This window comes from Pseudomonas sp. TH41 (genome assembly GCF_016650695.1).
Lineage (GTDB): Bacteria > Pseudomonadota > Gammaproteobacteria > Pseudomonadales > Pseudomonadaceae > Aquipseudomonas.
Map to the genome: position 1 here is coordinate 230686 of NZ_JAEKFH010000009.1, position 51710 is coordinate 282395.

The following is a 51710-nucleotide window of genomic DNA, read 5'->3' on the forward strand; positions in this document are numbered from 1 at the left end:
CAAGCGTGGTGATCGAAACCAGAGACGCCTACTCATCCAGTGTGCCCGTGTTTATTTGATACAGCTGGAACGACAGAAAGGTGCTTTGGCGGACTGGGTCCGCCAGCTATTAGCGTCCCACCATCACTCCAATCTCGTGGTCTGTGCGTTGGCCAACAAGCTGGCAAGAATCGCCTGGGCGATTGCGGCACACCACACCGAATTCGATGCAGGGCCAAGCGTGATGAACGCCTGACCCTGCTGTCACCCAAGCACCACCCACCTTGTTTGCGATGCTGGATAACAGATGACGTGAACGGCCAACCGGCCTGACGACAACCCTGAGCTGCTACACGGCTGAAAGGCCGTCAATCTAATTAGGGTCGTTAGGCATCGATTCTCATCGAGGCGCGGGGCCACAACCCCACTCAGACGCCGGATAGATGAAAGCAAGCCAAACACGCATCAAAAACAGTATTGCAGAAAAGGGGGTAACCATAGATGTAGCAGCTGGCGAAGCCTGCGTTCGGCGGCGAAGCCGTCGTAAAACCTGTCCACGAGGTGTTTCTGATGCATCGCGTCGACTGATTTCACGACGGCTTCGCCGCCGAACGCAGGCTTCGCCAGCTGCTACAGGAAGCGTGTTTCACCTGGGATTTCTTAACTGACAGGCATTACTGGCTAGCTGGCCTTTTTTCCGACGAAGCCCATCTCAATTGGGGTCTTTATGTAAAACACGGAGATTTCCTCAGCCTCCAATCGCTTGAACAACCTTTCGGATTCGTCCTCGGTGATAGCCATGCGAATCTCCGTAGGCTGATCTGCCAATTCAAAAAAATGCGAGGAGTGCATCCGACCGGTGTGCCCAAAACCCTCGATACCGGTAGAGAGGGTCGCGCCTCTCAGCCCCATTTCTTTGGCCACATCAACGATCCAGTCACCGAGCATCTTTCCCTGATAACGACGGTTCTGTTGGGTAAAGAAAATCACCAGAAAACCATTCATTTTCATCTCCTCAACGCGTGTCCCCACAGAAACCCGTAGCCGTCTCAAGCCAGCAGTTCAGTGATCCACCGGGCCTGCCGGGCGATGTCTTGCACCTTCTCCTCGGGCACGGCTCGCCGCGCCTGGGTGAACTTCGCGAGGGTCTGCTGCTTGTGGCGCAGCATGCGCTGCCACTTGACCAGGAACGCCGGGCTGCGTGCCTGCATCTGCAGCGGGCCGAAGTACAACTCCTCGGCGGTGTACATCACCGGCCCGTCGCGCTCGGCGACGATGATTTCGTAGTCGAAGCGGTGTTCCCGCAGTACTTCCTCGCAGAGGATTCGGTAGCCATTTTCCATCAACCATTGGCGCAGTGGCTGCTCGCCGCCGTTGGGCTGCAGGATCAGGCGCTCCTGGCCGCTCAGGCGCGCCTTGCCGCTGTCGAGGATATCTCGGATCGTCTCGCCGCCCATGCCGCAGATGCTGATCGCCGTGATCCCGTCTCCCGGCTCGATCGCCGCCAGGCCATTGGCCAGGCGCACGGTGATCCACGGGTCCAAATCGTTCTCGCGCACGGTGCGTTCGGCCGAGCGGAACGGCGTCAATGCCACCTCGCCGGCCACCGCCGCCGCGATGGCGCCACGGTGCATCAACGCCACCGGCAGGTAGCCGTGATCCGAGCCGATATCGGCCAGGCGCGCACCTGCTGGCACATGCGCCGCCACGCGCTCCAGGCGCATGGACAATGTCTGTTCGTTCAACTGCAGTTCCTTTTCACCACGAATGTCCGGCACCTTTGGCATGGGTGCGATCGGCCCATAATGCTTGCTGAGAGAGACAGGATAAAGCGCCGGCGCGCGAGTTAAAAGTTCTGTCGGGCCTGCACGTTTCCTATGAACTGACCTTTTGCGCTTGCATTACAATACGACCGGTCTATATTGACCCCATGACGAGCTTACCTAAACGCCGCGGGCGTCCGCCGAAAAGCCCCCGCACCAATCCCGATACCCGCAATGCGTTGATTCGTAGCGGTACAGCCCTGCTGACCGAACAGGGTTTCATGAGTACCGGCATCGAATCGCTGCTCGCGCAGGTCGGGGTGCCTAAAGGCTCGTTCTACTACTACTTCGAAAGCAAGGAAGCCTTCGGGCATGCCGTGCTGGACAACTACGCCGACTATTTCGCACGGCGCCTGGATCGGCATTTCCTGCACGAAGACCTGACACCGCTGCAACGCATAGCTGCCTTCGTCGAAGACGCCAAACGCGGAATGACCAAGTATGAATTCAAGCGGGGTTGCCTGGTGGGTAACCTGGGCCAGGAAGTGACCATGCTGCCGGCCAGCTTTAAACAACGCCTGGACGCCGTGATCATCTCCTGGGAGAAGCGCCTGGGGGATTGTCTGCAAGCGGCCAAGGCCCACGGCGAACTGGCCCCGGCAGTGAATTGCGAGGAGCAAGCCGCATTTTTCTGGATCGGCTGGGAGGGTGCGGTACTGCGTGCCCGCCTGACTGGTAACACTCACCCGCTGGACATCTTCCTGCGTGGCTTTCTATCCGGGCTCAGCGCCTGATTTTTTGCACTGTTTATAGACGATCAGTCTAAAAGGAGAAGAGCGATGTTTGACGCAATTCTGATTGAAAAAGACGACGCCGGTTACCGCGCCAACCTGCAGAGCCTGCAAGAGACTCAACTGCCCGAGGGTGATGTCACAGTCCGAGTCCACTACAGCACACTGAACTACAAGGATGCGCTGGCCATCACCGGCAAAGGCCCGGTAGTGCGCAAGTTTCCGATGGTCCCCGGCATCGATCTGGCCGGAACCGTTGAGCACAGCGAAAACGCGGCCTATAAAATCGGCGATCAGGTCCTGCTTAATGGGTGGGGCGTGGGCGAAAACCATTGGGGCGGCCTGGCGCAGAAGGCGCGACTCAATGGCGACTGGCTGATCCCCCTGCCCTCCGGATTCACTGCGGCACAGGCCATGGCCATCGGCACCGCCGGCTACACCGCCATGCTCTGCGTCATGGCCCTCGAACGTCACGGCGTCACCCCCGGCAGCGGCGAGATCCTGGTCACCGGCGCCAATGGCGGAGTCGGCAGCTTTGCCATCGCCCTATTGAACGGCCTTGGCTATCAGGTTGTCGCGTCTACCGGTCGACTGCAGGAGTCGGAATACCTCAAGGCGCTGGGTGCCAGCGAAATCATCGACCGTGCCAGCCTGAGCGAACCGGGCAAACCCATGACCAAAGAGCGTTGGGCCGGGGTCATCGACTCCGTGGGCAGCCACACGTTGGCCAATGCCTGTGCTGCAACCCGCTACGGAGGTGTGGTGGCCGCCTGCGGTCTGGCCCAGGGAATGGATTTCCCGGCCAGCGTCGCGCCGTTCATTTTGCGCGGTATCACTTTGGCCGGCATCGACAGCGTGATGCGCCCACGGCAGGACCGGATTGACGCCTGGAACCGACTGGATCGTGATCTGGACCGTAAGCTGCTTGAGCAGATCACCCAGACTGTCGCGCTCAAAGACATTATCCCGATGGCCCAGCAACTGCTGGCTGGTCAGGTACGCGGCCGTTTGGTGGTGGCTCTGGACAGCTAAGTCGGCAATGCCAGAACGATCAACCAAAAAACAGGCTTAGAGTTAATGCCGATCAGTTAAGGAAATCTGTAGGAGCGAGCTTGCTCGCGATAAACCTGAGGGCAACGCGTTTATCCGGAAGCACGCGTTATCGTTAGCGTCCATCGCGAGCAAGCTCGCTCCTACAAAGGCGCACATTCGCTTAACTGATCGGCATTAGGCCTGGGGTGTCCTTCTTGTATTCGGTAATGCAGCGCCGGGCACCCATTACGAACCGCATGCGCGGTTACGGCCTACCCCGCCAAAGCGTCAGCCGCCGCCCAACTCATGAACGCTTGCGCGACCTGTGAAGGGCGCATGGCCGTGGATTGGGCGAGCACCACTCGCTGGGGATTGAGCACCTCAAGGATCGGGCGACAGGCTATCGCCTTGCCGTCGTAACTCTGGTCACCCGCAGGCCGGGTACAGGACAAGGCCACGCCGTAACCATGGGCCACCAGACCGCGCTGCATCTCGAAGGTCTGGGTGTATTGCTGCGCCATGGGGTGCAGGTCCTGGGACCAAAATAACGAAAGGAAATACTCCCGCGTCTGCGCGATGTCTTCCAGGATCAGGCACTCGTGCGAGAGGTCCAGCAGCGAGACTTCGGCCTGAACCGCCAAGGGGTGATCGGCCGGCAACAAGGCATAGGGCGGCAGTTGGTCGAGCACCGTGCGTTCGGCCAGCGGATCGAGCCCCAACTCATAGGTCAATGCCAGCTCTGCCTTGCCGGCGCTGAGAATCCGGTGCACACCCGCCAGGTCGGTTTCGAACAAAGTGACTGTCACTTCCGGGTGTTGCGCACGAAAGCCTGCGAGCAAGCGCGGCGCATAGTACGGCCCCAAATCCTGGAAACAGACCAGCGTCAGCTGACCGCGCAAAGCCTGTGGCCCCCCATGTACCTGGGTCATCGCCACCGCCAGGTTGAGGATATCTCGCGCCCGTCCCAATAGGCGCTGGCCCGCGGGGGTCAGTTCGAGCCCGCGGCTGACCTGACGCCGAAACAGGCGCTCGCCCAACGTGCCTTCCAGTTGCGAGATCGCCAGCGACACCGAGGGTTGCGACACGTGCCGTGCTCTGGCCGCCGCGCTGATGCTGCCGTGCTCGGCCGCCGCCACGAAATACTCCAACTGACGAAACGAAAAACCTATCATGTTTCCCTATACTCAAGAATAAGAAATATATCGTTTTCCTATTTATATCTAAAAGCAATACTCCTTGCATACCAATAACAGCAAAGGAGCAAATCCGATGATGATGTCCGATGTCGAGGTATTTCAGCGCGACGGTGCCGTTGTTTTGCGCGGCGTCTTCACCGACTGGATCGAGCGTCTGCGTGAAGGTTTCGAACAGAACCTGGCCCACCCCAGTCAGTTTGCGATCGAGAATGTGGGCAGCGGCGAAGGCGGCCGGTTTTTCGAAGACTACTGCAACTGGCAGCGCATTCCGGCCTTTAGCGACTTCGTCCTCAACTCACCGGCGGCGGGCATTGCCGGGCAGATCATGCAATCGCAGCAGGTGCAGGTGTTCCACGACCATATCCTGGTCAAGGAGCCCGGCACGTCCAAGCCAACGCCTTGGCATCAGGATCTGCCCTATTACTGCGTGAACGGTCTGCAGACTGCCAGCTACTGGATTCCCCTTGACCCGGTGACCAAGCTCAACACCCTGAGCGTGGTACTCGGCTCCCACCGATGGCCCAAACCGGTACGCCCTAAAAGCTGGGCCAACAACGCCGACTTCTATGGCGAAGCCAACTCCGTTACCGGGGAAAGTGTGTTCATGGACATGCCGGATGTTGAAAACGGCGACTTCACCATCCTCTCGCCGGAGCTGCAACCGGGCGATGCGGTGGTGTTCGATTTCCGCACCGTACACGGTGCCGCGGGCAACCAGGGCACCGGCCGCCGAAGAGCGTTCTCGACCCGCTTCATCGGTGACGACGTTCGCTACATTGCCCGCCCGGGCCGTACATCCCCGCCCTTCCCCGGGATCAACCTGGATAACGGCGATCGCATGCGCGAAGACTGGTTTCCAGTGGTCTGGCGTAAAGACGCCTGACACAACGGCGCGCGTTTACCCCTGAGTTCATTACTTATCTCTCCAGCGGCCAGGGAGAGCGAGTTGTCTGCAGCAGATACACGGTTTCGCGATTGAGCGCTTTTGCTCGAAAAAATAACAATAAAAATCCCCCAGTCGGAGACACATCTATGCAACGTTCACTCCTCAAAATCAGCGCTGTTGCGTTGCTCCTCGGTACCGCCGGCCTGGCTCAGGCCAGCAGCAGTTGCCTGGCGGACGTCAAGGCTTCTGGCGTGCTGCTCTCGGGTAATGGCCTGATGGGCACCAAACCCTTCATCTGGCAAAACGAAGACGGCAGCTACGGCGGCTTCGAAGCCGAGCTGTTCAAAGAGATCGGCAAGCGCATTGGCGTACCCAAGACCGAGTATGTGGTCACCGAGTGGTCGACGCTGATTCCAGGCATGAAATCCAAGCGCTGGGACATCATCTTGTCCGCCATGTCGGCCACCCAAGAGCGGGTACAAAACGCCGGGATCCAGTTCACCAACCCCTACTTCCTGAGCTTCAACTATGTGATCGTGAAGACCGACTCACCGATCAAGTCGATGGCCGACCTCAAAGGCAAGAAGCTCGCCACCGTGATGGGCACCGACGACTCCCTCAACGCACACCGCCTGGCCGACACCGGCGTGGTCGGTGAAGTCATGGACTTCAACGGCTTCGGTGAACCTTTCCAGGCCCTGCAGAACAATCAGGCCGATGCCGTGCTGCTCGATCAGGGCACCCTGATCGGCCAGAAGGAAACCATGCAAAACCTGCGCACCGTGGGTGAGCCGATCCTCTATCAACCGAAGCCGGAATGGGCCGCCGCCGAAGCCAAGGCGCCCTACGTCTACGGAACGCAAGCCATCGCCGTGCGGGGCGAATGTGGCGATCTGCGCGAAGCCATCAACGGTGCCCTCAGCTCAATGATCGCCGACGGCACTCACAAGGCGATCCTCGAAAAATACGGCGTATGGGATCCCGTGCAAACCAGGCTGACCAAGAACTGACCGGCGCACAAACAAAGGGATACCGCTATGTACGACTTCCTGTTTGTCCTGATCCCCAAATACTTCCCATTCCTGCTCAAGGGCGCGGTGGTGACATTGCAACTGTCCGTGCTGAGCATGGCCCTCGGCATCCTCATCGGCCTGGCCGTCGCGCTTGGCCGACTGACACGCCGGCCGTGGCTGGACTGGCCGCTGCGCTGCTATGTGGAAATCTGGCGAGGGGTACCGCTGGTGGTGCAGTTGCTGGTGATCTACTTCACCCTGCCGCAAATCGGCCTGACCCTTTCCGGCTTCTGGGCCGGGGTATTGGGCCTGAGCCTCAACCTCGGCGCTTACCTGTCCGAGGTCTTTCGGGCTGCCATCCTCTCGCTGGACAAGGGCCAGCGCGAGGCGGGTCTATCCATCGGCATGTCGCGCAACAAAATCTACCTGCGGGTGATCCTGCCCCAAGCCCTGAAAATCGCGATCCCGACGGTAGGTGGCTACTTTATCTCGTTGCTCAAGGACTCCTCGCTGGTGTCGTTCATTGCCGTGAATGAATTGCTGCGCCACGGCAGCATCGTCATCGCCAACACCTTCCTGAGCATGCAGGTTTACCTGATGGTCGCCATCATCTACTTCGTCCTGAGCTTCATTGCTGCACGGGGCGTGCACTGGATCGAACAACGCCTCACACCCGCTCACCTGCGTACCGGTACCCGTGTCACCCGAAGCCCGATATCCACCAAGCTGACCGAGGCCAAATCATGAATGCCGAACCTATCCTGCAGATCAAAGGCCTGCACAAGGCCTACGGGAGCAGCAAGATCCTGCGCGGCGTTGACCTGACGGTAAAACGTGGTGAAGTGGTCTTCCTCATCGGCCCCAGCGGGGGCGGCAAGTCGACCTTGCTACGCTGTATCAACTTCCTGGAAACGCCCTGTGCCGGCGAGATTACCTTTACCGGCGAGCGCTTGTGCCATTCGGACAATCAGTCCTACCAGCAGGTGGGCGAATCCAGGCTGCGCATGGCTCGCAGCAAAATGCCGATGGTGTTCCAGCAGTTCAACCTGTTCAATAACCGCACCGTACTGGAGAACGTCATCGAGGGGCCGTTACACGTGCTGCATCGCCCCAGGCAGGAAGCGATCGCCGAGGCCCAGAGCATCCTCGACAAGGTCGGCCTCTCCGCGCGCCTGGACTACTACCCCGACCAGCTGTCCGGCGGCCAGCGCCAGCGGGTCGCGATTGCCCGGGCCTTGGCGATGAAGCCGGAATTGATCCTGTTCGATGAACCGACCTCGGCGCTAGACCCGGAGCTGGTCTCGGGGGTGCTCGACACCATTCGTGCACTGGCCCAGGAGGGCATGACGATGATTATCGTCACCCATGAAATGAACTTCGCGCGCAAACTGGCCGACCGCATTTGCTTCGTCGCCGACGGCGGCATTCTGGAGTCCGGCACCCCGGAAGAACTGCTCGCTGCCCCCAACAACAGCCGCATCGCCAGTTTTATCCAGTCGATACAGAACTGACCCTGCCTCGCATCCATGCCAGGTTCTCCCTGAACCCGGCATGGCCCTCCCCTCATCTATGGGGGACTCTAGATCAAACTCGTTCAATGCCCCCCGGCGTGGGGGGGCGTCAAGGGCATCTATCTCACTATTTTTGGGCGGTGCAGGAAGCGGTGTCCTCTATCGCTTTGCCTGTATTAACGACTTGAACATTCAAGTTGCAGCGCGGAGTGACAGCAGTTCCAGCCTCGACAATATCGAGATGTACCCACCCGAAATGTCCGGCAGGTTGACACTGCTTTCAACAGGTAGGTCTTGAATGTCGCGGCTCTCCGAACCGCTCTGCATTGCTCCGCCTGTCTCGCATCCCAAACAACATCAAGAGAATAAAAAATGGCTAAGTATCCCGTCGTTGTCTATGGCGCCAGTGGTTACACCGGCATGCTGATTATGGATTGGCTGATTGATCAGAACATCGCGTTTACCGCGGTGGCGCGCGATTCCGGGCGTACCCGTGAAATGATGGCGCAGCGTGTGGTGCGACTGGAGTCTGCGACGTACGAAATCATCGAAGTCGACCACACTGTCGAATCGCTGACCCAGGCATTCAAGGGTGCCAAGGTCGTTTGCAATACCGTAGGCCCCTTCGCCAAATTCGGTCTCACCACTGTCGAAGCCGCGCTTAATGCCGGCTGCCACTACCTGGACACCACCGGCGAGCAGTCCTATGTGCGTAGTGTTCGCGACCAGTTTGGTGAGCGCTTCGCCCAGGCCGGCTTGCTGGTTTCGCCGTCACTGGCGTACATGAATACCTTCTCTGAGATCGCTGCCGAACTGGCGCTCGAACACCCCGGCATCGACGCCCTGGAAACGTCGGCGCTGTGCCGTGGCCAACGTGGTATCGGTGCTGGTGTAACGGTTGGCTCCACTGCTTCAATCTTCGAGATGTACCGCGCCGAGCATTGCTACCTGTGGGACAACAAGCTGGTGGCACACCCTGTTGATGCTTCGTTCTTGATCCCTTCGGCCCACTTCATGCAACCGGTGTTCGCCTTGCCATGGGGCGGTACCTCGTTGCCGATCTATTTCGAGAATGATCCGCGCGTACGGTCCTGCGTCTCCTGCGTCGGTTTCTACGACAATGATGCGATGAAGATGGTGCATTCGCTCAACCAGAAGTGGGAAGCCGAATACAAGCATCTTCCGCCCGAAGCTCAGGATGAGGTACTCAAGAACATCGTCCAGGCGACGACCCCGGCGATGCCGCCACGCGAGCGCACGACCTTGATGCGTACGGTCGACACTGCGATCGGCCGCGGGCAGCTTTCGGCCGTGCGCGCCGAAGTGTTCGGTACCACTGCCTACATTGCCACCGGTGCCTTGCAAGTCGCGGGTGTGATCAAGCTGCTCAACGGCGACACCGCCAAAGTGGGCTTTGCGTCCGGTTCCAAGGCATTCGGTCACCGCTACCTGCTGGGCTTCTGTGAAGAACGCGGTTTGGCTCGCGCCGTTGTCACCCAACTCTGATCAGTCTCGCAGGGTTAAATCGCGCCAGCCCGCTGGCGCGATCCGGGCAAGTGGATGGTTCGGAGAAGTAGTCAGGTATTCAGGACTGGATCAGGCAACCCGGACGCGTCTCGCTCAACCGGACGCTTCGAGAATGCCCAGCATGTAGGCGCGATCCACCACATGTTTGCGGGTGCCTGCATGAAATTTGCCGTATAGGTTTTTCAGATGCCACTTTACGGTTTCATCACCGACATCCAGTGCAAGGGCTATCTGTTTGTTTGTCAGGTTGCGTGCCAGCAACTGCAACACCTCCCGCTCTTTCGCCGTTAGCAGTCGACTCGGCGAAACGCCTGTAGCGAAGGGTTCCTGGCGTCGAACCGGAACGGGCGGGATGATTTCCTGCGCAAGCCCCTGGGCATCCTTGTGATGGACCTTCTTCGCCCACATGACGAGATCGGGATGGGTGTCCTGCAGAATACGCTGTAGGCCGTAGGTGTCGGCCAGACTGATCGCTTCGAGCAGACAGGGCAGTCCATCCCCGCCTGAGTCTTTGAGCGCCAATGCCTTGAGCAACTGGACCTGAACGATTTCGCGACCACGCTGCAAGCGCTCGGCGAGTTCGTTTGCCACGGCGAGCACGCGCAACATGGCCTGCCAGTCGCGCTGGGCGAAATAAACGTAAGCGTTGCTCAACCCGACCAGCAACGCCAGTTCCTGTCCCAGTAGACCGCGCTGTTGACGAGCGACATCTGGCACCAGCGCATCCAGCCGTCTCCAGAGTGCCAGGCAAGAATCGCTTCGGCCGTGCAACGCATGCAGGCGAATTTGCTCACCCAGTGCCACCATGCAGAAACGTGCGATGCCCCTCTCTTCGCCGAGCGCGAACAATGCCGTCAACAAGTCGTGGCCGCGATGTGGCTGCCCCTGCAAGGTAGCCAGACGTGCCGCCGTGAGAAATCCCATCGCAATCGCATCCGGCGACGCCAACCGCTCGACAACATCCAGCCGATTGGCGAGTACCGTCGTGGCCTCCTGAATCTCACCTCGCTCCAGAAGCACAGTGGCCAGTCCACAGGCGAGCATCACCGCCACCGAACTGCGCCGGCCGATATCCTTTTCCGCGCGCAGCAAGCTCTTGCGAAAAGCGGCCTCGGCCGGAGGCATACGTCCTTCGCTCAAGTAGGTCATGCCCACGACCCACTCACCATAACCGCGAATTCCATCGAGTCCCGGAGTCCACGTATAGTGTGGTGCGCGCTGAAAGATGCGCCGGGCTTTTTCTGGTTGCCCCTGGAACAGCGTTATGCGGGCGACCAGGTTGGCGACGATAGCTTGCAGCTTGATCGAACCGGAGGACAATTTGTCCATCCAGGGGGCGAGCAACGCCATTGATTCGTCTGGCTGGTCGGCAAAGTAGGCGGCGGCTGCTGCTATCGCCGCCGCTTCGCAGCGGGTTTCATCATCCGCAGTCGGGGCCTGCTCAATGCAGGCGATCAACCTCGCTGCCTCGACATGCCGCTCGCTCATCGCCAGGGCCCAGGCGGCCGCAAGGCACAGACGCGGACGCGACTCCACCTCCTCCGCAGGCAACTCTTCGACCCACTCCAACACTCGGCTGAACTGACCGCGCAGCATGACCTCATAGAGACACTGTTCGATCATCAAATATCCTTGAATAGCCTGCCCGGCCAGCAAGTATTGCCGCGCCGCCTCCTCAAAAAAGGCGTTCGCCTCCAGCCAGTTTGCTGCCCGCTCATGGAGGGCCTGCCGTTGCGCCTGCGGGAGGTCACGAAAACGGCTCTGCAAAAACTCCCGGGCCAAGGGATGGAAACGTACCCAGTCGCTGTCGACCCCTTCGGCGAAGATCGGCGTCGAGGCGCATAACTCATGCAGCACTTCCCCTGCCCGCTCACTGCCGGTAAGCGCGGTACAGAGTGAAGGATGAATCACTTCCAGAAGGGAGAGGCAGGTAATGAAGTCGACCTGTTCTGCAGACAGGCGGGTGACCAGTTTATCGACGAAATAACCCTGGATATCACCGGAACAAGCTGAGAGATCCTCGATGGCGGTTTCCAGATTGGCACTCTTCTCGATGGCCGCAATCGCCAGTTGCAACCCGAGTGGCCAGCCTTCAGAGATTTCATGCAGGCGCAGGCAGAGATCGGCGTCGATGCGTTCGCCGAAGCGATTGCTGAGTAGCGCAATAGTCTCTTCGGCACGAAATCTCAAGGCATCTTCCGCAACGCGGACATATTGTCCTCGGGCCACAAGGTCAGCGGTGTTAATACTCAGGCGACGACGCGAAGACATGACAATACGCAAATTGGCCGGGGCGTTGTGCAGCAGGTACGTCAGACAGTGGCGGACCGTCGACTCGGGCAGTGCGTCTACCTCGTCAAGGATCATCACAGTTTCGCCGGCGAGGTCGGCCACTTCCGCCAGCCAGTCGGTGAGTCCTTCCAGCTCGTCGCGACCATGGCCGGAAGATTTATCGCTGGCACTTGCAAAGGACTGCCGGCCGCTGCCCAGAGCCATGGCTGCCCATAGCCCAAGGGTAAAACGGCTGCCATCGTCACGCGTATCCAGGGTCAGCCATGCGACCATTGCTCCGCGCGACAAAAACTCCCGTCGCCATTGCGCCAACAGCATCGTCTTGCCGAAGCCGGCCGGCCCTTGCACGCTGATCGCCAACTTGTCCGCCAGTTCGGAGCAATCAATACTCAGTCGATCGCGCAACTGCCCTCCTCTCTGGCTGCGCGGAGGGGTTGTCTTGAGCACCAGTTCAGGCTCTATGCGATCCACGTTGGCGATCCCTCTCTGCAATCCCGTGCACGGTATGAAAGAGACCGGACATTGATGTTTTTGTGCCATCAACGCCCTACTCTGCTGCTTGTTCTAGGGTAACGACCTTGCGTATAGACGATAGCCCCGTAACGGCTGGCGCGGCCTCATTTTCTTCAGTTTGCCAGCGGCTTCCCATTCAATCCGGCAACGCAAAGCCTGCGGTCAGTCCGCCGTCCACGGTGTGGCACGAACCATTGATATAGGAAGCCTTGTCTGAGGCCAGCCATGTCACCAGGTTGGCGACATCCTCTGGAGTGCCCGCACGGCCACCTTGGGGAATCATAGCCTCCAGCATGGCCTGCTCGTTCTTGCTGAGGTTGTCTTCGGTCATGGCGGTGCGGATATAACCGGGAGCGATGGCAACACTACGAATGTTCTGCCGTCCATGCTCTAGCGCGCAGGCCTTGGTCAGCCCGATCACACCATGTTTGGCCGCCGTGTAGTGCGGCAGTGTCGCCATACCCACCAGACCATCCACCGACGCTGTGTTGATGATAACGCCACCGCCGTTGGCTAGCATGGCCGGAATCGCCGCCCTGGCGCAGAAGAAGACGCCGTTCAGATTGATATCAATGACACGGCGCCACTCGGTCACGGAGACGTCGGCCGTCCGGCCACGAATCCCGCAGATGCCGGCATTGCTGAACAATACATCTACACGCCCAAATTTGCTGACTGCAATGTCGACCATGGCCTGACAGGCCGCTTCATCGGCGACATTGGTGGTAATGGCGATCGCATTGTCGCCAATCACTTCAAGGGTCTCCTGCAACCCTTCTTCATAGATGTCAGCCAGCACCACGCTCGCACCCAGGCGCGCAAACTGGATGGCAGAAGCACGACCAATGCCATTGGCAGCGCCCGTTACGATGACAACCTTTCCGGTAAATTCCACGGTAAATCTCCTCACTCATGCCCGACGGGCTTTCTTGTTCACCGTCAAACTATCCCGCCCCCCGCCCCTGGGCTTGTCCTTGCAAGCACAAGTCTTGTCCCAAGCAATACGGACGCCGCACAAGGCCGATTTATCCCTGCATGCCTGACTTGTTATCAGGTTGCTCCCCTGCCAATTACAAACGGCAAGCATTGTGGATACTGGCCGTCACCTTGATGAGGGAGTCGCTATGAGTACCGATATTGTTATCGCCGGAGTAGGCATGGTGCCTTTCCGAAAACCGGGTCAATCGCAAAGCTACGATGTCATGGGCGAACAAGCCACTCGTGCGGCGCTCAAAGATGCCGGCATCGACTATGCACTGATCGAGCAAGCGTTTTGTGGCTATGTCTACGGGGATAGCTGCGCGGGACAGACCGCGCTCTATCGGGTGGACATCAGCGGCATCCCGATTTTCAACGTTAACAATAACTGCGCCAGTGGCTCTTCGGCTTTTGCCCTGGCGGTCCAGGCTGTTCGGGGACAGCAGGTCGAATGCGCACTGGCGCTTGGCTTCGAACAGATGCCCGCAGGTGCGATCGACATGGTCTTCCCTGATAAGGTCAGCCCGCTGACGCGCCACTCGCAAGTAATCGCCGGACTCATGAATCTGAGCGACGAAGAACGCGATACACCACCGGCGGTCTGCATGTTCGGTGCTCAGGTCGACGCCATGCTGGAAATGGGCGTGACCGAAAAGACCTTGGCCGAGGTCTGCGTCAAATCACGCAAGCACGCTGCCAACAATGAAAACGCCATCTTTCGTACGCCGTTGACGGTCGAAGAAATCCTGGCCACGAAGCCTATCTTTCGCGGGCTGCGGAAAAACTTCGCCTGCCCACCGAGCTGTGGCGCCGCCGCGGTGATTGTCTGCACACCGGAATTTGCCCGCGCCCATGGCATCCGCGCTGACGTGCGCCTTGCAGGTCAGGGCTGGTGCAGCGACCAGCGTAGTTATTTCGAAGGCAGCGTCATGGATGTCATGTTCCAGGCACTGAGCCGTGATGCGGCCAACAAGGCCTATGAAGACGCCGGCATCGGTCCGACGGATGTCGACGTCATCGAGTTGCACGACTGTTTTGCCAGTAATGAATTAGCCACTTACGTCGCCCTGGGCCTGTGCAAGCAGGAAGAGTTGAACGATTTTGTCGCTTCCGGGCGTGGCACCTATGGCGGCCAATGGGTGATCAACCCGTCAGGCGGCCTGCTGGCGAAGGGGCACCCGTTGGGGGCTACCGGGTTGGCCCAATTGACAGAGCTGACCTGGCAGCTACGCGGCCAGGCTGGAGCTAGACAGGTCCCGGGGGCAAGGGTCGCGTTGCAGCACAACGGCGGACTGGGCAGCGCGGGTTTCGTGCACATTCTCAAGAAATATTGAAGCCCGGGTTGAGTGGCAGATACGCAGGCGATGAGCATCACGTGGTCTCTGCCGACCGGTCGAATCCTGGTAATTAGAGGAACTCATTTTGATGGCACTGCTGAAACTACTGTGCATCGGCGTCTATGTTCTCGGCGTCACAAGTGCCGTGGGCTTGCTGCCCGCTGCGTGGTCATTCTGGAAAACCATTGCAGCCGTACTGCTGCTTGCGCATCTGCTCGAGATCATCGTCATGTTCAAGTACGTCAAGCGCTACCGGGGATCGCTGGGTGCAAGTCTGGTCCTGACGCTGCTCTTTGGCTTTCTGCACTGGAAACCTTTGATGCAAGTGAAACAGCGCCCGTGAAAATCAGGCGAGTTCATCTTCCGATGAGATTGCGCAGTTTCAATGTCATCGGTATGAGTTCGAAGAGGTACGCTTTGTGAGTCGCACTATTTCCACGCTGGACGGCAAACGACGCAAGCTCGACGGAGGCGTGATGTTCGGCAGCACTCCGCGTGAGTCGTGGGCTAGCTGGGCCACGCCCGATCACGACAACCGGGTGGAATTTGCCTCTCGCGGGTTATTGGTTCAGCAGGACGGGCGCAATATCCTCGTGCTGGCCGGTGCCGATGCCTTGCTAGCTCCGGCGCCACGCACCTGTCGTTGTCAACCGGGAAGCCCTGGCCTGTTGGATGGCCTGGGTCAGTATGGCCTGAAGGAGCACGACATCCATGTGGTGATGCTGACCCATCTGCACGCTCAATTGCCGGCCGACCTCAGCGCGATGATCAAAGAAGGCGATACGCCTCGCTTGCTGTTTCCCGCAGCGCGCTACATCACCAGCAAGCGCCACTGGACCCGGGCGCGGCAGCCCCATCCGCGCGACCGAGCGCTGTTCGTGCCGCAGATATTGCTGCAACTGGAAAGCAGCGGTCGGTTGGAGCTGATCGAAGGCCCCGACTGCGAACTGCTCGGCGATGGCTGGCGCTTCCATGTCAGCGATGGCCACACCCCAGGGCAACTATTGCCGGAGATCGACATGCCAGGCGGCCCGGTAATATTTGCCGGTGACCTGGTGCCGGGGCGGCAATGGCTGCAACTGAATGTGACCAGCGCCTACGACCGCAACCCCGAGTCCCTGATCGACGAGAAAGAAAGCTTACTGGACTACCTGGTGGCCAGCGGTGGTCGGTTGATTCTGCCGCGAGACCCCGAGGTCGCGATGGTCAGCGTCATGCGTGACCGGCAATCGCGTTACGTGCCATTCGACTCGTATCAGGTGCTCAATGGTTTTGACACTTGATCCCGATTCTTGTAGCAACTGCCGAGCCTGCGAGGCTGTGTTCGACTGCGAAGCGGTCGTTAAATCAGGCTGCGAGTTATTTCAGGTAAATCGTGTATGCAGGATTTGCGAGGACTTCGCCCTCGAACGCAGCCTCGCAGGCTCGGCAGCTGCTACCTCTACGCCATTGAGACTAAGATCAGCGCTCCAGCCCAAGGCTCTGACGATATTGGCTCGGTGCCATGCCGGTCCATCGCTTGAAGGCACGGGTGAAATTGCTGACTTCGGAAAAACCCAGGGAAAAGGCAGCCTCCGTCACCGAAACCGAACTGCGCGACATGAACGCGAGCGCATTGGTGCGCCGTGTATGGTCGAGGATTTCCTGAAAACTGGTATCCCTGGCAGCGAGCTTCAATTGCAAACCACGGGTACTGATGTGCAGCCGCTCAGCCACTCGATCCTTGTTCAGCGCACGCGAGGATAATTCACTGCTGACAATGGCCCGGACGCGATTGACGATATCGCCCCGTTCAATGCGCTGAAGGTACTCCATCACTGTGCGGTCATGGCTCAATGCAAGCTCCTCATTGGCCCCCGGGAGCCGTTTGTCCACCAGGTCCAGATCCATTGTCATCACGATCTCGGGCCGGTCGAATTCGACGTCGCATTGGAAATAGCTGGAAAAAACCTGAGCCATGTTCTCAGAGGCAGGTCGGATCAACTCGAGTTCGCTCAAACGGAATCGATTGCCGGAGATGGTCCGAAGAAGCGTAAAGATCAAAGCGATGTAGGCATCGTGAGTTTCATGGCACACCTGCGCCCCGGGTACGATTGAAGTAATGAGCCGGAAAGTATTGTTTCGTTCTTCTACGCGGATGTTGGCATTCTGCGAAATGACACGGTAGAGCGAACTCAACCGTTGCGCGAAGTCCCGTATCGAAATGCTGGCCAGCAGTGCAAAGCCCATCGCATGCAAGTTGGCGGGACGCAAGGTTTCTCCGGCACGCAGGCCAAAACAAGGATCTTTAGTGGCATGGACGGCCGCGGCATACAGCTTCGCGATCGTTTGATTATCAATGCGCAGCATCGGATCGGTGGTCGCAGGCAGCATCACGCCGCAGGAGCGAAAGACCTGATCGGCGCTAGCACCTTGGTTTTCGAGCGCTTCGGCAATCGCAATGGCATAGGCACCAATGATCGATGAACCACGGCTTTGAGTGTCCGGCGCAAAGCCATCTTTCAGCGTCCGCTGCGCGTCAATGACATCGCTGCATTCATTGCTTCTCGTCACGGTAAAAACCTCTGATTGTTCACGTCGGCAACGAGCGTTATCGCCTCGACTGACGCGGTCCATTTTAGGCACCTACGCTGGTGGAAATTTTGTTAATGCACGCCAATCATTTGTGATTGAATGCCGTTTCAGGCAGCCACGTAATCAAGGAGAAGTGGTATGACGCCGTATATGCGCGGCTGGGTGGTGCAGGGTTTGGCACAACTGATCGAGGATCTCGGTGGCGATGTAGCACGTTACGAGGAACGCTTCCAATTGCCGCTGCGAGGTCCTGATCAAAGCGATATGAAGATCCCCGGCTCACCGTTGATCCACTTGATGGAGGCATGCGCCGAGGACCTGGAATGCCCGGATTTCGGCATTCGCCTCGCTTCCGTGCAAGGACGCGCGCCGCTCGGCCCGGTCATGCTGGTATTGACCCAGTGCGCAACAGTGGGCGAAGCCATCGGGGCTGCTGCGCGGTTCATCAACATGTTGAACCCGGCCGTGGAACTGCAATGCCAGAATATTCCCGGTGGGTTGCGCATGAGCTACCAGCTCAAAGTGCCCAGAGTGGGTATCGCGCGCCAGTTCGAACAATGGTGCCTTGCGGCCGGCGTCATCATTCTGCAAATCCTGGCGGGCGCAAAAGCACGGCCACGGGCGACGTTTTTCACCCATCCGCCCTTGCTGTCGAAGGACTTCTATTCCAGCACATTCGGTTGTCCGGTGCAGTTTTCGCAAGCAGCGTTTGGGCTCGATTTCTCTGCAATTGATACAGCGCGCCCGATGGATGGCAACGACCCAGAAATGAAGGCGCTGGTCACCGACTATCTGGAGCGAATTGCAGACGCCTCCGGGCTCGACCTCGAACACCAGCTAGACGCGCTGATCCGTAAACTTCTGCCGACCGGCCGCTGCACGCTCGAGACCCTCGCCAGTCATTACTTCGTCAGCGTTCGTACCCTGCAGCGGCGTCTGGAGGATCAAGGGCTGGCATTCGAGAAGCAGGTGGACGATATCCGCCGCGAACGTGCGGCCCAGTACCTCAGCGATCCGATGCTGCGTATCTCACAGGTGGCGTTATTGCTCGGGTATGCCGAACAAAGCTCGTTATCACACGCGTTCAAGCGCTGGTATGGGATGTCGCCCAGTGCCTGGCGCCGAGCCCATTCGTCCCCGCTCCCGGAGGGATGACATCCAATCACAAATGTTTGTCGTGCATTAACAAACCATTGATGCGGTTCATTTCCCAAAATAGGGCAGCCAAAATCGGCTGGATGACTTCGTCCGCATCAATGGAGAACAAGAAGAATGACATTGCCCCCAACGAGCCGTGCAGGAAGAGCAGGACGCAGACTTGAATCGTCCCTCTTCATCGTGCTCGGTTTACTCGTGGCTTCGACGGCAGTTGCCCAGACCTACAAGACCGACATCCCGCCTTCGATCGTGACACCCGACACGCTCGAGACACGGCTCGGAACCCTGCGCTTCACCGACGGTTTCCCGGATGAGGCGACCGTGCAGAAGGTCTACGACAACCTCGACTTCCAGCGTGGCATGCAGGCGTTCCTCACGACAATTCCTGCGGCGTCGCAGGCGGCGATGCGCCGAGCCATCCGGACGCTCGGTCCAGACAATGGAACGGTGTTCATCGCCGAGACGCTGCTGGACTCCAGATCGCTGTTCCTGACGGGCAACAGCGAGAACGTCTACGCGTCGGGCTGGATCGATTTGAAGAACGGGCCGGTCGTGATCGAAAGCCCGCCCAATACCCTCGGCGTTATCGATGATTTCTGGTACCGCTACGTCACAGACCTCGGCAATGCCGGGCCCGACAAGGGCCAGGGCGGCAAGTACCTGTTGCTCCCTCCGGACTACGAGGGGGAAGTGCCACAGGGTTACCACGTATTCAAATCCCGCACCTTCAACAACTGGTTCATCAGCCGTGGCTTCCTGGTAAACGGTGACACGAAACCTGCGGTCGATGGCTTCAAGAAACAGTTGCGCATCTATCCGCTGGCCCAGGCCGCCAATCCACCAGCGACGACCTTCGTCAACCTCTCCGGCAAAACAATCAACACCATCCACTCGATGGACTTCTCGTTCTTCGAAGAGGTCAATGAAGTGGTGCAAGAGGAACCGAACGCAGCGCAAGATCCTGAGACGCTCGGATTGCTCGCGGCCATCGGCATCGAGAAAGGCAAGCCATTCGCGCCCGACGCGCGGATGAAGAAGATCCTCACCGAAGCAGCAGCGGTCGGCAGCGCCACGGCACGGGCGAACGCCTATAAAGCCCGATCGCCGGATGCGTATTTCTATCCGAACAGCGCGTGGCGCAAGCTTTTCTCCGGCGCTGACTATCAATTCCAGCACGACGGCATCCGCCAGCTCGACGCGCGCTCCTTCTACTTCTTCTATGCCACCGTCAATACGCCCGCGCTGGTGAAGAAGATGGTCGGCGTCGGCTCGCAATACGCGGCGGCATTCGTCGATGCCAACGGTCAGCCACTCGACGGGGCCAAGAACTACCGGCTGCACCTGCCGCCGAATATCCCGGCGAAGAATTTCTGGTCAGTCGTGCTCTATGACAATCAGACGCGCTCGATGCTGCAGACCGATCAGCAGTTCCCGAGTATCGGCAGCCAGAGGAAAGGCATCGTGTTCAACGATGACACTTCGGTAGACCTGTACTTCGGGCCCAAGCCTCCGCCCGGCAAAGACAGCAACTGGGTGCAAACCCTCCCCGGCAAAGGCTGGAACACCCTCTTCCGCCTCTATGGTCCGCTCGATGCCTGGTTCGACAAGACCTGGCAACCGGGTGAAATCGAAGAGATCAAGTGACCCCTTGGCGCGGACAATGTAAGGAATAAATTGATGAAGATCAGACTTTCGACCCTGGTGCTGCTCGGTGCTTCCACGGTTTCGTCGGCATTCGCACAGAGCTACAAAACAGATATTCCATCTTCGATCGTGACACCCAATAGCCTCGAGACGCGGCTCGGCACCCTCAAATTCACCGACGGCTTCCCGGACGATGCGACGGTGCAGAAGGTCTACGACAACCTCGACTTCCAGCGCGGCGTGCAGGCCTTCCTCACAGCCATGCCGGCGGCTTCGCTGTCAGCGATACGCAAGGGCATCTCCGAGTTCGGACCGGCCAACCAGACCGTTGCGCTGTTCGAAAACCTGATGGACGCCAGGTCGCTGTTCCTGACCGGCAACAGCGAGAACATTTACGGATGGGCCTGGATCGACCTCAAGGACGGTCCAATCGTCATCGAAAGCGCACCTAATTCACTGAGCATCGTCGACGATTTCTGGTTCCGTTACGTCGGCGACCTCGGCAACGCCGGGCCCGACAAGGGCAAGGGTGGCAAGTACTTGGTGCTACCGCCAGGGTACGAAGGCCCCGTGCCGGACGGTTACTTCGTGTTGAAGTCACCGACCTTCAACAACGTGTTCATCACCCGAGGGTTTCAGGTCGATGGCGACCCGAAACCTGGCGTCGAGAACATCAAGCAGCACTTGCGTATCTATCCGCTGGCGCAGGCCGCCAACCCGCCGACGACGACCTTCGTCAATGTCTCCGGCAAGTCGTTCAACACCACCCACGCCCTGGACATCACCTACTTCGACGAGGTCAACGAAGTGGTGCAGGAAGAACCGAGCGCTGCGATGGACCCGGAAACGCTCGGCCTGTTGGCCTCCATTGGCATCGAGAAAGGCAAGCCGTTCGCACCGGACGAGCGGATGAAAAAAATCCTCACCGAGTCCGCAGCCGTCGGCAGCGCCACGGCACGCACCCTTACCTTCCGCATGCGCAACAAGGATTCCTATTTCTATCCGGACAGTGCCTGGGGTACGCCTTTCATCGGCGGCAGCCATCGTTTCGAGCATGACGGCATCCGCCTGCTCGACGCACGCACGTATTTCTACTTCTACGCCACCGGCAACACACCGGCGATGACCGCCAAAATGGTGGGGGTCGGATCGCAATACGCGACGGCATTCGTCGACGCCAACAAGCAGCCCTTCGATGGAGCAAAGACCTACCGGCTGCATCTGCCGCCCAATATTCCGGCGAAGAACTTCTGGTCGGTCGTGCTTTACGACAATCAGACGCGCTCGATGCTGCAGACCGACCAGCAGTTTCCGAGTATTGGCAGCCAGAGGAAAGGCATCGTCATGAACCCCGACACCTCGGTGGACCTGTACTTCGGCCCCAAAGCGCCGCCCGGCAAGGAAAGCAACTGGGTACAAACCACGCCGGGCAAAGGCTGGAACACGCTGCTGCGTCTGTATGGCCCGCTTGAGCCGTGGTTCAACAAGACCTGGCGGCCGGGCGAGATCGAGGAAGTGAAGCCGTAACCCCATCGTACCGACTCGGCCTATCGAGCCCCCTCAAATGAGGGTCGCAGGGACAAGCGCTGTGCCCGTTTCGATAAGTCGGAGTTTTCGTTACGGATTACTCTCAATCAATCGGTTGGAACAATAACAAGAGGAATCGTCGATGTTTGATCTGGAGAGAATTGTCGAGCCTGTGCTGGGCCTTTGCGGTCTGGAAAGCGACTTGACGGAAGAAGAGCGGGCCATTCAGGAAGTGGCGCACAGCTTCGCCAAGAACGTCATGCGCCCGATCGGCGCTGAGCTGGACAAAATGACTGCCGAAGAAGTGGTCGCGCCGGGCTCTCCCCTGTTCGACTACATGCGTCAGGTGCACGAATCCGGGCTGCTCGATCTCGGCGCACTGGCGGCGATGGACAGTCAGCAGAAATCGCGCATCATGCCGATCATCTTTGAAGAACTTGGCTGGGGCGATTCGGGGCTGGCCATCGCCACGCTGGCGTCCTCGTTCCCGGCGTATGCGGCGCACAACTCCGGCAACCCGGAGATCATCGAGCGATTTGGCGCACTGCCTGGCTGCTGGCTCGCCACCCAGCCCGACCGTGGCAGCGATATCGTCGACATCGATGCCGACCTGGTCCAGCGTGGCAACAAGCAATCGCGCGGCAATCTTTACGCGCGGGTCGACGGCGATGAGGTCATCATTCAAGGCCAGTCCTCGGCATGGGTTTCGTATGCGCCGCTGGCCCAGACTGCACTGGCCTATATCCCTTGCGACTACGGCAATGGCCTGGAACATGAAAATGGCGCTGGGCTGAATCACATCGCCATCCTCATCCCACTCGACCTGCCGGGTGTTTCCAAGGGCAAGCCGCTGGAAAAACTGGGCCAGCGTGCCCTGCCCCAGGGTGAGATCTATTTCAATGAAGTCCGTGTGCCCCGCAAATATGCCCTCGCCGAGGGTGAAGCGGCCATCACCAGCTTCTTCGGTGCCTTGACGTTCGGCAACATGGAAATGGCGGCGACCTTCACCGGCGTGGCCCGCGCAGCCTTCGAGCATGCGCTGGCGTATGTACATGAGCGCAAACAAGGCGGCACACCGATCATCAACCATCAGAGCGTGCAGCTGCGGACCTTTGACTTGTGGCAGAAGGTCGAGCTCTCACGCGCTATTGCGCATCGCGTGTTCGCTTACAACTACAGCGAAAAAGGCCCTCACCTGCTGGCCTCGATCACCAGCAAGACTTATGTCACCGAGACTGCGTTCCAGGTGGCCAGCGAAGCGCTGCAATTGTTCGGTGGCAATGGCCTGACCAAGGAGTACCCGATCGAGAAGCTGATGCGCGACGCACGGGCATCGATGATCGAGGATGGCGAAACCAACGTTCTCAAGCTCAAGGGCATGCGCTGGCTGAGCCGCGCCTACCAACGCGCCAACTGATTCCCCCAACGACCCAATCCACCACATTTCCGGGCTGCCAGGTGCAGCCCGAGGATAACGCTGTGTCGAAAAAGCCAGTCGTTGTGGAAACCTGTTTAATGGAGTGTATTTGCCATGCGGATCATCGATCACTTCGATAACGCAGTACGTTTTTACCCGAACAATCGGGCCTTCGTCGACGTTGGCAACGATGCCAGCGCAGTGACCTATGCCCAGGCGGCGCCAGTGACGCAAGCCATTGCCGGCGCAATCGCCCACAACGGATTCAGCGGCGGCGGCCATGTCGGTATTCTTGCGCCCAATTGCACGGTCGCCTTTCTGGCACTGCTGGGCGTGTTCCGCGCGCGTTGCGTCTGGCTGCCGGTCAATCCGCGCAATACGGTGGCGGCCAATGCGGAGCTGTTCAATGACTTCGAAGGTGAGTTGCTGCTGTTCCATAGCACCTACGCCACTGAGGCGGCGCAACTGAAGGCGCGCTGCCCTGGCCTTCGGGAGCTCGTTTGCATCGACGGTGATTGCGGCGTGGGGACTTCAATCGCGGTGTGGTCGCAAGGTGCACCGGCGCGCTACACCCCGGCCGTGGGAACGGGCAGCCTGGACGATACGTTTGCCTTGTATCCCACCGGTGGTACGACCGGAAAATCGAAGGGGGTGATGATTACCCATCGCAACATCCATACCTTCTTCAGCAACTTCTACGCGCACTTTGATTATCACGACAGCACTTGCCATCTGGTGGTGGCGCCGATGACGCACACCGCCGGCCTCACCGGTTGTCTGCATTTCGCGCGTGGCGGGACCAACGCGATCATGGCCACCGCCGTCCCTGAAGCGGTTGCCGACGCGATTGAAAAATACAAGGTCACCCATCTTTTTCTGCCGCCGACTGTGCTGTACATGCTGCTGGCTTTGCCTGATATCCGCCAACGGGACTATAGCTCGCTGAAGCATTTCCTGGTCGGCGCTGCACCGACATCACTGGAGAAGCTGAAGGAAGCCGTGCAGGTGTTCGGCCCGGTCATGTCCGAGGCGTTTGGTCAGTCCGAAGCACCGGCCGCGATTACCGCCAAGGCACCCTGGGACTATATCGACGCGGACGGCACGATCAATGAAGCACGCCTGCAATCGATTGGCCGGCCCTGCGTACTCAACACCGTCGCCATCCTGAATGACGAAGGTGAGGAAGTGGTACGTGGTGACGCGGGGGAAATCTGCATTCGCGGCGATCTGGTGACGCCGGGTTATTACAAGAATCAGCAGGCGACGGCCGAAGTCCGTCAGCAGGGCTGGCACCACACGGGTGACGTCGGGGTTATGGCTGATGACGGCTATATCACGATTGTCGACCGCAAGAAGGACATGATCATCACCGGCGGATTCAACGTTTATCCGAACGAGATCGAACAGGTATTGACGACCCATGACGCTGTTCAGGATTGCTCCGTGATCGGTATTCCTGACGACAAATGGGGTGAAGCGGTGAAGGCGATTGTCCAGCTCAAGCCTGGCAAGACCTGCAGGGGGGACGACCTGATTGCACTGGTCAAGGAGCGGCTGGGAAGCGTCAAGACCCCGAAGAGTGTCGATTTCATCGAGCAACTGCCACGCAGCCCGGCGGGCAAGGTATTGAAAACCGAACTGCGTAAAGCCTATTGGCAGGGCAAGACCAGGGCTGTGCACTGAGTACATCTGTGGCGAGGGGATTTATCCCCGTTCGGCTGCGAAGCAGTCGTAAATCCGGACAACTCAGTCTGTCTGAACGGACGCTGGGGGCCGCTTCGCGACCCAACGGGGATGAATCCCCTCTCCACAGTAAATCTCCTAGCCACAAATGTGGGCACCGGCTCTTAAGTGAACAGCATTACGCCTACCACCGGTTTATTTCAGCAACGACAACGGCATTGCGAGCAATCATGAAACTCGAACAGAAATACCCGGCAAAACGTGCCTTCGTGACGGGCGCCGCCAGCGGTTTTGGTCTGGCCATCTGCATGCACCTCGCAAGCAGGGGCTGGAAACTGCTGATCGCCGATATCAACGCGACAAGACTGGAACAGGCCGAGGCGCAGTTGCGTAAACGCGGCGCGGAGACCTTCAGCATGGTGTTGGATGTCACCCGACAAGAGGCCTTGCAGGACGCCGCCAACACCGTCAAACAGCTGTGGGGTGGAGTCGACCTGGTGTTCAACAATGCGGGCATTGCATCCGCTGGCATGATCGATGACCTTCCCCTTGAAGAGTGGGAAAAGGTCATCAACGTCGACCTGTGGAGTGTGATTTATGGCTGCCGGGCCTTCGTGCCTTTGCTCAAGGCTCAGGCCGGTGGCTGCATCATCAATACCGCATCGAGCGCCGGTACCTTGTCCGGGCCTGAAATGTCGCCCTATAACGTGGCCAAGGCTGGCGTCGTGTCCCTCTCGGAGACCCTCAAGTCCGAACTCAGCGGCTTTGATATCGGCGTCACCGTGGTGTGCCCGACCGTGTTCGCGACATCGCTGGGCGACTCGCTCACCAGCGAGCGCGCCATGGAGAAGCGTCTGCTGTCCCAATTGAAAAAGTCCCGATTCACCTCCCAGGACATTGTCGACGATGTGTTTCGCGCACTGGAGAAGAACCGCCTCTACGTCATGACCCAGCCTGACGCCAAATGGGCCTGGCGACTCAAACGCTGGATGCCGGAAACCTATTTCCGTTTGATTGCCTATTTGTACCGCAACCGGAAGTGGCTGTACGCCGAGCAGGATGAAGCCGACCGATTGATTTGAACCTGAAAGTCAACGCGCAACCTTTGAGAAAGAACAATGCAACGTATCCGGCTACTGTCGTTTCTGATCGCATTCATGGGCTGCGCGCAGGCCCAGGACAGGCCCAACGTCGTCGTCATGCTGGCCGACAACGTCGGTTATGGTGACCTTGGTGCCTATGGTGCGGGCGAGGTTCGGGGTATGCCGACCCCGCGCATCGACCAGCTGGCCAGCGAAGGCGTGCGCTTTACCCAGTTTCTGGTAGAGCCAGGTTGCACGCCCTCCCGCGCCGCGCTGCAAACTGGACGCTATTCGCCACGTTCAGGCCTTGGCAGCATCATCGTCGCGGGCACGCCGAACACGCTCCAGGCCAGTGAAGTGACACTGGGGGAGCTGTTCAAAAGCCAGGGCTACGCGACGAGTTACATTGGCAAGTGGCATCTGGGCGCGAGCGAACAAAGCTGGCCGACCCGCCAGGGTTTTGACCAGTACCGGGTTGGTGTTATCGAAACCAGCGACAGCACCCTGTATCGCGGTGGTATGCAGCGCAGCGGACTCCCTGAGGCGCTGATCTCGGCGTCCGAGCCCGCAATCTGGGAGTCCGAGGCAAACGGCGATCTCAAAAAAATCCGTCCTTATTCGCTGGACTACCGCCGAAAGGTGGAAGGAGATATTGCCAATTCGGCGGTGGAATATATCCAACGCCAGGCCAAGGCTCCTGAGCCGTTCTTTCTCTTCGTCGGCTGGACGAATACCCATTACCCCTCCCTGGTCGCCCCCGAGTTTGACGGCAAGTCGCGGATTGGTCCCTATGGTGACGCGATCATGGAGCTCGATCACCGCACCGGCCAAGTATTGGACGCCATCAAGACCGCTGGCGTCGAAGACAACACCATCGTGATCTGGCTGTCCGACAATGGCGCTGCACCGACTGAGGGGCCGGCCGAGTATCGCGGTGGCTCGAACGGCCCGTTCCGTGGCGAGCTTGGCGATGCGTTGGAAGGCTCATTGCGTGTGCCGGCCATGATCAAGTGGCCAGGCAGAATCGCGCCACGGGCAAGTAACGCGATGGTGTCCATCCACGATGTCTTTCCGACATTGGCGAAGATCATTGGCGCACCAGTTCCCGCAGATCGGCCGATCGACGGCGTCGACCAAAGCGATGTCGTTCTCGGCAAGCAGGCCGCTTCAAAGCGTGAAAGCCTGATCACCTTCATCGGTGACGAAATCGTTGCCGTGCGTTGGCGGCAGTTCCGCATCTATCCGAAGCAGTTCATCAGTTCGGCCGGCAATCCAGCCATGTCTGGCATTGGCGGCTACCGCGCGGAACTGACCGGTTATCCATCGATCTTCAATGTCGAGCAGGACCCCCGTGAAGAGGTCAATACCGTCGCCGTGAACGCTTGGGTCCTTGGTCCGTATATGAAGTTGATCGGGGAATACATGAAGTCACTCGAACACTATCCAAATCCCAAAGCAGTCAATCTGACGAAATTTGGTGGGTGATGTTTGTGTAGAAACCGCCAGGCATCCAACGGCCCGCAAACATCTGACGGATGATAACTGGTGTGCTGCTCCCGATCTCTCTCGGGAGCCAGCCACTTTTGATGTGAATCGGCTTTATCATTCCTCTGCCAAGCGATAGTCGCGGAACTGCTCGCGCAATTTCATCTTTTGCAGTTTGCCCGTTGCCGTATGCGGCAGTGCCTCGACGTAAGCGACATCGTCCGGCAGCCACCACTTCGCTACCCGGGTTGCCAGATACTCCAGCAGTTCCTCCTTACTGGCGGCCTTGCCGGGTTTTATTACTACGATCAGTAGCGGACGCTCCTGCCATTTGGCATGGGGAATACCGATAACGGCCGCCTCCGCCACCGCTGGATGACCAACCGCAGCATTCTCCAGGTCGATCGACGAAATCCACTCGCCTCCAGACTTGATGACATCCTTGGCGCGATCGGTGATTTGCATGTAGCCATCGGAATCGATGGTGGCGATATCACCGGTATCGAACCAGCCGGCTTCATCGAGAATGCTCCCGCCCTCACCCCGGAAATATTGGTTGGCTATCCAGGGTCCCTTGACCAGCAGATGGCCGGAAGCCTTGCCGTCACGGTGCAACTCGGCGCCCTCCTCGTCGACGATCTTCATGGACACCCCGAACAGCGCCCGCCCCTGTTTGGCCTGCAGATCGAGCCGTTCAGCCGGCGAAATATCGCGGTGTTTGGGCAGCGGATTGCAGACGGTGCCCAGTGGCGACATCTCGGTCATGCCCCAAGCATGCAGCACTCGTGCACCGAACCGGGTTTCGAACGTCTCGACCTGGGTTCTCGGTGCTGCAGCCCCTCCAATCACCACCCGGTTCAGGTGCAGGTCCGCCGCCGGATCCAGGCCTCGGTCCTCGACGTGCTGCTGCAACATCATCCACACCGTCGGTACACCCAAGGCCAGCGTCACCTTTTCGGTACGCATCAGCTCATAGATACTCTCGCCGTCCAGCGCCGGGCCCGGTAGAACCAGCTTGGCGCCGCACATGGCCGCCGCATAGGGCATGCCCCAGGCATTGACGTGGAACATCGGCACTACAAGCAGCGCCGAATCCGCCGACGACAGGCCAAAGCCGTCCGAAGTGCAGAGCGCCAAGGAATGCAAAATCGAGGAACGGTGCGAAAACAGCACGCCTTTCGGATGGCCCGTGGTGCCCGAGGTGTAGCACATCGAGGAAGCCGCCCTTTCATCGAGCACTGGCCAGGCGAATTCACTGCTATGGCCTTCGATCAGGTCTTCGTAACACAACAGATTGGGCACCTCGATGGCTGGCATCCGGCTGCGATCCGTCAGGGCGATGAAGGCCTTGACGGTCTTCATCCGCGGCGCGAGCTGCTCTACCAGCGCGGCGAATGACAGGTCGAAGAACAGGTAGTGGTCTTCAGCGTGGTTGGCAATGAATTCGATCTGCTCGGGGAACAGCCGCGGGTTGATGGTATGGAGGACGGCACCCATTCCCGACACACCGAAATACAGCTCCATATGCCGGTAACCGTTCCAGGCCAGGGTGCCGATCCGCTCGCCGGGCTGCACCTCCAGGGCGGTCAGGGCATTGGCCAGTTGTTTGGCACGCCGGCCAATGTCGGCATAGGTGCAGTGGTGCAATGGCCCTTCCACCGTGCGCGAGGCAATTTCGCTCCTCGGATGCGCAGTGAGTGCGTGTTCGAGGACCGAGGAAATCAGTAGCGGTTGATCTTGCATCAAGCCCAGCATGGCTTCGTGCTCCATTCAGATTATTGTTTGAGTGCGCCGGTCTACCGCCATTCACAGGAGCAGGTAGACAGGCGTGGAAACCCTCTCTGCGAGAGAGAGGGGTAAACGATTCCATTCACCCGGCCCTCACAGCCGAAACCGGCCGATCTGTTGGCCGAGGACTTTCATCTGCTCGGTCATTCGGACCTGCTCACGCTCGCCAGACTGGGCCAGATCGCTAAGCTCCACGGCCATCTGGCCAATGGATGAGATGTTGCGATTCAGCTCGTCGGTGACCGCGCTTTGCTGCTCCACCGCAGTGGCAGTCTGGGTGGCCAGGCCGGAGATCTCTCCTGCCGCCCCGACTATGCCGTCGAGTGCCCGTTCCGCTGCCTCGGCATGCGCCACACTACCGCCCAGGTGTTGCAGACTGCGTGCGATGGCCGCCACCGCACGTTGCGAGCCCTGTTGAATACTCTCGACGATGGTTTCGATTTCCCCCGTGGATTGCCGGGTGCGCGCGGCTAGTGCACGCACCTCGTCGGCCACCACCGCAAAACCACGGCCGTGCTCGCCGGCCCGCGCCGCCTCGATGGCGGCATTGAGCGCGAGCAGATTGGTCTGTTCGGCAACACCACGGATCAACACCATGATCTCGGCGATACGCATCGACTCGGCGTCCAGTTCACCGGTAATCCGTTGCACCTGACCGATCTCCTCGGCCAGTCGACGCACCTCGGCGGCGCCCTGCTGGATCACCAATCCACTCTCCCGCGCCGCGCCATGGGAACGCTGGGCTGCCGCAGCGGTGGTCGCCGCGTTACGGGCGATCGCCTCCACCGAGGCCGCCATCTGGTTGATTGCGGTCGCCACCTGGTTGATATCACTGTGCTGACGCCCCAATCGCTCGGCCGATGCGCGGCCCAGTTCGAAACTTGCCTGGGAGCGCTCACCCACCTGTTGCTGCGAATTGCGTACTTCCAACAGCAGTTCACGCAGACGCTCGACGAAGAGATTGACACTGGCTGCCAGAGCGCCGACCTCATCCTGTACCAGCACCGGCAGACTCACCGAGAGGTCGCCATCGCCCTTGGCCAGGTCCTCCATCAAGACGCGCATGCGCAGCAGCGGTTGTAGCGCGCGGCGGCACAACCAGGCCATCAGCAACAATGCGAGGCTGGTTATCAGTACCGCTACTGCGACCTGCTGCCAGGCGGTTTTGCGTTCATTGGTATCCAGGTCGGCATAAAGCGCCAAAGCATCGGCACTGGCTACGGCCTGATCGACGCGATAGATCACCATCCAGGTGCTGCTGCCGCCGACCAGCGGACGCGGCAAGATCAGTTGCAGACGCCCGTCTGCCAGTATTTCCAGTTGCGACTGGTCACTCTTGAGGCGCTCACGCAATTGCGCCGGATCGAGCCCATCAGCGGCACCGAGTACCGTGCCCACCCGCTGCGCCGCGCCACTGTGGCCGGCGATCACACCCTCCTGAGAGACCAGCAGTAGTTCGCCGCGCCCATCGAATAGACGCCGGTTGGCCTGTTCCAGCAGCTTCTGGATGAAGTCCAGGCGCATATCGAAACCCACCATGCCCACCGTCCGGCCTGCCACCTGTACCGGCACCGCGAGGGTACTGACGACTGCGCTGCCCTCCGGGAAGTCGTAGTTATAGGGCTCCAGGACGCAGAGCGCGTTACGCTCCAGTACACAGCGATACCAGTGGTTAATCTGGGTATCCTTGAGTTGCGCTTCGCTTACCACCGCGTGATTCAACTTACCTTGAGCATCGCGCGTCCAAGAGGTGGCGAGCCTGCCAGTTTCGTTGGCGCCGGTCTCGGTGCGACCGGTGAACGCCGAGTCGGCACCGTCGAAGGCATTGGGTTCGAGTAACGCATAGACCGCAGAACTGGCGCGGCTGACATTCAAGGTCGTCTGCACATCGCGGTCCAGTGCTGCCCGTTCCTCGGCGTAGAGTCCCTCCTGCGCCGCCAGTTCGATATGGCTGCCAACCTGATGGGAAAGCATTTCGCCAAGAGAATGGGCCGCTTCGAAGGTGTCGCCGATCACCCCGAGTTCGCCAGCCAGAACTGCACTCATCCGCCCTTGCACGGCACCGAGCACAAAGGGCTCGATACGCTTGGCGACCTCCTGCTGGTTGCGCAGCGCCGAGGCTACGCCCAAGGCCACCAGGACCAGGGTAATCAGCGCCAGCAGCAAGCCATTGAACACCACCAACTTGGTACGCAGGCTCATCTTGCCGAACCAATCGACCATATCTTCGACTCCTTTCTTCAATGCAGCCGAACCGGCGCCGATAGGGAGCCGGCGTGGCTTAGTGGGTATCAGTCAAATCCTGCTTCAGCACACCTTGTGGGCCGAACAGTGCCAGTTGTTCATCGCCCAGCGGCGCGAGCGCGGCGAGGTTCTGCCGATCCGCGCGGATTTGCGCCTGGAAGTGCTGCAGATCCTGATCGGCGACGGCCACCAGGCCACCGTTGCCCACCAGCGCCACGCGACCGTCGCTGAGTTGGCCGACCGCTGTGATGGCTTCGTGGCTGCCGCTGTCCTTGGTCTGCCAGGTATCACCCAAGTCCTCGCTGACCAGCACCCGTCCGCTCATGCCCACCAACAGGACGCGACCGTCGCGCAGGCTGGTGCCGCCCCACAACGAGCCGCTGGCGCCGGTATCCAGGGCTTCCCAGGTCGCGCCATTGTCGGGGGATCGGTAGGCGCTACCGCCCTCACCCGCGATGAACAGGTGGCCATCGCGCCCGGAAAATATCTGGTTGAGGTGGTGATCGTCGCCGTCGCTGCTCACATTCAGGCGCTGCCAGCTGCGGCCACCATCGCGCGTCTCGCTGGCATAACCGTAGGCGCCGACGACTATGCCGTGCCGGGTATTCTCGAACCACACCGACAGCAGCACCGGCTTGTCTTCCAATGGCGGTTGCAGCGCCCAGGTCTCGCCACCATCCTCAGTGTGCAGCAACACCCCGCCATGACCCACGGCCCAGCCGTTTTGCCCATCGGCGAAACTCAACGCCGTCAGCAGCCCGTCCACCGGCACGGACTTGGCCTGATGCCACTGTTTGCCATCGGCAGAAAGCACCACCACACCGTAATCACCCAGTGCGACCAGCCCCGTACCTGCCTTGCTGACGGCTACTAGTGGCGCATGCTGGGCCTGGGCCAGGCGCATGGCCGACGGCCCCTCGGCGGCATGGCCATGCAGTACCTGGCCGGCCAACCCCAACAGTGCGGTAATCACGATCATCTGTGACAGCGAAATTGTTTTGTTCAACATCTCACATCCCTCCATCAATGCGCGATCAGAGGCGCACGGACGGGCCCCCGCCGCGGAATCAGCACATCCAGCATCACCGCGATGGCCGGCAACAAAGTAATGGCCATCAACATGTTGACCATGAACATGAAGGTCAGCAGCAGCCCCATGTCAGCCTGGAATTTCAGTGCCGAGAACGACCAGGTTGCCACGCCGATGGACAAGGTGATGGCGGTGAAAATAGTCGCCACCCCCACCTCGCGCAGGGCCAGTTTGAACGCCGTGACGATGTCCTGCCCCTCGGCCAGATGCAGTTGCAGGCGGTTGTAGATGTAGAAGGCGTAATCCACGCCGATGCCCACGGCCAGCACCATCACCGGCAAGGTGGCGACGGTCAGGCCAATGTCCAGCGACTTCATGAACCAGTAGCCGAGGAAGGTCGCCAGGGTCAGCGGCACGCAGCAAGCGACCATCGCCCGCCAGTCGCGGTAGACCAGAAATACCAGCAGCACGATGGTCAGATAGACATAGAGCATCATCGGCAGCTCGGAGCTTTCGACGATTTCGTTGGTGGCTGCCTGCACACCGGCGTTGCCACTGGCCAGGCGCACGGTGACGCCGTCCTTGGGGTGGTCTGCACGATATTGCTGCACCGCGGCCACCACGGTTTTCAGCGTGCTGGCTTTGTGGTCGGTCAAGTAAAGGTTGATTGGCAGCACCGTACAATCAGCGTTGTACAGGCGTAGCACTTCGGGCACCTGGCGCACCGCCTCGCCGATGCTCAGTTCATCGACCGGCAGCGCCGCCCACTTCGGATTGCCCTCGTTGACGCCCGAAGCCGAGAGTTTGGTCAGTGCCGGCAGCGATTGCGCCGACAATACCCCCGGCACGTTGGCCAGGAACCAGGTCAGGCGATCGGTGTAGGCCATTACGTCGTGCTGGTAGCAACCATTCTGCGGTGTTTCCACCACCACGGTGAACAGGTCCAACCCCAGGCCGAAATGGCCGACCACACTTTCCACGTCCAGGTTATAGCGCGAGTCGCTGCGCAGCTCGGGCGCCCCCGGCAGTACGTGGCCGATGTGTCGGCCCTGGCTCTGCCAGACGGCGAGACCGAGTAACAGCAGGCACAACACCGAGCCGATCGCCGCATTGCGGGTTTCGGCCAGGCGTCCAAGCTTGCTCATCACGCCATCGCGCCAGGCTTGAAGGCGTTTGACCCGGTTGACATAGGCTTGGTCAAAATGGAAGAAGCTGGCCAGCACTGGCAGCATGATCAGGTTGGTGACGATCTTGTAAGCGACCCCGACCGAGGCGGTAATCGCCAATTCGCGAATCATCGGAATCGGCACCAGCACCAAGGTGGCAAAGCCGACGAAGGCGGTAATCAATGCCAATGTGCCAGGGATCAGCAAACCTCTGAAACTGCGGCGGGCTGCGGTCATTGCATCGGCGCCGTTGCAGACTTCCTTGGAGATGAAGTTGACCTGCTGCACGCCATGAGACACGCCGATGGCGAACACCAGGAACGGCACCAGAATCGCCAGCGGATCGAGACCGAAGCCGAGCAAAGTGATGGTGCCGAACTGCCAGACCACCGACACCAGCGAACAGCACAGCGGAAGAAAGGTCAGCACCCAGGAGCGGGTGTACCAATACACGGCGGCCAGGGTCAGCAGAAAGGCCAGCGCAAAGAAGCCCATGACACTGGTCGCGCCGGCGCCGATGTCACCCATTTGCTTGGCGAAACCGATGATCTGCACGTCATAGGCGCTGTCGGCATATTTGGCGCGGACATCGTCTTCCAGGCGTTTACTGAATTCCAGGTAGTCCAGGCGTTTACCGGTCTGCGGGTCCGGGTCGGCGAGTTCGGCCACCACCATGGCGCCGGAATCATCGTTGGCCACCAGGCTGCCGACAAAACCGCCCACGATGGTGCGATCACGGATGCCGACAATCGCCTGTTCGTTTAGGGTGCCGACCGTGACGTCACCGCCGATCACATCCTCGGCCTTCATGCCCTCCTCGGTAATCTGCACTGCGCGGGTATTGGGCGTCCACAGCGAGGTGACCGTGCGCCGGTCGATGCCTGGCATAAAGAACAGCGTCTGGGTCAGGTCGTAGAGCCGGGTCATCGCCTGCGTGTTCCAGATGTCACCGTTTTTAGCGTGCAGCACCACAATGACGCGGTTGGCACCGAACAGCACGTCCCGGTACTTGTTGAAGGTTTGAATAAATTCGTGCTGCTGTGGCAGCTGCTTGTCGAAGCCGGCCGACATACGAAGTTGTGAGGCGAAACCGGCCATCACCAGTGTGACGAGCGCCAGCACCGCTAACGTCGACAGACGACGCCGAAAAAAGAATCGCTCGAGACCGAGCACTAGAGAAGCCAGCATGGTGAGCCTTCCTGAAAAACGGGAATGAGCTTCCCTCAGCCCGTGGCCGAGGGAAGGCACGACATCAGAACGAGTAGGAAATGTTGCCGCTCAAGAAATCGCGGTCAGCCATCAGGTTGTTGTCCCCACCTCCCCAGTACTGCACCCACTGCAAACCACCTTTCCAACGGTCGCGGTAGTTGAACAGCAACGAACTGGTCAGCGACTTGCGACCTTCGACGAACGGCAACGCGTTCGGCGAGGTGCCGTTGACGTCATGGCTGAAGTCCAGCTGTGGCGTGACAGTAATCCCGGTGCCGTAGACATTCGGGTAGTTGATGCCGAACTCGGTGACGTAACCCCATGAGGTTTTATCCGGCAACGAATAGTCGGGCAGGAAGTAAGGCGTCTTACCCGAGGTATCCAGGCCCGGGTAGTGAGTGATCACCGCTTCGGTCAGCAGGAACCCGTCGGAGGCGCCCAGCCCTCTGGGGATGAAGCCCAGCGGATCATTGGCCGAAAAGGTGTAGATGGCATTCACATGAGCCTGCCATTTTTTCTCCTCGACGAAGCCTTTGCTGGTGCCGGTGTCATACACGCTGAACTTGTTGAACTCACCGGTGAATGCCCGGCCAAAGGCCACCGTGGGGTCAATGCCGACGCTGTCATTCGGGCGATAGGACAACTCCGCCCCCACTGCCACCGGGCCGGCCATGGTATTGAGCGACAGGCCGTACAGGTTCTTGTCTTCGCCGTAATTCCAGAAGTAGTTGTCGATCACCAACGCGTCCGGGTTCGACGTAGCGGTGTAGCCCACGAACGGCAGCTTGTCGTGATAGCGCTGGTAGAAGAAACCAAACTCGGTCGCGATCTCCTCCACCGTCCAGCGCAGGGCGATGCCATATTGGCCGCTGTTCTTGGCCGAGCGTTCGCCGGCAAAGGGAATCGCCAGGCCATTGGCGACCAACGTGGCGTCGTCCAGGCCGCTGATCGACGGCTCGCCGCAACGGCCGGTGGGTGTCAGCGAGGCACAGGTACCGGCACCGAGAAGGCCATCGACCGTACTGGTCGAGTAGTAGATCGGCCGGTTGCCCTCGCCCACCACATCGGAGTTGGAATAGTAGGTGCCCGCCGGGTCGATGCCATAGGCGTTCCACTTGAACTGGTAGTAGGTCTCAAGGTTCAGGTTATCCGTCAGCCCCAAGTTGAACGAGGCCATGGGTGCCGGGACGAAGACCTCCTTCAATTGGGTGCCGGGGGTATGGTATTTCGTCAGGTTGAGGGCATTGATCTGGTTAATGCCACCGGTGACGAAAATTTCTTCGCCCCAGCTGATTACCTGGTTGCCGACCTTGACCTTGGCCGGCATCTCGCCCAAGTCGAAGGTCTTCGCTACCCACAGGTCGAGCAGGTCGACGCGTTCGGTGGCTTCGCGATCGGCATCGTCATCGAGCTCGGTGCGCCGGGTGTTGTCCATCTTGAAGTCTTTCGACCAACTGACCCGACCCAGGGCGCTCCAGCCGTCGCCGAACTTCAAGCTCAACTCGTGAGTGCCCTTCACGACCTCGGAGAAGACATCGTGCTTGTTGTAGTTCAGATCGCCGTCGTCGGAGTTGGTGTAATTGATATCGGCATTGGCGTAGCCATTGCCTTTGCCCAGGTTGTAGAACTGGCCCAACCCGGTACTGGTACCGTCATTGCAGCCACCGCTGTCACCGCCGAGCAAATGGCAGTCACGCGATTGCATGCGCGTGGCGAAGCCGTATGACAGCGTGGAGTCGAAACTGCCGGAAATGCCGTCCTCGGAGCCAAAGCGCATGGCATGACTGGCATCCATCCACAGCAGGCTTGAGGCAGCGATTACTGCCAGGGTCAGTCGATTGTCAGCGCGCGCGAAGCCCGGCGCGGGCTGGGCCGCGCCTTTTTTATTGTTGTGCATGGCTCTACCTTTACGGGGAGTAACTGCTGCTTAACGCTCGCCGCTACGGCGCAGTTCGTTGGAGTTGAACAGTTTGTCGCTGACCCGACCTTCGAGGCCGGCGGTCAGGTCGAGCACCTCGCCCTCCTGGGTGAAGCCGTCGGCGATGTAGCGCCGTGCGACGAGGTCGTAGCTCACATACTCGAAGCCGGTGCAAGACTGGGTCTGCGGGTTGGCCCAGAGGCTGCCTTCCTGCACGCGCCAGAGATTGCCCTTGGCGTCGTACATGTCCACGTGCAACAGCGCCCAGCTGTCTTCGTCGACGAAGAACACACGTTTGGCGAATGAGTGACGCTTGTCCGCCTTCACCGTGGCTTCCACCACCCAGACTCGGTGCTGCTCATAACGTTGTACGTCGCGATTGAGGTAGTCCTGGCCGATCAGGTTCTCGTACTTATTGCTCTTGTCGACCAACTTGTAGGAGTTGTAAGGCACCATCATTTCTTTCTTGCCGATCAGCTTGAAGTCATAACGGTCCATCGCCCCGGTAAACATGTTGATCTGGTCGACGAAATACAGGCTGTCGGTGCCGGCAATCGGATTGTCATAAGCGAAAGACGGTGCACGGCGCACGCGTCGCTGGCCGGGGAAGTAGATCCAGGAATCCTGCGGCTTATCCAGGTAACCGTGCACCAGATACATCTCGCCAGCCCGCGATGGCGGTGTCAGCACGTCATAAAGCATCTTGGCTTCGTAGTCGCCGGCATCTACCGGGCTTTTGACCGCCGCATCGTTGTAGGGGTAATACTCGCTGGCCCACTGCTTGAGCTCGGACAGCGCACCGCTCTTCTCGCGAAGCAACATCGACACTTGGGCGCGACGCCCCTTGGCCATGTAACGCAGTTTGTAGTTCCACATTACCTCGATGCCACTCTGCGGCACCGGGAAGGGAATCGAAGCGCCGGCCGCTTGCTCCAGGTTCCACCCGTCGCTGCCGATCTTGCTCTGCGCGGCGAAGGCTTTGGTGCGCTGGGCAATCTCTGTCGGGAACGTGCAGCTACGGTGCGTCGGGTAGACGTCCAGGCGGTAGCCCGGATAGGCCTTGATCAGTTCCACCTGGCCGGGAGGCAACTGTGCCTGATACTGCGCGAGGTTCTTGCCATTGATGGAGTACAGCGGCTTGTCCGCGCTGTAGGGGTCGCCATGGCCAGGCTTCCAATCGGCTGGAGCCTGGGTGAGTCCGCCGTTCCAGGCCGGAATACTGCCGCTGGCATTGCCGGCTTTTTCTGCACCGAACGGCGTCAGCTCATTGCCCAATCGGGCCAGATCGGCCGAGGTCGCTGCCTGGGCGCCGCTCGCACTGAACAGTGCCAACAAGGCGCTGCACAGCAGGGACTTCTTGAATTGCATACTCATGATCACTCTCCCATTGTAATTATTGTGCAGGAGCGCCCGGCGCATGACGCCGGGGCAAAACGGGGATCAGGCGCAGGCCGGTCTGGCGGCAGCCTGGCTGGCGCACCAACCGAAGCCCAGGGCTGAACTCAGGTAGACCGCTGCCAGCCCCCAGCCGAGCGGGTTCATCGAGCCCGCCATGACCGCGTGAACGATGATGCCGGCACACACAATGTCGGAGCCGATCAGCAACAGCGCATCGCGGCGTGGCAGGTCTTCGAGACTGCGGATGAACCAGAAGCCCAGACCGACAGCGAGATACGTAGCACCGAGTAGACGGCCAAGGAGCATGCCGTCGGCCCCCAGTGGCATGCCCACCCAGTGGAAGATCAGGCTTGGGTCGACCAGCAGTAGTGCAGCGACAGCAACGGTCAGCAGGCACTTGGGTTTGGTGTAGATCGTGATGCTCATGAGTTGGGTCCTTGTTGACTGAGGAAACATGTAAGGGCCTGACGATCCTCTGCCTGGCGCAGTCCGCCGAAGGCCATGGCAGTGCCGGGCAGGAACGTCATGGGGCCACTGAGGAAGGCGTCGAGCTTTTCCGTATTCCAGGTGAAACCGGCCTGCTCCAGCGTCGGCGTATAGGTGAAGCCTGGGGCTGAACCTGCCTTGCGACCGAATACACCACCGAGCTTTGGCCCGACCTTGTGTTCAGCGAGTGAGTGGCAGGTTGTGCATCGGGTTTCAAAGAGCTTCTGGCCGACAGCCGGGTCGCACGCTTCAGCGGCCTGCGCGGGCAGATTGATCAGCCCCAACAGCCCGAGTGCGGCGAACAGCTGAAAGGCGTAGCGGCCATTCATCCCAGCAGCTCCTTGGTTCTCTGGGCCGCCTTGCCGCCGGCAGCGATGGCTCCGTCGATGCAGCCTCGCCAGCCCTCGCCGTGGTCGCCCTGGCCGAAGAAGATGCGGCCGCTATCCTTCTGGAAGTGCGCGTAGTACTTCTCGAACCACTCCGGTTTGTAGCTGGCGTAGGTGCCGAGGCTGTAAGGGTCGAGGGTCCATTCGTAGCCGTGGGTACTCTCGACCTGGATGCCTGGGAAGAGCGGTTCCAGAATCGATTGGACGGCCTTGATGTCAAAGATATCGACCTTGCTTGGATCGTTGCCGAAAGCGACGAACAGGGTGTAATCGTCGCTCACGTAGTGCGCCATCACCAAGTTGACCGGGTAGTTGGAGTCGGCCATGGCGGTGACCTTCGCCAGCTTGGTAAACCCGCCCCTGGCCTTGATGTAGAACTTGATCCCCTTGCCGCTGTGCTTCTGCTTGCCTGCCTCGATCAGCGCCGGGTCCAGCGCCGGGGAGAATTCCAGGTTTGGCAGTACGTTCATTGGCAGCGCGATGATGACACTGGCAGCGACGATTTTTTCGCCCTTTTGGGTGGTCACCACGGTGTGGTCACCCTTGTCTTCGATTTTTTTGACCGGGGTCGACAGGCGCACTTCCGGCTTACCGTCTTCGATCATTTTGTTGATCAGGCCGACGGTACCGTCCTTGAGCTTGTAACGCACGACAGCGTCGTTGAAACCCTGCAGGTTCCAGCCAGAAAGCGCCCAGTAACGCAGCATGTCGACGTAGGACGTCTGGTCCAGTGGGGCATGCGCTGTCGCGCCGACGAAGCTGTCGATCGCCACCCGCTGCACCGGGTTGAGCTTGAGCTCATCCAGTCGTTGCTGTCCGGTTCGCTTGTCACGGCGGATGATTTCGTTCCAGGTGTATTGAGCGTCGTAGGGGCGGTCCCAGACCTGGCGCGCCTCGGTGTAGAAGGCATCCAGGGCTTCGTATAGCGGCAGCAACTGCTCGCCGCTCAGCGTGTGGGTCGTATCGCCAACCTTGACCACATACTCTTCTTTATCCAGCGTCACGCCACTGACCGGAGTTTCCAGCACCTCCAGGCCGTAGCGCTCTTTTTCGGCCCAGACGAAGGGCTGCGCCTGGTGAATCCAGGTGCCACCCATTTCGACTTTGTGGCCGTCGAACTCGGAGGTAAAGGTACGCCCACCCAGGCGGTTGCGCGCCTCCAGCAGCAGGGTTTTGTAGCCGTTCTTGCGACTGTCGCGAGCCGCCGTGACACCGGCGAAACCGCCGCCGATCACCACCACGTCATAGTCGCAACCCGCTGTCTTGCAGTTATCGCCCGACGCCGCCGCGGCAGGGGTCATAACGCCCGCCCCCGCGACAGCCACCGCGCCCACTCCGGCGCCGTGCAAAAACTTTCGACGGCTGACGCCCTTGGCGCCGTTCTCATGCTCTGCCATTAGCCCACACCTCTTTTTTTGTTATTGGTGGCGGGCATGCAACGCAGCTAAAAAGACCCCGGACGAGCCAGATGGCGCCAGCCGGGGAAGGTCATGCCCACCTCAGGGACAGAAGCTAACAGTGGAGATACGCGGGGGCTTGCCAGCGTGCGTCAGAGCCGTTGACATCTGACGTCAGCTGCAAAAAAAATTACGAGAGATTGGCCTTGGCTTGCAGGCGATATTGCTGCGGAGAGACTTGAGTCCAGCGACGAAAAGCTCGGCTGAATGAACTGCATTCGGCGTACCCAAGCAGCAAGGCGACTTCAGTCAGGCTGTAATGGGCCTGCGCCACATAGGCTTCGGCCAGTGACCGGCGCACGTCCTCGACCAACAGCCTGAATTCCACCTGGTGCTCGGCCAGACGCCGTTGCAGTGTGCGCGGGCCCAGGCCCATGCTCTGCGCCACCATTTCCAGGCTGGCCCCGCCGCTGCTCAGGCTGCTGGCGATATGACGTCCGAGTTGGGCGAGCAGATCGCTGACCGGCGCCCTGATCTGCCGCTGCTGTTCAAGGAAGGGTTCCAGTGCCTGGAACAAGCGGGGATCGGCGGTGCGTACAGGCATGTCCAAAAGAGCAACTGGAAAATAAAGGCGATTGTCCGGCTGTTTGAAGTGCAGCGGGCATGCAAGCACCTCACGGTGCAACGACAAATCGGTCGGTGTCCCATGCTCGAAGTCCGCCCGCTCCGGCGTCAATCGCGGGTTCTCGGTGATCTCCCGCAACAGGCTGAGGAAGAAGCCAATCGTGAATTCAGAGTCCTGGCGGCGCCGCACAATGGTCGGATCGGTGCACTGGTAAGACAGGATGACCTGCCCCGCGTCGATTTCGAAATCCACCCGAATAGCATGAGCAAACACCACAGCGAAATGGCTCATGCAACGCAGTGCCAGGAGTAGGGTCGGCGCACTGCGTATCGCTTGACCATAGGCGCCAAGGGCGGTGCTAACAGTCTGGATGCCGATGCGCAGGCCAATCGACGCATCCACTTTGCGCCCGAGGATCTCCCAGAGCTCGACATAATTCGCGGCGGGAATCTCCACATCGGGGGCATGCAAAATACGCTCGTCAAGGCCGGCCTCGGCCAGGAACGGGGCGAACAGTTCTGCGTTCACGCGGAAGAAGCTTTCGGCGAAGATCGTTTGGGTACTGGATGTGGACATGCTGGGCAACGCCGAGTGACGCCCCTTTAGGGGCAGGTAGTTCTTATGAGGACTCACGGCCCCTGTCCCGATGAACTGGCCGAACCTGATGCAATCCTAAAGGCCGTGAAACATTTTGCAAAGACTCTTCGGCTGGGGCATCTACCAGTGATCTTGAGTCAGTCTTCGCCCCCCCACCAAGGGGGGGGAAGGAGTTTTCAGCCTCGATAAAGTCAAGACACAACAGTACGTTCCATCACTCAGCGCTTTCGAGCAGGTGAACCGATGAAAATAATAATAACGCTGTGTGTCATTGCATCATTCACCGCAATGGTGGCTGCCGTCACCACACGATTTGACGACGTCTCGCTGGAGTCGCTACGCCAGACCCGGAATGAATGCCAGGCGGTGAATCCCTACGCCTGCCTCAAGCCATCGGTGAATTTCGCCTCACTGCATTGATCGTGCGCTTTGAGTCGCATTCCAAGTCATCGTGCACCCGATAAATGAGGTAGTCCGTGAATCACCGATCCTTTTGGCTGGGAACGCACCGGACGCGGAGCCATTGAAAAAAGATGGTTCCTACCCGTCCGGGCACAGCGCCGTCGGCTGGGCATGTGCACTGATACTGTCCGAGATAGCACCTGAGCGTACTGATGCCCTTCTGGCACGTGGTTTTGCCTATGGACAAAGCCGGGTGATTTGCAATGTGCACTGGCAGAGCGACGTCGATGCAGGGCGCATCATCGGCGCGGCCGCAGTCGCTCGTTTACACGCTGATCCTGTCTTTCGCTCCGACCTGGAGATCGCCAGGTTGGAATTCGCTGCGGTACGCGCAAAAGGTCTGAAACCGCAACGTGACTGCCAGGCGGAGGCGCAATCGTTCGCCATTCGACCCTAGTGCCCGTTGCTTTGACCGTACCGACAGGTCATGACGCGACCTGAATCCAGACCATTTCCGGCTATCCCTTTGCAACAGGAGACATTCATATGAGCAACGCAACATTGGCTATGCGCAGTGACGAAGCAACCGTCACGCCCGCTGAATTGGGCTGGACATTCATCCGCTGGGGTCTTGGCCTGTTCATCACCGGATTTGCAGTCGGTTTCATTCCGATCCTGCACTACATGGTCGGCGCCCAGCAGGGAGATGTTGGCCCAGTGTTCCTGAAGAACGTCACGCTGTGGTGGGGCTGCCCTGCCGTCCTGGCCGAGATGACGCTCAAAACCGGCAGCCTTGGTATGCTTGCTATTGGGTTGTGCTATCTGGCCACGATCCGCCAAGGCGCGGCGCACAGCGTTTCCGGCCTTGAACGCATCGCGGCCAAACTTTGCGCATACGGCCTGATCGCCGAACTCGTGGCTGCCGGCGTGGGTTTTTACGTCGGCAACAAGATCTGGCCAAACTTCTATTTCGAACCCGTGCAGGTCGGAAAGAACCTGTGGCTCGCCGCGCAGGGACTCAGCATCCTCGTCTATTTCGTCGGCATTTGTTATGCGGTCGCCGGTGTCCGCAGAGCGGCGGCGTAACGGTGATGACAAACTTTCTCGTGAGGTGGTTCCGGCAAAGCGGACGTTGGCAGGCCGCTGCCTGGGTCTGCGGCATCATAGCCTCGGCATACTGGGTCTATTCAGGCATGCCGATGATTTGCCATTGAGTGCGTGAATCGCTCTTGATTTTTTGGGCTCATCGGGGGACTTCTTCGGGCTGATTTTAGCGATCACAAATGTCAGCAATGGGGTCGAAATCGGCCCCTTGCGAATGGCAGAAGTCGGCCAGCAGCGCTCACTCGAAAGTGAAAAAATCATAAGAAACCAGCATAACTGCAGCCCTGCGGCTGTACTTGTCGCGTTAGCACAGATCAAGATCCCCAATGAGACTTTAAGCAGCGATCTAGGGGGTAATCTATGCTGAAGCAGCTTCACCTGCTTTTAGCGACTTCCGGCCAAACACCCGGCAGCGTTTTTCGACTTTTAGTATGCGGCTAGACGTCCAGTCGTCTTTACATCGGAGTTTCATATGTTCCAGCAAGGGGAAAAACCAGCTGGCTCGCAGATCGAACTGTCTGCCCTATTGATTGCCGCGCTTACTGGGTTGCTGTATTTATCCGGCGATGCAGCGCATCGGGGGTATCTTGGATACTTTGGTCTGGCAAATGAATTGTTTCCGCTGAGTGTCGCTGAAACACTATCCAGAGGACTTGAGCCATTTACACTTGACTACCTCATACCAGCATCCTTTTATCTAATCATCGTTGCCAGCGCCTTGTTTACCGCCACGGTCTTCTTGGCTCCAAACATTTTGCGTCGGCTAAGCGGAAAAATCTCAAGACTGAGTAAGCCACTGCTGCCAAAGAAACCAGATCACCAGCAATCGAGAACGAAAGTAAAGTGGATTGCGCTGGGTAAGTCGCTCTTAATAATTGTCGTGATCTTTGTCTTTGGCTACTGTTATTAATTACAATAATTTCAATCTCTTACTCATATGGAAGAGATAGAGCTGTGAATTTTTATAATGTTTGTGGCCCGAGAAACTGGGAGACGTATACGTTTGGTCAATCAATTGAGTGGGTTATCCTAGATCTTAAGACAGCGAACACGTCAACAACAAAGCTCGACGGGTGCATTATCCAGTCCGGCGAGAGATATTTAGCAATTCTCAGCAAAAACGGGCCTGTTGCACTACCCCATGATTCGATTGCTACCATCACGTTTACGAAAAATAAAGAGTGAATACTAAACCGCGTAAATATGTGGGACGTCAATGTCAGACTTGGATCGAAAGCGGCCCTCCAGGACAGGCAGCGATCGGCCCAGAGTGTGTAAAAACGCTAGATCCCGTTTCGACTTCAAGGCTGAGTGGCTGTCCGGCTTCGTAGCCTGATCAAGGCACGATGTCCCTTCCTGATGAGCTAAACCGCCCCAGCAACGCGCCAGATCATCGGGACACGTAAAAACAGGCCGGTGTTTAGGCCGTTAGCGCCTTCATCAAGTGATGGGTACCGATGATTTTCATGACCCGTTTCAAGTTGTAGGCGAGCACATTCAAGCTCATCTCCGTACTCACCCCGGCCAACTTTCGCGTCAGGAAGTGCGTCGCCCCCATCCATTGTTTGAGCGTCCCGAAGGGATGCTCAACAGTCCGTTTTCGGACTCGCATCCTCTCTGGTGCTTTGCTCAGCCGCCGCAAACCAAAAGCCCTGCAGCGTATTGCGTGCCGGGCTTTTTTTGCTGCATTTCAGGGTGCGCGTCGGAGCAAGAAATGCGATAGCGCAGGAATTAATACTAACGCCCCGATCATATTCCAGATGAACATGAACGTTAGCAGGATGCCCATGTCCGCCTGGAATTTGATCGGCGACCAGGCCCAGGTAATGACACCTGCCGCCAGGGTGATGCCGACCAGCGCCACCACTTTGCCGGTGAACGCGACGGAGTTTTTGTAGGCTTCGGTCAACGACAGACCGGCACGTTGTTGCGCCAGTTGGACGCTGAGCAGGTACAGCGCGTAGTCAACACCGATGCCGACACCCAGTGCGATGACTGGCAAGGTCGCGACCTTGACGCCCATGCCCAGCCAGACCATCAGCGCTTCGCAGAGAATCGACGTCAGCATCAATGGAACGACCGCCACCACCACCGCGCGCCAGCTGCGGAAGGTGATGAAACACAACACGATCACCGCGCCGTACACGTAGAACAGCATGGTGCGGTTGGCGTCGCGCACAACAATGTTGGTCGCCGCTTCGATCCCGGCGCTGCCGGCAGCGAGCATGAACTGGCGATCGCCATTGCTATGCTCCCGGGCGAACTGATCGGCAATCTTCACCACATGATCGAGGGTTTCGGCCTTGTGATCCGAGAGATAAGCGATCACCGGCATCATTGAGCAGTCGTTGTTGAACAATTCGGGGTTGTTCACCGAGGCCTGCTGCGCACCGTAGTTCAGTACGTTCTGGTTCCGGGCGATGGTCAGCCACTTCGGGTTGCCCTCGTAGGAACCGGCGGTAATCTGCCTCACGGCATTGACCAGCGACACAGTGGTTTGCACACCGGGTTGCTGCTGTAACAACCATCCCAGGCGGTCTGCCTCCACCAGGGTTTCGTACTTCAGGCAGCCTTCGCTGGGCGTTTTGACCATGACCGCAAACTGGTCGCTGGACAGCGAGTAGTTCGCCGTGATGTAGGCGTTGTCGCGGTTGTAACGCGAGTCGGCGCGCAACTCGGGTGCGCCAGGGTCCAGATCGCCAATCTTCAAATGCGTGCTGACCATGAAGCCACCTACCGCCAGCAGCCCGGCCACCACCACCGCCACCGTTGCCCAGCGACGCTCGGTAAAGCGGTCAAGCAGACTCCACAGACTGCCCAGCCCTTTGCCCTTCAGCTCTTTGCTTTCCTGACGCAAACTGCGCGCCGCCGCTTTCGGGCTGACGCCGCAGTAGGACAACAACACCGGCAACAGCACCAGGTTGGTGAAGATCAGCACTGCCACGCCGATACTCGCGGTGACCGCCAGGTCCTGAATCACCGGAATATCGATCAGCATCAGCACGGCGAAGCCCACGGCATCGGCCAGCAGCGCGGTGAGCCCGGCGAGGAACAGACGGCGAAAGGTGTAGCGCGCAGCGATCAGCTGATGGGTGCCGCGTCCGACGTCCTGCATGATCCCGTTCATCTTCTGCGCGCCGTGGGATACGCCGATGGCGAACACCAGGAATGGCACCAGAATCGAAAATGGGTCGAGCGCGTAACCGAACAAAGTGATCAGCCCGAGTTGCCAGACCACGGCCACCACCGAGCACAGAATCACCAACGCGGTACTGCGCACGCAGCGGGTGAACAAGTAGATGATGGCAGTGGCGATCAGCGCGGCGGCGCCGAAGTACAGCATGATCAGCAGCAGGCCATCGATCAGGTCGCCCACCAGTTTGGCGAAACCGATCACACGAATCTTGATCGGGCCTTTGCCCTCTTCACCGGCCTTGTGCGTTGCGTTGCTGTCGGCGAACTCGAACTTGTTGCGTAGTTGTTCTTCAAGCATGCGCGAGAATTGGTGATAGTCGATGGCGGCGCCGGTAACGGGATCCTTCTCCAGCAACGGCACTACGATCATGCTCGACTTGAAGTTGTTGCCGACCAGACTGCCGATAATCCCGGAACGCGCGATGTTCAAGCGCAATTGCTCGACGCCACTGGCCGAGCCGTCGTAGGAGTCCGGCATGACCGGGCCACCACGAAAGCCCTCCTCCGTGACCTCCGTCCAGCGCACGGCGGGCGTCCACAATGACTTCATCCAGGCCCGGTCCACGCCCGGGGTCAGGAATAAGGCATCGTTGACCTGCTTGAGCACGTCCAGGTACTTCGGGTCGTAGATGTCGCCATCAGCGTTTTCCACCACCACCCGCACCGTGTTGCCCAGACCGCGCAAGGACTGGCGATTTTCCAGGTAGTTTTTGATGTACGGCTGACTCTGCGGAATCATCTTTTCGAAGCTGGCATTGAGCGTCAGCCGCGTGGCCGCGAAATAGCTCAGCAACACGGTGACGACCAGGCAAGTCAGCACCACCAGCAGACGGTTATTGAAAATCAGGCGTTCAAGCAAATTGCCGGAGCGTGCATCGAAGCCCTTGAGCTCTCGGATCACCGGCATCGTATCGAGGTTGTAATTACCCATGACGTGGCTCGTCTCTTTTTATTGTGTGAAGTGGGCTCATTGGTAGGGCAACTGGCGCAAGCCCTGAGCGCCTGCGACCACCACCGAGCCAGACCCGGTTGCCTGCACCGCAGCAGCAGGCCCCAGGCGTTGTTGTGGCGTTTGCGTGAAGGTCACGCCGTCATCAGAACTGACCAGCACTTGCCCCGCCTGGCTGACCAGGATGATTCGTCCATCTTCCGTGACCGTACTCGCGGTGATGCTTGAGGACACACTCAATTCAACTTTGTCCCAGTTCGCTCCTTGGTCAGCACTGCGGTAAACATTGCCCCGCAGACCAAAAACAAGCACGACGCCCGGTTTGCCGGTGATGCCAAAATAGCTACCGCTGTAAGGCGTGGGAACGTTGACGAAGCGTTGCGTTACCGGGTCCAGTTTCAGCACCAGGCCTTGTTCGCCGACGATGAACAGGTCATCACCGATTGCATGCATCCCATAGAAGTTCAGGGCGCCCGGGTTATCGGTGCGCTCCATCAGCGGAGCCCAGGTCTGCCCGCCATCTTCGGTGCGAAAAATCAGGTTGAACGCGCCGACGACGTAGCCAGTTTTGTCATCAGAGAACCACACGTCCAGAAAGGGTTTGTCCGCCCCTTCGTCGATCATTCGCTGGGCTTCGGCTAATAACGCATCATCCGGCACCGCTTGCCGCTGATAGTGTTCGAGCATGATCTGCCCTACCTGACGTCCATCGAGCTGGCGTTTCCAGGTTTCACCGTTGTCGTCGCTGTGCAACACAATGCCGTCGTGCCCGACCGCCCAGCCCTGGGTCGGGCTCGGAAACTGCACCGCCACCAGATCGGAGCTCACCGGCACTTCAGCCTGATGCCAATGAACGCCGTTATCATCGGAATAAAAATGTGGCCGCGCTGGCCCACAGCAATCACTCGCTTACCCGCACGGGCCACCCCGGTGAACGTTCCATTAACGGCTTTTTCACTCTGAATCGCCGGGCTCGACAGCGGGTCGACAAAATCCGCGGCGACCACGGCTCTGGTAAATGGCACGGCCAATGCCACGGCTAGCGCAGTGAGCGTTATCCATCTAAATGCATTCATGAGGTTCACTCGGAAAAAAGCCGCCAAACAGTGCGAGGACACACTGCCGGCGACAAAAAAATACCCGCGTTTATGGCTTAGCGAATACCCGTACCGGCCAGTGATTCAGGTGCCCACTGCGCTTTCGAAAGCGGATCGATGTACTTGATGCCGCCATACGGGCCGTAGATGCCGGTGATGTTGTAGCTGCCGGAGACAAAGTCATAAATCATGTGGTTGTCGGAGTTCGGCGCCTGCACGTCATAGCTGTAAGCGAGGTGTGCGAAGGAGCCGCGGTACAGCTTGCCGCTGGCGTCATATTCATCCGAAGCCAGGGCGATCCAGCTGTCTTCGTCGAGGTAGAAGGTGCGCTTGCTGTAGATGTGGCGTTTGCCCGGTTTCAGCGTGGCCTCGACGACCCACACGCGGTGCAGCTCCCAACGCACCAAATCGGGATTGACGTGGTGCGCCGTGGTGATGTCCGCCGCTTCCTTGTGATAGTTCAGCTTGTAGGTGTTGTAAGGAATGATCATTTCCTTCTTGCCGACGAGTTTGAAGTCGTAACGGTCCATGGCGCCGTTGAATACCCAGGCATCGTCATAGGTCGAGGCACCGGCCGAGCCGGGGTTTGGCGTGTCGTAAGCGATGTCCGGCGCGAGTTTGATCCGGCGCTGACCTGGCAGGTATTGCCAGCCACGACGCTCCATTTTCAGAGGGTTGACCGCATCCTGCACCAGGATGGCTTCGCCTGCGCGGCGGGCCGGGGCCTGGTAATAGAGTTTGGTCTTGAAGAACAGATCGCTCTCTTTCGCCGGCTCTGTACGCTTGGGATCGTAGAGCGGGTATTCGAGATACGCATTACCGGTGGTGGCCAGAATCGCCGTGCCGGCACCGTCGACGTTCCAGGAGTCGTATTTGAAATTGGTGGCGTAGCCCTGATAACGCAGCAGGTGGTTCCACATGGCCTCGTAGCCATCTTTCGGGATCGGGAACGGCACGCCCGGCAACGCGTTTTCAAGCGCTACACCACCCTCGAGGGTTTTGGTGCCGACTGCGTTTTTCGCGGTGTTATCCAGCAGGCGCTGAGGCAGCGCAACGCTGCGATGGGTCGGAAACACATCGACCCGGAACGTCGGATAACGCTTGAGCAATTCCTGCGTGCTCGCGGTCAGTTTGTCGGCGAATTGACCGACGTTTTTGCCGTCGATGACCGCACGCGGCTTGTCGGCCTCGAAAGGGTCTGGACGAAAAGAGCTGCCCGACTGGTAACTGGCTGGCGGCGTGGTGATGCCGCCGGTATAGGCCGGAATGGTGTTGTCGGCATTGCCGGCCTTTTCAGCGCCGACGGCTGTCAGGCTGCTGCCGAGTTTTGCCGCTTCTCCCGGAGAGACGGCTGCGTGTGCCGCGCCGGCGATGGCAACGGTCAAGGCAGTGAACAAAAGCGTGTTGACGAACTTCATGAGTGACTCCTGCTATCAAGCAAAGACTTCGATCAAATGGTCGTTTTGAACGTCAAAGTGACCATGCCCCGATCCTTGAGCTGAGGCTGAGTACCGCCAAAGGCAGTGGTCTGCCCCGGTACGCAGTTGTACTGGCCGTTGGCACCCGGTGCAGCGCCTTGGCCTTGAGCGCTCGCACCACCGGCTGAGCCACAGGTGTCGAACGGACCAAAGTTATCCACGTATTTCAGGTCGAACCGATACTGGTTGTGCACGTCCATGCCGACACCCACCGAATAACTGCCGGAGTCCTTGTTACCCCCCAGCTGAACAGCCGAGTTGCCCGAAAGCCCGACGTTGTAGGTGGCCGGCAAGTACATATCGATGCCGGGGAACACCTGATACCAGGTCGGGTTGAAGTTGACGCCCAGGACGTAGTTGTCCTTGCTGACCTTGTCGACACCGTGATACCAGTCTTCGCCCTTGAACAGCTGTTTGTTGTCGGTGACGTCCAGCCAGCGGCTGTAAGCGAGCTCAACCAGCAAGGACGAACTGTCCCAGACCGGCGTGTCGCCAAAGGTGGTCAGACCGTTAAGCACCGCATGCACCGTGTTGCCACGGGCCACGCCGTTTTCACCGTCAAAACTGCTGATAAACCCTGGCAAACCGGCCGCCCCGGCCGCCGGGCTGACCGTTGCCGGCACACTGGCCAACGGCATGTTGTGGCGATAGTTCAAGTCGAAGCCGACGCTGACACCTTCGATGCTTTTCGACAGGCTGAGGCCGTAGATATCGATGTCATCGACGTAAAACTGGTTGTAGCTGCCGATGTTGCCGGAGATCAGTTGCGCAGGACCTACTGCGGTTGGCTGCAAGACCAGGTTCGGCAGGATGTCGGATGTTTTGCGGTAGTAGAAACCGAGGGTGCCTTGCAGCCACTCAGGGCTCCACTTGGCCATCAAACCGAAGTCACCGTGCTTGTCTGGGGTGAACGTGTGACCGTTGTTGAGCCGCAAAAACTGATTGGCGCCCAATGGGCCGGGCGTACCAAAGCGAGGGTTCTGTGCACCGATCAACGATAGATTGTGCCCGCCATTCTGGATGCCGTCGTTAAAGCCAAGGTAGGTGCCGGATTCCGGCAGCCGCGCGGCGTCCCAATCCAGAAAATACTGCGCGCCGAGGGTCAGTTCCGGGTTGAGCGTGAAGCTCGCGGACAACTGATTGCGCGGAATAAACAGCTCTTTGGCTTCCGTTCCGGGTACCGCCAGCGCCTTGGAAATATCAAGTCCGGATTGCCCATAACTGTTGCCATGGGCAAAGGACAGAAGACTCTCCCCCCAGTAGAGGGTGTGCTTGCCTGCCTTGCCACTGAGCAGCGACTCATCACCGACTTCTGTACTGCCAAACACGAAGGCATCGAGAATTTCGGAAGACGGACCATTGTAATAACGATCGGTGTAACCGCTCTGGTGTCGGGAGTCCGGTACACCACTGTTGAGCTGATTGGTCGACGCATTGTTGCTGCCGACATCGTCATAAGCATGGTCGTACCAAGTGTTGGCGCTGACGCGAAAGCCGGCCTTCTGTTTGTAAACGACGTCCAGTTCAGAAAGCACATCCATGCGTTGGGAAACCGCACTGCCGGAGGAAAAGTTGCGATCCCCGTCATTGTTGTTCCAGGAATTGGCCAATTTGCTATTGGCTGATTCCACCCGCTGGGCATAGTTGAGCTTCACCGTGTTGTCGAAGCGAACCGCCAGGTCTTCGTTCCCTGTGTTGATTTCCAGTGCGTGTGCCGGTGTTATGCCCAGACCCGCCAGGATGGCTGAAGTCAGCAACCCCTTGCGGAGGTTTGCATGGCAGATCTTATTATTTTTGTTCATCTAACTTGCCACCTGCTCTATGGTTTACGAAAAGTCATGGTTTTGAATCAC

The 51710-nt window shown here is 59.1% G+C and carries 41 protein-coding genes and 3 pseudogenes (1 of these 44 running past the window's edge); 22 read left to right on the forward strand and 22 right to left on the reverse strand.

Annotated elements, in window-relative coordinates; translation table 11 throughout:
* Nucleotides 1-235 carry the final stretch of an IS110 family transposase gene (locus tag JFU37_RS30280; RefSeq protein WP_201112718.1) on the forward strand. The gene continues 794 nt to the left of window position 1, outside the view, so only the last 235 of its 1029 coding nucleotides appear in the window; its start codon lies off the left edge, out of view; its stop codon occupies nucleotides 233-235.
* Between the two features lie 425 nt (nucleotides 236-660).
* Here JFU37_RS30280 and JFU37_RS30285 read toward each other — a convergent pair whose 3' ends face one another.
* Together JFU37_RS30285 and JFU37_RS30290 are read right to left on the reverse strand one after the other, a co-directional pair.
* Nucleotides 661-984: a DUF190 domain-containing protein gene (locus JFU37_RS30285; protein WP_201120884.1), complete on the reverse strand. Its 324-nt coding sequence runs from the start codon at nucleotides 982-984 to the stop codon at nucleotides 661-663.
* Nucleotides 985-1028: 44 nt separating this feature from the next.
* Nucleotides 1029-1724 (reverse strand): tRNA (adenine(22)-N(1))-methyltransferase, encoded by a 696-nt coding sequence (locus JFU37_RS30290; RefSeq protein WP_342215001.1) that lies wholly within the window; start codon nucleotides 1722-1724, stop codon nucleotides 1029-1031.
* 185 nt (nucleotides 1725-1909) lie between these two features.
* Here JFU37_RS30290 and acuR point away from each other — a divergent pair, with 185 nt between their 5' ends.
* On the forward strand, nucleotides 1910-2536 hold the full coding sequence (acuR, locus tag JFU37_RS30295) for an acrylate utilization transcriptional regulator AcuR (RefSeq protein WP_201120888.1): 627 nt from the start codon (nucleotides 1910-1912) through the stop codon (nucleotides 2534-2536).
* 45 nt (nucleotides 2537-2581) lie between these two features.
* A complete protein-coding gene (gene acuI / locus JFU37_RS30300) occupies nucleotides 2582-3565 on the forward strand; it encodes an acrylyl-CoA reductase (NADPH) (RefSeq protein WP_201120890.1) in 984 nt (327 codons plus the stop codon).
* 272 nt (nucleotides 3566-3837) lie between these two features.
* On the opposite strand, the gene JFU37_RS30305 is transcribed toward acuI, so the two are convergent.
* Nucleotides 3838-4737, reverse strand: a complete 900-nt coding sequence (locus JFU37_RS30305) for a LysR family transcriptional regulator (RefSeq protein WP_201120896.1) — start codon at nucleotides 4735-4737, stop codon at nucleotides 3838-3840.
* Nucleotides 4738-4837: 100 nt separating this feature from the next.
* Here JFU37_RS30305 and JFU37_RS30310 point away from each other — a divergent pair, with 100 nt between their 5' ends.
* The 5 genes from JFU37_RS30310 to JFU37_RS30330 all read left to right on the forward strand — a co-directional run bounded on the left by JFU37_RS30310 (nucleotide 4838) and on the right by JFU37_RS30330 (nucleotide 9677).
* Nucleotides 4838-5644 (forward strand): phytanoyl-CoA dioxygenase family protein, encoded by an 807-nt coding sequence (locus JFU37_RS30310; RefSeq protein ID WP_201120939.1) that lies wholly within the window; start codon nucleotides 4838-4840, stop codon nucleotides 5642-5644.
* A 149-nt stretch (nucleotides 5645-5793) separates the two neighbouring features.
* Nucleotides 5794-6657, forward strand: a complete 864-nt coding sequence (locus JFU37_RS30315; protein ID WP_201120897.1) for a substrate-binding periplasmic protein — start codon at nucleotides 5794-5796, stop codon at nucleotides 6655-6657.
* A gap of 27 nt (nucleotides 6658-6684) precedes the next feature.
* Nucleotides 6685-7407 carry an amino acid ABC transporter permease gene (locus tag JFU37_RS30320; protein WP_201120898.1) on the forward strand — a complete coding sequence of 241 codons (723 nt, stop codon included), beginning with the start codon at nucleotides 6685-6687 and terminating at the stop codon, nucleotides 7405-7407.
* An 11-nt stretch (nucleotides 7408-7418) separates the two neighbouring features.
* On the forward strand, nucleotides 7419-8171 hold the full coding sequence (locus JFU37_RS30325; RefSeq protein ID WP_201120940.1) for an ATP-binding cassette domain-containing protein: 753 nt from the start codon (nucleotides 7419-7421) through the stop codon (nucleotides 8169-8171).
* A gap of 372 nt (nucleotides 8172-8543) precedes the next feature.
* On the forward strand, nucleotides 8544-9677 hold the full coding sequence (locus JFU37_RS30330; protein ID WP_201120899.1) for a saccharopine dehydrogenase family protein: 1134 nt from the start codon (nucleotides 8544-8546) through the stop codon (nucleotides 9675-9677).
* 114 nt (nucleotides 9678-9791) lie between these two features.
* On the opposite strand, the gene JFU37_RS30335 is transcribed toward JFU37_RS30330, so the two are convergent.
* Nucleotides 9792-12395 (reverse strand): helix-turn-helix transcriptional regulator, encoded by a 2604-nt coding sequence (locus tag JFU37_RS30335; RefSeq protein ID WP_242485870.1) that lies wholly within the window; start codon nucleotides 12393-12395, stop codon nucleotides 9792-9794.
* A gap of 244 nt (nucleotides 12396-12639) precedes the next feature.
* A complete protein-coding gene (locus JFU37_RS30340; protein WP_201120901.1) occupies nucleotides 12640-13398 on the reverse strand; it encodes a glucose 1-dehydrogenase in 759 nt (252 codons plus the stop codon).
* Nucleotides 13399-13627: 229 nt separating this feature from the next.
* On the opposite strand from JFU37_RS30340, the gene JFU37_RS30345 reads away from it, so the two are divergent.
* The 3 genes from JFU37_RS30345 to JFU37_RS30355 all read left to right on the forward strand — a co-directional run bounded on the left by JFU37_RS30345 (nucleotide 13628) and on the right by JFU37_RS30355 (nucleotide 16101).
* Entirely contained in the window at nucleotides 13628-14815 is a 1188-nt protein-coding gene (locus JFU37_RS30345) for a thiolase C-terminal domain-containing protein (protein ID WP_201120902.1), read from the forward strand.
* A 91-nt stretch (nucleotides 14816-14906) separates the two neighbouring features.
* Nucleotides 14907-15161: a hypothetical protein gene (locus tag JFU37_RS30350; RefSeq protein ID WP_201120903.1), complete on the forward strand. Its 255-nt coding sequence runs from the start codon at nucleotides 14907-14909 to the stop codon at nucleotides 15159-15161.
* Nucleotides 15162-15237: 76 nt separating this feature from the next.
* Complete coding sequence (locus JFU37_RS30355; protein WP_201120904.1) at nucleotides 15238-16101, forward strand: MBL fold metallo-hydrolase; 864 nt, start codon at nucleotides 15238-15240, stop codon at nucleotides 16099-16101.
* Between the two features lie 178 nt (nucleotides 16102-16279).
* Here the strand turns inward: JFU37_RS30355 and JFU37_RS30360 are convergent, their stop codons facing one another.
* The gene (locus JFU37_RS30360; RefSeq protein ID WP_201120905.1) at nucleotides 16280-17434 is read right to left on the reverse strand and encodes an AraC family transcriptional regulator; all 1155 of its coding nucleotides are present in this window, start codon (nucleotides 17432-17434) and stop codon (nucleotides 16280-16282) included.
* Between the two features lie 96 nt (nucleotides 17435-17530).
* Here JFU37_RS30360 and JFU37_RS30365 point away from each other — a divergent pair, with 96 nt between their 5' ends.
* From JFU37_RS30365 to JFU37_RS30395, 7 genes are all read left to right on the forward strand, one after another.
* Entirely contained in the window at nucleotides 17531-18547 is a 1017-nt protein-coding gene (locus JFU37_RS30365) for an AraC family transcriptional regulator (protein WP_201120906.1), read from the forward strand.
* Nucleotides 18548-18664: 117 nt separating this feature from the next.
* Nucleotides 18665-20194, forward strand: coding sequence for a DUF1254 domain-containing protein (locus JFU37_RS30370; RefSeq protein WP_201120907.1), 1530 nt, complete (start codon nucleotides 18665-18667; stop codon nucleotides 20192-20194).
* A 33-nt stretch (nucleotides 20195-20227) separates the two neighbouring features.
* A complete protein-coding gene (locus JFU37_RS30375) occupies nucleotides 20228-21721 on the forward strand; it encodes a DUF1254 domain-containing protein (protein WP_201120908.1) in 1494 nt (497 codons plus the stop codon).
* A 142-nt stretch (nucleotides 21722-21863) separates the two neighbouring features.
* Entirely contained in the window at nucleotides 21864-23138 is a 1275-nt protein-coding gene (locus JFU37_RS30380; RefSeq protein ID WP_201120909.1) for an acyl-CoA dehydrogenase family protein, read from the forward strand.
* Between the two features lie 114 nt (nucleotides 23139-23252).
* Nucleotides 23253-24821 carry an AMP-binding protein gene (locus tag JFU37_RS30385; protein ID WP_201120910.1) on the forward strand — a complete coding sequence of 523 codons (1569 nt, stop codon included), beginning with the start codon at nucleotides 23253-23255 and terminating at the stop codon, nucleotides 24819-24821.
* 230 nt (nucleotides 24822-25051) lie between these two features.
* Complete coding sequence (locus JFU37_RS30390; RefSeq protein WP_201120911.1) at nucleotides 25052-25903, forward strand: SDR family NAD(P)-dependent oxidoreductase; 852 nt, start codon at nucleotides 25052-25054, stop codon at nucleotides 25901-25903.
* Nucleotides 25904-25939: 36 nt separating this feature from the next.
* Nucleotides 25940-27388 (forward strand): arylsulfatase, encoded by a 1449-nt coding sequence (locus JFU37_RS30395; protein ID WP_201120912.1) that lies wholly within the window; start codon nucleotides 25940-25942, stop codon nucleotides 27386-27388.
* 117 nt (nucleotides 27389-27505) lie between these two features.
* On the opposite strand, the gene JFU37_RS30400 is transcribed toward JFU37_RS30395, so the two are convergent.
* The 11 genes and pseudogenes from JFU37_RS30400 to qhpR form a co-directional block, all read right to left on the reverse strand.
* Nucleotides 27506-29143 (reverse strand): 3-(methylthio)propionyl-CoA ligase, encoded by a 1638-nt coding sequence (locus JFU37_RS30400; protein WP_201120913.1) that lies wholly within the window; start codon nucleotides 29141-29143, stop codon nucleotides 27506-27508.
* A 126-nt stretch (nucleotides 29144-29269) separates the two neighbouring features.
* Nucleotides 29270-29974: a methyl-accepting chemotaxis protein gene (locus tag JFU37_RS31440; protein WP_446739620.1), complete on the reverse strand. Its 705-nt coding sequence runs from the start codon at nucleotides 29972-29974 to the stop codon at nucleotides 29270-29272.
* Nucleotides 29975-30124: 150 nt separating this feature from the next.
* Nucleotides 30125-31399: pseudogene (locus JFU37_RS31445) on the reverse strand (HAMP domain-containing protein); the annotation flags it as partial.
* A gap of 58 nt (nucleotides 31400-31457) precedes the next feature.
* Complete coding sequence (locus JFU37_RS30410; protein ID WP_242485871.1) at nucleotides 31458-32429, reverse strand: WD40/YVTN/BNR-like repeat-containing protein; 972 nt, start codon at nucleotides 32427-32429, stop codon at nucleotides 31458-31460.
* A 14-nt stretch (nucleotides 32430-32443) separates the two neighbouring features.
* Nucleotides 32444-34804, reverse strand: a complete 2361-nt coding sequence (locus tag JFU37_RS30415; RefSeq protein WP_201120915.1) for an efflux RND transporter permease subunit — start codon at nucleotides 34802-34804, stop codon at nucleotides 32444-32446.
* 64 nt (nucleotides 34805-34868) lie between these two features.
* Complete coding sequence (locus JFU37_RS30420; protein WP_201120916.1) at nucleotides 34869-36722, reverse strand: DUF1302 domain-containing protein; 1854 nt, start codon at nucleotides 36720-36722, stop codon at nucleotides 34869-34871.
* A gap of 30 nt (nucleotides 36723-36752) precedes the next feature.
* A complete protein-coding gene (locus JFU37_RS30425) occupies nucleotides 36753-38117 on the reverse strand; it encodes a DUF1329 domain-containing protein (protein WP_201120917.1) in 1365 nt (454 codons plus the stop codon).
* 66 nt (nucleotides 38118-38183) lie between these two features.
* Entirely contained in the window at nucleotides 38184-38567 is a 384-nt protein-coding gene (locus tag JFU37_RS30430) for a hypothetical protein (RefSeq protein WP_201120918.1), read from the reverse strand.
* Nucleotides 38564-38956, reverse strand: a complete 393-nt coding sequence (locus tag JFU37_RS30435) for a c-type cytochrome (protein ID WP_201120919.1) — start codon at nucleotides 38954-38956, stop codon at nucleotides 38564-38566. Before JFU37_RS30435 ends, JFU37_RS30430 begins: the two co-directional genes overlap by 4 nt.
* Nucleotides 38953-40410: a flavin monoamine oxidase family protein gene (locus tag JFU37_RS30440; RefSeq protein WP_201120920.1), complete on the reverse strand. Its 1458-nt coding sequence runs from the start codon at nucleotides 40408-40410 to the stop codon at nucleotides 38953-38955. Before JFU37_RS30440 ends, JFU37_RS30435 begins: the two co-directional genes overlap by 4 nt.
* Before the next feature lie 190 nt (nucleotides 40411-40600).
* Nucleotides 40601-41611: an AraC-like transcriptional regulator QhpR gene (gene qhpR / locus JFU37_RS30445; protein ID WP_201120921.1), complete on the reverse strand. Its 1011-nt coding sequence runs from the start codon at nucleotides 41609-41611 to the stop codon at nucleotides 40601-40603.
* Nucleotides 41612-41875: 264 nt separating this feature from the next.
* Here qhpR and JFU37_RS30450 point away from each other — a divergent pair, with 264 nt between their 5' ends.
* The 4 genes from JFU37_RS30450 to JFU37_RS30465 all read left to right on the forward strand — a co-directional run bounded on the left by JFU37_RS30450 (nucleotide 41876) and on the right by JFU37_RS30465 (nucleotide 44048).
* A complete protein-coding gene (locus JFU37_RS30450) occupies nucleotides 41876-42052 on the forward strand; it encodes a hypothetical protein (RefSeq protein ID WP_201120922.1) in 177 nt (58 codons plus the stop codon).
* 103 nt (nucleotides 42053-42155) lie between these two features.
* Nucleotides 42156-42491: an acid phosphatase gene (locus JFU37_RS30455; protein ID WP_274609970.1), complete on the forward strand. Its 336-nt coding sequence runs from the start codon at nucleotides 42156-42158 to the stop codon at nucleotides 42489-42491.
* An 89-nt stretch (nucleotides 42492-42580) separates the two neighbouring features.
* Nucleotides 42581-43120 carry a hypothetical protein gene (locus tag JFU37_RS30460; RefSeq protein ID WP_201120923.1) on the forward strand — a complete coding sequence of 180 codons (540 nt, stop codon included), beginning with the start codon at nucleotides 42581-42583 and terminating at the stop codon, nucleotides 43118-43120.
* Nucleotides 43121-43610: 490 nt separating this feature from the next.
* Nucleotides 43611-44048, forward strand: a complete 438-nt coding sequence (locus JFU37_RS30465) for a hypothetical protein (RefSeq protein ID WP_201120924.1) — start codon at nucleotides 43611-43613, stop codon at nucleotides 44046-44048.
* A 510-nt stretch (nucleotides 44049-44558) separates the two neighbouring features.
* On the opposite strand, the pseudogene JFU37_RS30470 reads toward JFU37_RS30465, so the two are convergent.
* The 5 genes and pseudogenes from JFU37_RS30470 to JFU37_RS30490 all read right to left on the reverse strand — a co-directional run.
* Nucleotides 44559-44774 (reverse strand): annotated as a pseudogene (locus tag JFU37_RS30470) (transposase); the annotation flags it as partial.
* Between the two features lie 54 nt (nucleotides 44775-44828).
* Entirely contained in the window at nucleotides 44829-47264 is a 2436-nt protein-coding gene (locus JFU37_RS30475) for an efflux RND transporter permease subunit (protein ID WP_201120925.1), read from the reverse strand.
* A gap of 36 nt (nucleotides 47265-47300) precedes the next feature.
* Nucleotides 47301-48358 (reverse strand): annotated as a pseudogene (locus JFU37_RS30480) (WD40/YVTN/BNR-like repeat-containing protein).
* Nucleotides 48359-48435: 77 nt separating this feature from the next.
* A complete protein-coding gene (locus JFU37_RS30485; protein WP_201117135.1) occupies nucleotides 48436-49797 on the reverse strand; it encodes a DUF1329 domain-containing protein in 1362 nt (453 codons plus the stop codon).
* A gap of 32 nt (nucleotides 49798-49829) precedes the next feature.
* Complete coding sequence (locus tag JFU37_RS30490; RefSeq protein ID WP_201120926.1) at nucleotides 49830-51659, reverse strand: DUF1302 domain-containing protein; 1830 nt, start codon at nucleotides 51657-51659, stop codon at nucleotides 49830-49832.
* Nucleotides 51660-51710 lie beyond the last annotated feature (51 nt).

Excerpts from the sequence above, each read along its gene's own strand:
- JFU37_RS30285 (WP_201120884.1), bottom strand. The coding sequence starts at position 984 with ATGAATGGTTTTCTGGTGATTTTCTTTACCCAACAGAACCGTCGTTAT.
- acuR (WP_201120888.1), top strand. The coding sequence starts at position 1,910 with ATGACGAGCTTACCTAAACGCCGCGGGCGTCCGCCGAAAAGCCCCCGC.
- acuI (WP_201120890.1), top strand. The coding sequence starts at position 2,582 with ATGTTTGACGCAATTCTGATTGAAAAAGACGACGCCGGTTACCGCGCC.
- JFU37_RS30305 (WP_201120896.1), bottom strand. The coding sequence starts at position 4,737 with ATGATAGGTTTTTCGTTTCGTCAGTTGGAGTATTTCGTGGCGGCGGCC.
- JFU37_RS30310 (WP_201120939.1), top strand. The coding sequence starts at position 4,838 with ATGATGTCCGATGTCGAGGTATTTCAGCGCGACGGTGCCGTTGTTTTG.
- JFU37_RS30315 (WP_201120897.1), top strand. The coding sequence starts at position 5,794 with ATGCAACGTTCACTCCTCAAAATCAGCGCTGTTGCGTTGCTCCTCGGT.
- JFU37_RS30320 (WP_201120898.1), top strand. The coding sequence starts at position 6,685 with ATGTACGACTTCCTGTTTGTCCTGATCCCCAAATACTTCCCATTCCTG.
- JFU37_RS30330 (WP_201120899.1), top strand. The coding sequence starts at position 8,544 with ATGGCTAAGTATCCCGTCGTTGTCTATGGCGCCAGTGGTTACACCGGC.
- JFU37_RS30345 (WP_201120902.1), top strand. The coding sequence starts at position 13,628 with ATGAGTACCGATATTGTTATCGCCGGAGTAGGCATGGTGCCTTTCCGA.
- JFU37_RS30350 (WP_201120903.1), top strand. The coding sequence starts at position 14,907 with ATGGCACTGCTGAAACTACTGTGCATCGGCGTCTATGTTCTCGGCGTC.
- JFU37_RS30360 (WP_201120905.1), bottom strand. The coding sequence starts at position 17,434 with ATGGACCGCGTCAGTCGAGGCGATAACGCTCGTTGCCGACGTGAACAA.
- JFU37_RS30365 (WP_201120906.1), top strand. The coding sequence starts at position 17,531 with ATGACGCCGTATATGCGCGGCTGGGTGGTGCAGGGTTTGGCACAACTG.
- JFU37_RS30370 (WP_201120907.1), top strand. The coding sequence starts at position 18,665 with ATGACATTGCCCCCAACGAGCCGTGCAGGAAGAGCAGGACGCAGACTT.
- JFU37_RS30375 (WP_201120908.1), top strand. The coding sequence starts at position 20,228 with ATGAAGATCAGACTTTCGACCCTGGTGCTGCTCGGTGCTTCCACGGTT.
- JFU37_RS30380 (WP_201120909.1), top strand. The coding sequence starts at position 21,864 with ATGTTTGATCTGGAGAGAATTGTCGAGCCTGTGCTGGGCCTTTGCGGT.
- JFU37_RS30385 (WP_201120910.1), top strand. The coding sequence starts at position 23,253 with ATGCGGATCATCGATCACTTCGATAACGCAGTACGTTTTTACCCGAAC.
- JFU37_RS30390 (WP_201120911.1), top strand. The coding sequence starts at position 25,052 with ATGAAACTCGAACAGAAATACCCGGCAAAACGTGCCTTCGTGACGGGC.
- JFU37_RS30395 (WP_201120912.1), top strand. The coding sequence starts at position 25,940 with ATGCAACGTATCCGGCTACTGTCGTTTCTGATCGCATTCATGGGCTGC.
- JFU37_RS30400 (WP_201120913.1), bottom strand. The coding sequence starts at position 29,143 with ATGCTGGGCTTGATGCAAGATCAACCGCTACTGATTTCCTCGGTCCTC.
- JFU37_RS31440 (WP_446739620.1), bottom strand. The coding sequence starts at position 29,974 with ATGGCGGCCTCGGTGGAGGCGATCGCCCGTAACGCGGCGACCACCGCT.
- JFU37_RS30410 (WP_242485871.1), bottom strand. The coding sequence starts at position 32,429 with ATGTTGAACAAAACAATTTCGCTGTCACAGATGATCGTGATTACCGCA.
- JFU37_RS30415 (WP_201120915.1), bottom strand. The coding sequence starts at position 34,804 with ATGCTGGCTTCTCTAGTGCTCGGTCTCGAGCGATTCTTTTTTCGGCGT.
- JFU37_RS30420 (WP_201120916.1), bottom strand. The coding sequence starts at position 36,722 with ATGCACAACAATAAAAAAGGCGCGGCCCAGCCCGCGCCGGGCTTCGCG.
- JFU37_RS30425 (WP_201120917.1), bottom strand. The coding sequence starts at position 38,117 with ATGAGTATGCAATTCAAGAAGTCCCTGCTGTGCAGCGCCTTGTTGGCA.
- JFU37_RS30430 (WP_201120918.1), bottom strand. The coding sequence starts at position 38,567 with ATGAGCATCACGATCTACACCAAACCCAAGTGCCTGCTGACCGTTGCT.
- JFU37_RS30435 (WP_201120919.1), bottom strand. The coding sequence starts at position 38,956 with ATGAATGGCCGCTACGCCTTTCAGCTGTTCGCCGCACTCGGGCTGTTG.
- JFU37_RS30440 (WP_201120920.1), bottom strand. The coding sequence starts at position 40,410 with ATGGCAGAGCATGAGAACGGCGCCAAGGGCGTCAGCCGTCGAAAGTTT.
- qhpR (WP_201120921.1), bottom strand. The coding sequence starts at position 41,611 with ATGTCCACATCCAGTACCCAAACGATCTTCGCCGAAAGCTTCTTCCGC.
- JFU37_RS30450 (WP_201120922.1), top strand. The coding sequence starts at position 41,876 with ATGAAAATAATAATAACGCTGTGTGTCATTGCATCATTCACCGCAATG.
- JFU37_RS30460 (WP_201120923.1), top strand. The coding sequence starts at position 42,581 with ATGAGCAACGCAACATTGGCTATGCGCAGTGACGAAGCAACCGTCACG.
- JFU37_RS30465 (WP_201120924.1), top strand. The coding sequence starts at position 43,611 with ATGTTCCAGCAAGGGGAAAAACCAGCTGGCTCGCAGATCGAACTGTCT.
- JFU37_RS30475 (WP_201120925.1), bottom strand. The coding sequence starts at position 47,264 with ATGGGTAATTACAACCTCGATACGATGCCGGTGATCCGAGAGCTCAAG.
- JFU37_RS30485 (WP_201117135.1), bottom strand. The coding sequence starts at position 49,797 with ATGAAGTTCGTCAACACGCTTTTGTTCACTGCCTTGACCGTTGCCATC.
- JFU37_RS30490 (WP_201120926.1), bottom strand. The coding sequence starts at position 51,659 with ATGAACAAAAATAATAAGATCTGCCATGCAAACCTCCGCAAGGGGTTG.